At 52.2% G+C, this 46,849-nt stretch carries 45 protein-coding genes (1 of these 45 only partly in view); 32 read left to right on the forward strand and 13 right to left on the reverse strand.

Translation table 11 applies throughout. The annotated features are described in order from the left end of the window. The 5 genes in view from OGV52_RS11230 to OGV52_RS11250 are tightly spaced (at most 2 nt apart) and all read right to left on the reverse strand, a layout consistent with a single transcriptional unit that may run on beyond the window. Positions 1-1,070 carry the 5' portion of a lipopolysaccharide biosynthesis protein gene (locus tag OGV52_RS11230; protein ID WP_200079748.1) on the reverse strand. The gene continues 142 nt to the left of window position 1, outside the view, so the window shows 1,070 of its 1,212 coding nt (coding positions 1-1,070); its start codon is at positions 1,068-1,070; its stop codon lies off the left edge, out of view. Next, complete coding sequence (locus OGV52_RS11235; protein ID WP_287108528.1) at positions 1,067-3,196, reverse strand: GumC family protein; 2,130 nt, start codon at positions 3,194-3,196, stop codon at positions 1,067-1,069. Before OGV52_RS11235 ends, OGV52_RS11230 begins: the two co-directional genes overlap by 4 nt. A 2-nt stretch (positions 3,197-3,198) precedes the next feature. Further along, the gene (locus OGV52_RS11240) at positions 3,199-3,756 is read right to left on the reverse strand and encodes a polysaccharide biosynthesis/export family protein (protein ID WP_016154118.1); all 558 of its coding nucleotides are present in this window, start codon (positions 3,754-3,756) and stop codon (positions 3,199-3,201) included. Between the two features lies 1 nt (position 3,757). Then, the gene (locus tag OGV52_RS11245) at positions 3,758-5,044 is read right to left on the reverse strand and encodes an outer membrane beta-barrel protein (RefSeq protein ID WP_046274862.1); all 1,287 of its coding nucleotides are present in this window, start codon (positions 5,042-5,044) and stop codon (positions 3,758-3,760) included. Continuing rightward, positions 5,034-6,449 (reverse strand): undecaprenyl-phosphate glucose phosphotransferase, encoded by a 1,416-nt coding sequence (locus OGV52_RS11250; protein ID WP_047499487.1) that lies wholly within the window; start codon positions 6,447-6,449, stop codon positions 5,034-5,036. Before OGV52_RS11250 ends, OGV52_RS11245 begins: the two co-directional genes overlap by 11 nt. A 1,049-nt stretch (positions 6,450-7,498) precedes the next feature. Between OGV52_RS11250 and OGV52_RS11255 the strand changes: the two genes are divergently transcribed. Genes OGV52_RS11255 through OGV52_RS11270 form a run of 4 tightly spaced genes read left to right on the forward strand, consistent with a single transcriptional unit; the run spans position 7,499 to position 12,456 of the window. Then, complete coding sequence (locus OGV52_RS11255) at positions 7,499-8,071, forward strand: fimbrial protein (RefSeq protein WP_047499486.1); 573 nt, start codon at positions 7,499-7,501, stop codon at positions 8,069-8,071. 54 nt (positions 8,072-8,125) lie between these two features. Continuing rightward, positions 8,126-8,797, forward strand: coding sequence for a fimbrial biogenesis chaperone (locus OGV52_RS11260; protein ID WP_103766772.1), 672 nt, complete (start codon positions 8,126-8,128; stop codon positions 8,795-8,797). Between the two features lie 13 nt (positions 8,798-8,810). Further along, positions 8,811-11,363: a fimbria/pilus outer membrane usher protein gene (locus OGV52_RS11265; RefSeq protein WP_287108529.1), complete on the forward strand. Its 2,553-nt coding sequence runs from the start codon at positions 8,811-8,813 to the stop codon at positions 11,361-11,363. Positions 11,364-11,373: 10 nt separating this feature from the next. Then, positions 11,374-12,456, forward strand: coding sequence for a fimbrial protein (locus OGV52_RS11270; protein WP_046274859.1), 1,083 nt, complete (start codon positions 11,374-11,376; stop codon positions 12,454-12,456). Here OGV52_RS11270 and OGV52_RS11275 read toward each other — a convergent pair. Both OGV52_RS11275 and tctD read right to left on the reverse strand, forming a co-directional pair. Then, the gene (locus OGV52_RS11275; protein WP_047499479.1) at positions 12,449-13,900 is read right to left on the reverse strand and encodes a sensor histidine kinase; all 1,452 of its coding nucleotides are present in this window, start codon (positions 13,898-13,900) and stop codon (positions 12,449-12,451) included. The two genes, OGV52_RS11270 and OGV52_RS11275, sit on opposite strands and share 8 nt — an antisense overlap. Then, positions 13,887-14,561, reverse strand: coding sequence for a transcriptional regulator TctD (gene tctD / locus OGV52_RS11280; protein WP_016157281.1), 675 nt, complete (start codon positions 14,559-14,561; stop codon positions 13,887-13,889). Before tctD ends, OGV52_RS11275 begins: the two co-directional genes overlap by 14 nt. Positions 14,562-14,714: 153 nt before the next feature. On the opposite strand from tctD, the gene OGV52_RS11285 reads away from it, so the two are divergent. The 3 genes from OGV52_RS11285 to OGV52_RS11295 are packed head-to-tail and all read left to right on the forward strand — an operon-like array spanning position 14,715 to position 17,666. Further along, the gene (locus tag OGV52_RS11285; protein WP_080859118.1) at positions 14,715-15,692 is read left to right on the forward strand and encodes a Bug family tripartite tricarboxylate transporter substrate binding protein; all 978 of its coding nucleotides are present in this window, start codon (positions 14,715-14,717) and stop codon (positions 15,690-15,692) included. A 14-nt stretch (positions 15,693-15,706) separates the two neighbouring features. Then, a complete protein-coding gene (locus OGV52_RS11290) occupies positions 15,707-16,141 on the forward strand; it encodes a tripartite tricarboxylate transporter TctB family protein (protein WP_087050849.1) in 435 nt (144 codons plus the stop codon). 10 nt (positions 16,142-16,151) lie between these two features. Then, positions 16,152-17,666 (forward strand): tripartite tricarboxylate transporter permease, encoded by a 1,515-nt coding sequence (locus OGV52_RS11295; RefSeq protein WP_016154129.1) that lies wholly within the window; start codon positions 16,152-16,154, stop codon positions 17,664-17,666. 43 nt (positions 17,667-17,709) lie between these two features. On the opposite strand, the gene OGV52_RS11300 is transcribed toward OGV52_RS11295, so the two are convergent. Next, complete coding sequence (locus OGV52_RS11300) at positions 17,710-18,600, reverse strand: LysR substrate-binding domain-containing protein (protein ID WP_016157283.1); 891 nt, start codon at positions 18,598-18,600, stop codon at positions 17,710-17,712. A 98-nt stretch (positions 18,601-18,698) separates the two neighbouring features. Here OGV52_RS11300 and OGV52_RS11305 point away from each other — a divergent pair, with 98 nt between their 5' ends. The 7 genes from OGV52_RS11305 to csiR all read left to right on the forward strand — a co-directional run bounded on the left by OGV52_RS11305 (position 18,699) and on the right by csiR (position 26,893). Beyond that, the gene (locus OGV52_RS11305) at positions 18,699-19,301 is read left to right on the forward strand and encodes a short chain dehydrogenase (RefSeq protein ID WP_287108532.1); all 603 of its coding nucleotides are present in this window, start codon (positions 18,699-18,701) and stop codon (positions 19,299-19,301) included. Between the two features lie 259 nt (positions 19,302-19,560). After that, positions 19,561-20,538 (forward strand): glutarate dioxygenase GlaH, encoded by a 978-nt coding sequence (gene glaH, locus OGV52_RS11310; RefSeq protein ID WP_016154132.1) that lies wholly within the window; start codon positions 19,561-19,563, stop codon positions 20,536-20,538. Between the two features lie 19 nt (positions 20,539-20,557). Further along, a complete protein-coding gene (lhgD, locus tag OGV52_RS11315; protein WP_016157289.1) occupies positions 20,558-21,826 on the forward strand; it encodes an L-2-hydroxyglutarate dehydrogenase in 1,269 nt (422 codons plus the stop codon). A 23-nt stretch (positions 21,827-21,849) separates the two neighbouring features. Next, positions 21,850-23,298: an NADP-dependent succinate-semialdehyde dehydrogenase gene (gabD, locus tag OGV52_RS11320; RefSeq protein ID WP_181221262.1), complete on the forward strand. Its 1,449-nt coding sequence runs from the start codon at positions 21,850-21,852 to the stop codon at positions 23,296-23,298. Positions 23,299-23,323: 25 nt separating this feature from the next. Continuing rightward, positions 23,324-24,607: a 4-aminobutyrate--2-oxoglutarate transaminase gene (gene gabT / locus OGV52_RS11325; RefSeq protein ID WP_046274853.1), complete on the forward strand. Its 1,284-nt coding sequence runs from the start codon at positions 23,324-23,326 to the stop codon at positions 24,605-24,607. 153 nt (positions 24,608-24,760) lie between these two features. After that, positions 24,761-26,161 (forward strand): GABA permease, encoded by a 1,401-nt coding sequence (gabP, locus tag OGV52_RS11330; protein ID WP_047499472.1) that lies wholly within the window; start codon positions 24,761-24,763, stop codon positions 26,159-26,161. Positions 26,162-26,206: 45 nt separating this feature from the next. Further along, positions 26,207-26,893 (forward strand): DNA-binding transcriptional regulator CsiR, encoded by a 687-nt coding sequence (gene csiR / locus OGV52_RS11335; protein WP_047358821.1) that lies wholly within the window; start codon positions 26,207-26,209, stop codon positions 26,891-26,893. Positions 26,894-26,905: 12 nt separating this feature from the next. Here csiR and lysM read toward each other — a convergent pair whose 3' ends face one another. After that, positions 26,906-27,355 (reverse strand): peptidoglycan-binding protein LysM, encoded by a 450-nt coding sequence (gene lysM, locus OGV52_RS11340; RefSeq protein ID WP_016154138.1) that lies wholly within the window; start codon positions 27,353-27,355, stop codon positions 26,906-26,908. A 96-nt stretch (positions 27,356-27,451) separates the two neighbouring features. Beyond that, on the reverse strand, positions 27,452-27,610 hold the full coding sequence (locus OGV52_RS11345) for a YqaE/Pmp3 family membrane protein (RefSeq protein WP_003037242.1): 159 nt from the start codon (positions 27,608-27,610) through the stop codon (positions 27,452-27,454). 184 nt (positions 27,611-27,794) lie between these two features. Between OGV52_RS11345 and OGV52_RS11350 the strand changes: the two genes are divergently transcribed. The 3 genes from OGV52_RS11350 (at position 27,795) to OGV52_RS11360 (ending at position 28,891) form a co-directional block, all read left to right on the forward strand. Then, complete coding sequence (locus OGV52_RS11350; protein WP_016154139.1) at positions 27,795-28,094, forward strand: ArsR/SmtB family transcription factor; 300 nt, start codon at positions 27,795-27,797, stop codon at positions 28,092-28,094. A gap of 9 nt (positions 28,095-28,103) precedes the next feature. Then, positions 28,104-28,631: a rhodanese family protein gene (locus OGV52_RS11355; protein ID WP_016154140.1), complete on the forward strand. Its 528-nt coding sequence runs from the start codon at positions 28,104-28,106 to the stop codon at positions 28,629-28,631. Between the two features lie 80 nt (positions 28,632-28,711). After that, positions 28,712-28,891, forward strand: a complete 180-nt coding sequence (locus tag OGV52_RS11360) for a GDFGVC terminal motif YodC-like protein (protein ID WP_016154141.1) — start codon at positions 28,712-28,714, stop codon at positions 28,889-28,891. A 36-nt stretch (positions 28,892-28,927) separates the two neighbouring features. Here OGV52_RS11360 and stpA read toward each other — a convergent pair whose 3' ends face one another. Beyond that, positions 28,928-29,329 (reverse strand): DNA-binding protein StpA, encoded by a 402-nt coding sequence (gene stpA, locus OGV52_RS11365; RefSeq protein WP_019077523.1) that lies wholly within the window; start codon positions 29,327-29,329, stop codon positions 28,928-28,930. A gap of 557 nt (positions 29,330-29,886) precedes the next feature. Here stpA and alaE point away from each other — a divergent pair. After that, the gene (alaE, locus tag OGV52_RS11370; protein WP_016154144.1) at positions 29,887-30,336 is read left to right on the forward strand and encodes an L-alanine exporter AlaE; all 450 of its coding nucleotides are present in this window, start codon (positions 29,887-29,889) and stop codon (positions 30,334-30,336) included. Positions 30,337-30,372: 36 nt separating this feature from the next. Here the strand turns inward: alaE and OGV52_RS11375 are convergent, their stop codons facing one another. Together OGV52_RS11375 and pdxR are read right to left on the reverse strand one after the other, a co-directional pair. Beyond that, positions 30,373-30,723, reverse strand: coding sequence for a DUF2002 family protein (locus OGV52_RS11375; RefSeq protein WP_016154145.1), 351 nt, complete (start codon positions 30,721-30,723; stop codon positions 30,373-30,375). Between the two features lie 124 nt (positions 30,724-30,847). Continuing rightward, complete coding sequence (gene pdxR, locus OGV52_RS11380) at positions 30,848-32,182, reverse strand: MocR-like pyridoxine biosynthesis transcription factor PdxR (protein ID WP_287108535.1); 1,335 nt, start codon at positions 32,180-32,182, stop codon at positions 30,848-30,850. Between the two features lie 90 nt (positions 32,183-32,272). Between pdxR and OGV52_RS11385 the strand changes: the two genes are divergently transcribed. The 14 genes from OGV52_RS11385 to emrB all read left to right on the forward strand — a co-directional run bounded on the left by OGV52_RS11385 (position 32,273) and on the right by emrB (position 46,376). Next, the gene (locus OGV52_RS11385) at positions 32,273-32,704 is read left to right on the forward strand and encodes a carboxymuconolactone decarboxylase family protein (RefSeq protein WP_153690101.1); all 432 of its coding nucleotides are present in this window, start codon (positions 32,273-32,275) and stop codon (positions 32,702-32,704) included. 225 nt (positions 32,705-32,929) lie between these two features. Continuing rightward, positions 32,930-33,175, forward strand: a complete 246-nt coding sequence (nrdH, locus tag OGV52_RS11390; RefSeq protein ID WP_279265545.1) for a glutaredoxin-like protein NrdH — start codon at positions 32,930-32,932, stop codon at positions 33,173-33,175. Then, positions 33,172-33,582, forward strand: coding sequence for a class Ib ribonucleoside-diphosphate reductase assembly flavoprotein NrdI (gene nrdI, locus OGV52_RS11395; RefSeq protein WP_016157298.1), 411 nt, complete (start codon positions 33,172-33,174; stop codon positions 33,580-33,582). Before nrdH ends, nrdI begins: the two co-directional genes overlap by 4 nt. Further along, entirely contained in the window at positions 33,555-35,699 is a 2,145-nt protein-coding gene (nrdE, locus tag OGV52_RS11400) for a class 1b ribonucleoside-diphosphate reductase subunit alpha (RefSeq protein WP_287108536.1), read from the forward strand. The genes nrdI and nrdE overlap by 28 nt, the downstream gene beginning before the upstream one ends. Positions 35,700-35,709: 10 nt before the next feature. After that, positions 35,710-36,669, forward strand: coding sequence for a class 1b ribonucleoside-diphosphate reductase subunit beta (gene nrdF, locus OGV52_RS11405; RefSeq protein WP_047499461.1), 960 nt, complete (start codon positions 35,710-35,712; stop codon positions 36,667-36,669). 354 nt (positions 36,670-37,023) lie between these two features. Continuing rightward, positions 37,024-38,226 (forward strand): glycine betaine/L-proline ABC transporter ATP-binding protein ProV, encoded by a 1,203-nt coding sequence (proV, locus tag OGV52_RS11410; protein WP_016157301.1) that lies wholly within the window; start codon positions 37,024-37,026, stop codon positions 38,224-38,226. Next, a complete protein-coding gene (proW, locus tag OGV52_RS11415) occupies positions 38,219-39,283 on the forward strand; it encodes a glycine betaine/L-proline ABC transporter permease ProW (RefSeq protein ID WP_279263823.1) in 1,065 nt (354 codons plus the stop codon). Before proV ends, proW begins: the two co-directional genes overlap by 8 nt. Before the next feature lie 68 nt (positions 39,284-39,351). Further along, on the forward strand, positions 39,352-40,347 hold the full coding sequence (proX, locus tag OGV52_RS11420; RefSeq protein WP_287108537.1) for a glycine betaine/L-proline ABC transporter substrate-binding protein ProX: 996 nt from the start codon (positions 39,352-39,354) through the stop codon (positions 40,345-40,347). 179 nt (positions 40,348-40,526) lie between these two features. Then, positions 40,527-41,711 carry an MFS transporter gene (locus OGV52_RS11425; RefSeq protein WP_047358817.1) on the forward strand — a complete coding sequence of 395 codons (1,185 nt, stop codon included), beginning with the start codon at positions 40,527-40,529 and terminating at the stop codon, positions 41,709-41,711. A gap of 122 nt (positions 41,712-41,833) precedes the next feature. After that, positions 41,834-42,571, forward strand: a complete 738-nt coding sequence (locus OGV52_RS11430) for an AzlC family ABC transporter permease (protein WP_019077531.1) — start codon at positions 41,834-41,836, stop codon at positions 42,569-42,571. Further along, positions 42,561-42,896, forward strand: a complete 336-nt coding sequence (gene ygaH / locus OGV52_RS11435) for an L-valine transporter subunit YgaH (RefSeq protein ID WP_016154157.1) — start codon at positions 42,561-42,563, stop codon at positions 42,894-42,896. The genes OGV52_RS11430 and ygaH overlap by 11 nt, the downstream gene beginning before the upstream one ends. 90 nt (positions 42,897-42,986) lie before the next feature. Beyond that, positions 42,987-43,517 carry a multidrug efflux transporter EmrAB transcriptional repressor EmrR gene (gene emrR / locus OGV52_RS11440; RefSeq protein ID WP_003037300.1) on the forward strand — a complete coding sequence of 177 codons (531 nt, stop codon included), beginning with the start codon at positions 42,987-42,989 and terminating at the stop codon, positions 43,515-43,517. 131 nt (positions 43,518-43,648) lie between these two features. Beyond that, positions 43,649-44,821, forward strand: coding sequence for a multidrug efflux MFS transporter periplasmic adaptor subunit EmrA (emrA, locus tag OGV52_RS11445; protein WP_047499459.1), 1,173 nt, complete (start codon positions 43,649-43,651; stop codon positions 44,819-44,821). Between the two features lie 16 nt (positions 44,822-44,837). Beyond that, positions 44,838-46,376, forward strand: coding sequence for a multidrug efflux MFS transporter permease subunit EmrB (emrB, locus tag OGV52_RS11450; protein WP_047499457.1), 1,539 nt, complete (start codon positions 44,838-44,840; stop codon positions 46,374-46,376). Positions 46,377-46,849 lie beyond the last annotated feature (473 nt).

Consider the following 46,849-nt stretch of genomic DNA (forward strand, 5'->3'; position numbering starts at 1 on the left):
AATGCGAATAACACAATCGCCAGCTGTTCCAGTTGGATACGCAGAAAATAGCGGTGGGAACCAAAAATAAGCTCAATCACCGTCAGAGGGCTTATCGCCAGCGCCGGGAATAAATAGGGCAACATGTAGCGCGACGTCTCAATGGAGTTAATCCAGTCTTCACTAAAGCCCAGACGCATCACTATTGGATAGAAAATAAACACCCCGAGAGTACAGATACCCCCCAGAACCAACAGTAGCATCCGCACCCTGGTATATTCATGATAATTAAAGGTATTATTTCTGAAGTCGATAGACCACTTGGAAAAAATAGTATTGCGCACTGCGTTGCCGATGATCACCACCGGCGCCAGGCAAAAGCGGCTAACCACGGAAAAATAACCTGCCGTCAGCGCCGAGAACCAAAAGTTAATCAACATAATCGGCAAATTACTGCTGGCCATCGCCAGCACTTCCGCACTACCGACTTTGGTAATGTGATGGATATTCTGTTTGAAAAAATGCCAGTTACTGGCAGGTCGCAAATGTCTGGCCGCCACGGAACGAATATCAAACGAATGTAAAATACAGCTTATGGTCAGCACCATCGTCGCGCAGGCCCATGACCAATAAAACAGTTGCACCTGATGCGTAACCAGAACCGAAAGTAATACCACCACAGAGACAGAGATGCGCTGGAAAATCAAAAAACGAAAATTGGCCGTGCGCAGCGACAGGTTTTCCGAGATTAAAACCCACGCCGTCGCCAGCGTCAGCAAATAGAGGAACAGGATGTTCTGGTGAAACAGCCACGCTGTCAGTACGGCGTACGGTAAGGCAATGATCGTGCTTTGGATCAGGCAAAATACGACGTTCTGTACCAGTTCGTCGTCGTGCTGTTTTGGAATTAAAAGCTGCGATGCAAAGGTACACACCTGCGCGCCCACCACGGCGATGCTGTAATTGAGCGCATAAAGCCCCACCTCAGCCATATCGTACTTGTGCGAAATCAACCAGATAGACAGCGCACCAATCAACTGCGAGATGACTGATGAACCGGCTATCGTGGAAGCGCTCTTCAGTAGACTCATACCCGGCCTGGCGTCGTCATCAGTTGATCGGTACTGAAGTTAAGTGAACGCAGACCCTCCTGGGTTTCAAGATCTTTTTCTTCAACCGCATTGAGTACCGCGCCAATCACCACGCCGTTATTTTCCTCAATCTTATCCAGCGCGCTGGCGATGTGTCCCGCCGACTCCACCCCGGCTTTCACTATGAAAACAACCCCATCGACGGCACGTTTGATCAGTTGAACATCCTGGCTCTGATTCACAGCAGCAACATCAATAATGATGCGCTGATAATGCGATTTCAGTTCGCGCATTAAGGGTTCAACGTGCTCCGACGACAACATCAGTAAAGAAGAGATGGTGCTCTTGCCGTGCGCAATAAAGTCGAGATTATCACTGAGCGTGATCCGCGCCTGTTCCAGCTGAGTCTCTCCGCGCAGCAGCTCAGCCAGGCCTGCGGATGTAGGTGATGCCAGTTCAGAAGAAAGCCCGCCCGTATTAAAGAAATCCGCATCAATAAGCAGCGTTTTCTGGTCAAAACTAAAGGAGTTCGCTAACAGATTCGCCAACAAAGAACGACCATCACCGTGTTCCGTCGATGCCACGGCGAGCGTCTGTAATGGACGATTATCCAGCATAATCCGGGTACGGATACCGTGCACAATATCGGCATTCAGCGGGTTCTTCAGGATCATGTCCCGCACTTGCGCACGCCCTGAGGTTCCACTAAAACGACGGATTTCGCCCAGCGGGGTAACGTTGAGGCGCTTTTTCATGCGACTCAGGCTGGCGATTGAGTTATCCATCGCCGCTTTGACAATGAAATACATGATGCTGAACACGACCACCAGCATGACCACCATCACCAACAGCAGTGATTTATTCGGCTTCGCCGGTTTTAATGCGGGAACTGCGGGATCGTATAACACCGCATCGGCATTCACGCCGGACAGCGACAGCTCCTGAGTACGCTGATAGAGCGATTTATACAGGTCTTCCATTTTATCTAACGACAGTTTTTGGCCGTTCCAGGCATCCCGTTTTGACGCCATTTTCTGGAAGATCTCTTTCTGCTGTTCCACCTGTTGCTGATAGTTCTTTTCATCCGCCAGCGCCGCCAGATATTGCTGACGTAAGCCGACTTTCAGCTCACCCAACACCCGTCCTGTTTGGCTTTGGATCGACTGAACATCGGCCTCTGCTTTTAAAATGGCGGGGTTTTTTGGCCCATAAACTTTGCGCAGTTCAGACAACGTACGCTGCGCCTGAATCAGCGCAATGCGCAGATCCTGAATCTGAGCGTGGTTAGAGACCGAAGGCAGCGAGATAACGCTCTCGGCGGACTTCCCAGCTCCATTCACTTCGTTATAAACGGATTCAGCGGCAACACGACGTTGGGTGGCGTCGGCCAGACGATTGGTCACGATACTTAACTGCTCGGTTTCAAAACCATCGATACCGCGAAAGGTCAAAAGCCCGGCATTTTTCAGATAGCTTTCCATCTCTTCTTTTTGCTTCGCTATCGACTTCTGAACCTCTTCCATTTTTTCATAATTCAGTTCGCGGGCTTTCTCTACTTTCTGACGCTTTTGCTCCAGCGTATAGTTGATGAAAGCCTGCGCGACGCCGTTGGCGATATCAGCCGCAACCTGGGGCGAAGTCGATTCATAGGTAATAGAGGCGAGGTTCGTTGTCCGAATACCGATGACATTCAGGTTTTTCGACAACGTTTTCAGCGCCAGCTCCATTCTCAGTTGCCGACTTTCACTGCTATCAGCGCCCTGAGCATCGGCTTTCTCCCCGGTAAATGCCGGATTTTCATCCAGCTTCATATCGCGAACGGCTTGCTCGAGCACAATTCGTGAATGCATCAACGCATATTGCGTTTCGTAGTAACCACTGCGCGTTGAATCGAAACCATCAACCTGTGGGAACGGAGAAATGTTATCGGCCTGCGCCTTAATCAGCACCGTCGCCGTTGATACATACTTTGAGGACATCATGCTGATTAACGGATAAGCCACGACCCCGGCAACGATACCGGCCAGCGCGATTTTCCAGGCGTTCTTTTTCAGCGCTTTGGCAAAGCGGGAGAATTCAACAGTGCTTTCTCGTTTTTTGCCGTTTTCCACTATTGATAGTTTCATCGTCAGAAGAACCCCATGCCAATAATCACGACATCCCCAGGATGAACAGAGTGCGTTAAATCAACATTCTCAAGCAGCTGATTGCTACCTGACAGGCGAATGTTGATATCTTGACGGTCAGCACGATCTGTAAACCCCCCCGCCTGCGCAATAGATTTCTCGACGGTAAGTCCTGGCTCATAAGCGAATCCATTCGGACTTTTCACCTCGCCAGAAACATAGTATTTACGGAACTCGGCAATACTCACCGTCACCATCGGAGTAGTAAAATAATCTCCGGTCAGGCGTTGAGTTAATTCGTTAGTCACCTGTTCAACAGTTTTATCTTTTAATATAAGAGCACCAACAAACGGGAAATTAATCTCCCCACTCTTATCCAAAATAAACCGCATCGTCATATCGGGTTGACCATGAACAGCGATATTGACAGTATCCCCAGCCCCAAGTCGGTAATCCTGCTGAACAGTAGCAGGATCGTCCATTAATCTCGGGCTGGACGTTGTGCATCCGACCATCAGGATACTGAATAGCAAAACCGCGCACAGTTCTATTATTTTCATTTTAGATCTGAACCTTAGCTTTAAGCATAATCATAGAATTATCATAACCCAACGTTCTGATGACTTCCTGATTGTCGTTGGGACCGATATAAAACGAATCAGTATCCTTATTCGAATTCAACGTATCTATTTGATATTTAATCTCAAAATTGACCGACGGCGTGTAGTCATAGCTCATGGTTACGCTAAATACCCCATCTTTATCATGCCGATCTTTATTCTGTTTTTTATAGTCTTCTGAAGTGTATGAGTAATCCAGCAAGGTAGAAAAACGGTTGCCTAACCAGAAGTGCTGGTAAGAAAGACCATACTGGGTGACTAAAATATATCCCCCAACTTCCGATGGGTCTTTAATGCTTTGCGCTGAGTGCACCGTGAAAACAGACTGCTGTAACGGCTTCCACTCCCCTTTTATATCCCAGTTTAGACCATTAAAATCATGCGAGTTTGCGTTGTTTTCAAATGTCTTGTACAACCATGAAATATTCATGTCGACATTGGTTTTTCCCGTCAACTGCGACTTCAGGCCATACAGCAAATAATACTCATTAGTGTCTTTTTCTGAGTTGTTATCATAGTGACGCTGGTTAGTAATAAAGCTATAGCGAAAACGCGTTCTGGATGTGTATTGGTCAAAAATTTCTGCCACCAGGCTATTTTCGTGCCATTCCTGTTCCTGAATGTAATTGTAGAAATCTTCACTACTCTCCTGGGCGTCAGACGTATTGCCGAATGTCAGTTTTTTGTATAACAACGCCAGTTCCGCTTTCCCGCGCCCATCCGGCGCGCCATAGCTGTAGCGCAATTCACTGTTAATAAAATTCGTCGTCAGCGGAGATTTAATCCCATACTGCTCGAATTGACCCGGTAGAAACCCCTCAGTGATCCCTCGACCGCGGGATTCGTGCCCAAGCGTATCCTCCAGATTGAGTGTTAAGCCGTGCTTGAGCCCATAGCGCCAGGCACCGTTAAAACGGAAAAAATGATCGTTATAGTTATCAGCGGAATCGCTTGAGTAGTTACGATAATCACCGGAGTACATCAGTAAATACTTATCCTGACCGCGCTCTCCGATCATACTCAAAACGGGCGCTGCGCTCTGAAACGAGGAACCGATAGCATCTCTGCTATGTGGCTGATAAGACACGTTATCATTATAACCATAGTCCACAGCGACCTTGCCCTGGAAGTCGATCCCCGCAAAGCCAATGTGTGATTTCGGTGTTAAATCAGCCCATACGGGCTGCGATATCACGATTCCGGTAATCACGAGTAATTTAGTATGCATTCTTACCGATAAATCCTTTGAAAATAGTTTTAATAATAATTTTTATATCCAACCATAAAGACCAGTTTTGAATGTACTCAATATCGTACTGAACCCTTTTTTCCATCTTATAAAGCGCATCGATTTCCCCGCGGAAACCGTTGATCTGCGCAAGCCCGGTGATCCCAGGCTTAACTTTATGGCGGATCATGTAATTTTCGACCTGTTTACGGTACTGCTCATTATGCGTAACCGCATGAGGTCTGGGACCGACAATCGACATACTTCCCTGCAATACATTGATAAATTGCGGCAGTTCATCCAGTGAGGTGCGGCGTAAGAAACTACCAAACTTGGTTACCCGCGGATCGTTTTTAGTGGCCTGAATAACCGTATCGGCGTTCTCCATAACGCGCATCGAGCGAAACTTCCAGACCTTAATTTTTTGCCCGCTAAGACCATACCGATCTTGTTTGAAAAAGACTGGCCCGCGGGAAGTGAGTTTGATTCCAATGGCAATGGCCAACATCAGCGAAGAAATCATCACCATAATGATGCTACCAAGTACCAAATCTTCCGCCCGCTTGATAAACGACCCCGCCCCTTCAAACGGCGAACTAAAAATGCCAATAGTTTGCAGGTTGTGAATGGAGCGCAGCTTGGACATGTTGTTACTGTAGGTGTAGAAGTCAGGAACAATATACGTATCTACGGTGGTGTCTGACATCATCGCCAAAAAATGACGAATGCGTTGTAAAGCTACCATCGGTAAAGCGATGTAGATTTCGTCTATATTTCCCTGCCGGGCTTCCTCAACCAGATTGATCACCGGCCCACGAAAGGGGCTTTTAACCTTATCGACGATATCGCCACAGCGGGATAAGGCGCGCTCATCATAAAAAGCCAGATCTAATGTGATATTAGCGTATTCATCCATTAACGCGTTTTCTGCCGCCAGACCATTGTCAGTCAGACCAATAATCGCCACGCGCATACTCTTTTTCGTTGAATATTTAAAAATGAAAAAGCGAATGTAATAAAGAAAAGGTAATGGGATGAAGTACCAGTAAATAATCGCTGAATAAAAGGGGGAAGGCAGTTTGTCTAAGTAGCCGAGAGACTCGGGTTCAGCCACCGTCATGCTGACCAGTTCGTTCAGAAAAATTGCCAGTAGCGTACAAAAAACCAACCGTTTTTGATTACGTAAACCGATCGTCTTAATCTTTTGTTGATACATTTTAATGTATTCAGCAAACAGTAAGAAAAAGACTGAGAAGAGAATACTCAGAATGGCAATGGTGTTAAATGGTGCCAGACCTAACAGATGGGCGCTAAAAATTAACGTCGCATTGATTACAATGAAATCGACCAGTTTTAAAAAGACTGGATATCCCTGGCTGCTAATCTTTAGCGATTTTTTAAGCATATCTCAGCCCATTATTTATTGATCTTTAATTGTTTTTTTCTCATTTATGTTGCTAATTATATCACAAGTCTTAAAAACGCAATGGCACACTGTCAGTAAATGTAAAAAACAATGTAATACAATGTGATGGGTTTCGCACCATACAAATGCAACCCAATGATTTAGATGACTATTTATTGGTAATATTTTTTAATTTCATCCTTGAAAAACATGATTAATTGCAACATAAACGTCATTGACAGATCACAATTCATAAGCTACTGGTGGCTAGAATCACATGATGAGCGCCTGACAACGGGTTAACCTTACAAAAAGCAATACTTTGTCCAAACCTCGTTGTGCTACGGTCAGTGATGAGAGTCCTGGAGAGCGACAGAAGAAATCAATAAGTCTATTTATAATTCCCACCATAAAAATAGCTGAGTAACACATTTACAAAGCAATGATTAGCAACCTTATTATAAATAAGGTACTTTACGAGGAGTATGGGATTGTTTTCATTTTTACGCTCAAAATTCAAAAAAAAAACGAATAATAAAAAAAATTTAGTTTAAATAATTGTAGCAAATCCGAGGAGATGAAGCGGCAAGCATGACTTCAATTAAAACGATAGCCAATCATTGAGAAAATGCGTGTTACATATTACTAATGTCAACATTCTGCATGAACACACCTTTAACATCAGAATTTTCAGCGCTTACCAACATATCGATTTAAAATAAAGAGAAGAGAATAAATGACAGCATTAAAATTTTGTTAAAAGCAGCGTAAATCGCCCCAACGAATTATTGATAACAATGTATACACTTTTGTTAAGATATATATAAAAACACCTTCCAAAGCCATTCAATGATGCCAAAAAATTTTGTTTACTTATTTTTCGCAAATAAATAATATCCGCGCCGGATTACTTGTTGAGCAATTTACGCACGTTAATCATTTCTTTCAAATGAAGTCCTACATCATTTTTTGACGTTGATGAACTCCAGCTGAATCTGTGCCTCTGACAAGTACTTTTCTGGGTAAATAATAAATTTAACGGAGTTATGATGATGAAAACTGCACTTACCAGCAGTGTACTGGTCGCTTTGTTTGCCGCTAATGCTGGCGCAGCAGCGAATTACGTTACCACTGCCGCAACAGGTTCTAAAGCCACCGCGACGGTCCATTTTACCGGTGAAATTGTTGCCAGTACCTGCGTGGTGAGCACAGCAAACCAGCCAGGTAAAACAGTGGCATTGCCACAAGTTACCAACCAGCTATTTAGCGGCGCGGGCTCTAGCACCGGCGATACTCCGTTTACGTTGCAGTTTAGCGGCTGTAGTGGGGTAACTGGAGGAAGCGGCTATGTGGTGGTCTTTACTGGTAAAACCCCTGGCAGTAACACAGCACTTCTGGAAGCGAAACGTGGCTCGGCTTCTGCCACCGATGTTGGCATCGAAGTGGATCAAGCGGGTCATGCCCTCGATTTCGCTTCCGGTAGTAATGAGGTGAGCTTAAAAGCAGATCAAAATGGCGATGCACAAATCGATCTGGTCGCCAAATATCAGCAAATTGGCGCAACGCTGCCTGCGGCTGGCACGATCACTGCGGATATGAATTACACCGTCATTTATAAATAACGGACGTTGATTGCTATGGATGGCACTCTTCCCTGAACCTGGAAAGTGCACCTGATGAATAAAATATTCTTTTACCTGTTGCTGTGTGTGGTTAGCACCGCTCACAGCGCAATTAATTTGGGTCAAACACGCGTTATTTATAATGAGAACGATAAAGCGGCGATGTTTGACGTCAACAATAATACAGACAAGCCATATATGGTACAGACGTGGCTGGATAATGGTAATCCGGATGAGACACCTGCCAATCTGCCAATGTTAATTACGCCTCCGATCCTGAAACTTGACGGCCATAAATCAGCCGTGTTGCGAGCTATTTATCAGGGCAACGGCTTTCCTGAGGATGTTGAATCTGTAGTGTGGATTAATGTGCAGGAAATCCCCACCATCGAGAATGAAGAAAATACCTTACAGCTGGCGCAGCGTATTCGCATCAAACTATTTTATCGCCCTGTTGGGCTGAATATGACGCTACCTGAAGCCGTTGAGAAATTACAGTGGCAGTGCCACGGTCATACTCTGCGGGCGGTCAATGCGACGCCGTTACATATCTCCCTGACGCAATTACATATTAACGGCGAAAACATTGATGCCGACATGATTAATCCGCATGGCGAACGCACGTTTGCGTTGTCACAGCAAAAAGTCAGCCATATCGGTTTTAGCTGGGTAGATGATTACGGCGGCACTAACGCGGTTAATAACGTCCCGGTATCTTGCAATTGAGTTGGGGTTGCACATGATGAAAAAAAATAAGCACCCGCAACGGTACACCCTCTTTACGCTGTCAACGCTGGCCGTGTGCATACCTGCATACGCCAGCAGCACGCCGCAGTTTAATACCCGTTTTGTACATGGTACGCAAAATATTACCTCCGTAGTGCAAATAGCCCGTAATGACGGACTTAGCGAAGGCACGTTTGAATACGATATATATCTTGACCATAGCTTCGTCGAAACGCGCAATGTTGACTTTAAAAGACGTAAACCACAAGGCAAGCCGCAACCTTGCCTGAGCGCGGACGATCTGCGCAAATACGGGATTAAAATCCCCGAAGGTAACGCCGATACCTGCGTGGAGCTCACGGCGCTGATCGCAAACAGCCGCCTGACGGCAGATGCAAACTACCAGCGCATTGATATTTCAGTGCCAGAAGCTTTTCTGCTTTCGACTGCGCATGACGCCGTGCCTGAATCGGCCTATGACGATGGGATTAATGCCGCTTTTGTCGGCTACAACGCCAATACGACGCACCTGATTGAACAGGGCCAGGATCATGACTCTGTTTTTGCCAGTTTTGCCAACGGTATAAACCTGGCGGGATGGCATTTTCGTAACCAGTCTACTTTCAGCTATGCCAGCGGTTCAGGCCGTCAATGGCAGGCGGTTTCCACGTGGGTGGAACGTAATATTATTGCGCTGCGTAGCCGCTTGCGCTTCGGGCAAACCTATACGGACGACGATGTATTTGACAGCATCCAGTTTACCGGGGCACAACTCACCAGCGATGAAAACATGTTGCCTGATAGCCAACGCGATTTTGCGCCAGTCGTTCGCGGCGTCGCCAATAGCAATGCCACAATCGAAATCCGTCAAAATGGCTATCTGATTTACAGTAAAAACGTCGCGCCAGGCGCGTTTGACATTGACGATATCAACCCCAGCAACCAAAGCGGCGACCTGAACGTCAGCGTTATTGAAGCCGATGGCAGTCGGCGTAATTTCAGTGTGCCTTATTCGGCGGTCCCGAACATGCTGCGTGCAGGTAACAACCGCTTTCAGTTTACGGCAGGGGAATACCGCGACGGTTACAGCGGCGGCTGGCGGCCCCGCTTTGTTCAAGGCACATTGAGTTATGGTCTCAGCTTTGGCTCCACGTTGTACGGTGGTTTCCTGACCGCAGAAAGCTATAATGCGATTGCCACCGGGATCGCTCAGGATCTGCACCAGTTCGGCGCGATCTCTTTCGATATCACTACCGCCAGAGCGCAGCTTGCCAGTGGAGATGCGTCCACAGGACAAAGTTACCGTTTCTTATACTCCAAATCGCTGAACCAGTACGGTACGGATTTCCGTCTGGTAGGCTACCGCTACAATACCTCCGGTTATTACAGCTTTAGCGACACCATTAACGAGCATAACAGTTGGTCCTCGGGCTATTACGACATCGCCTATGACGACCCGAATCAACAGCTGCGTTTTCCTGGCGAAGAGCACAACAAAAAGCATTACTACACCACTAACTACAATAATCGCCGCCAACGTTTTGAGGTCTCTGTTAACCAGCGTTTGTGGGATAACGCCTCTCTTTACGTCAGCGCCAGCCAGCAAAACTACTGGCACAACGGGAGTCACGACCGCACGATACAGCTGGGTTACAACGATACACTGGGGAAAATCAACTGGAGCGTTTATGTACAGGATACCCGTAACCAGTACGACTACCAGGACCGCAGTATCAACCTGACGCTTTCCATTCCATTCGATTTCATGGATAGCCGCGGCTTTGTCTCCACCAACATCATGCATAGCCAGCAGAATGGCGACAGCTACTCCACCAGCTACAGCAATACAGCATTTGACGATCGTCTGAGCTGGGGCGTTCAGGGCAGTACCACCGATCGACAGGATTCCTCTGCCGGGGTTAACGCCGCCTGGCAAGGCGATAAGATGAATGTTCAGGGGGGCTACAGCGCAGGACGCAACTACCAGAATATGAATATGGGCATCAGCGGCGGGGCAATGCTGCACGCAGGCGGCGTGACGCTCATGCACTCTCCTGGCGACACCATGGTGTTGGTCGAGGCCAAAAATGCCAACGGTGTCCATATCCAGCAACAAAATGGCGTGGCCATTGACGGTAACGGCTATGCGGTCCTTACCGCCGCAGACGCATGGCATTACAACGTGGTGAGTCTGAATACCGCTGATATTGGTGCCGGGCTGGATATTCCGCAGGCACAGAAAAAAATTGTTCCAACAGAGAAAGCCATCGGCAAAGTGGTGTTTGAAACCTTCAGCGGCCGCAACTATCTGGTAAATGCCGTCATGCCCGGCAACATTGCCCCCCCGGTCGGCGCGAACGTACGAGATACCAAAGGTCGTAGCCACGGTCTGGTCGGTATGCATGGCGCACTGTATGCCAGCGGCGTGGAAGACAATTCTCGCCTGGAAGTGCGCTGGGGCTCCCACGCAAATGAACACTGCTTTATTCAAATGCCGGATAACCATAACCAGCCGGTGAAGAAAATCGGATATACACAAATTACCGCCCAGTGCGTCGGCTCGTAAGGTGCAATCAATGAATCCGTTAAAAATAGTTAAACTCGTGGTGCTGCTTTGTTTGCCGATATTCAGTAGTGCAAGCTATGCGGTTACCTGTACAGCAAACAGCGTCTCCGTACACGTTGATCCCATTAAAATCAGCCACAGTACCACCGCTGGGGACACCGTTTGGGTGTCCAATCCACAAACCGTTAGCGTCACTTGCCGCGACACAGACTATATGCCCCACGGCGAAGCCGCCAGAATCTACATCGACCCTGATCATGAGTTTGCGCATTTTCTGCAGGGAACCAATATGAAACTGGTGGTGAGCATTGATGGTCGCCCCTACGATCAAAGCGCCCAGGCCGTCACCACCCAATATCAGGCAACGTTGCCCCGAACACGTTCAGACAACTACTGCAGCAGTAATAACCACAGCCATTCCAGTGACTGCCAGGCGCGCCCACAAACATTTTCTTTCACCTTTAACCTCAGTCTGGTCGCTACCGGAAAACTTCCGGATCCTTTGCCTGCGCTGGCCGGTCGCACCATCAACAAAGTTTTCGTCGTCGACGGTATTGGCAGCATTAACGCCTGCGGTTCGCATTGCTCCACCAGCAATCCGGCAAAAAACTTTGGCCCCGCGCTTAATGGCCTGAATAACATCAGTTATATCAACTGCGAACCGATCGTCTCTATCAGCTCTGACAAAGGAACGGATACCGTCGAGTTTGGCAGGATCAGCATTACCGAAGCAAAAGTGGGAAAAGATAACAGCCACAGTAAACAGTTTGCCGTTATTGCCGCAGAAGCCGCCGGGAAGCATGAATGTCGCGGCATCAACTACGCGGTAACGTTTACCGGCACCACAAGCAACAGCGGCGCAGTTTTTACCGGTCAGGGGACGCCAGATATCGGCGTTACGCTCCAGGATGCTGCACACCCCGGCTCCGGGGACATTATCAGCGGCAACCGTATCGATTTTGCCAGCAGCGCGTTTACCAACCAGAGCGACAGCCGACGCAAAGAGTTCATGGCAACCCTGTTCTGGCTGAAGAATCCTCCCCAACCCGGCACATTTAGTATCCCTGTCAATGCGACGGTGACCTTTAAATAACAGGCGCAGGACGATGCTGATCGTCCTGCGCGTCTCGCACCAGGCATAAAAACCGCAGTCGTACGCTTAACCCGCCTAATGTTTCACTCCGTGATAGCTGAGGGTGCGTGCGGTGCAGACGAGCAATGTCGTTGACCAGCGCCAGGCCTATCCCGGCGCCAGGGACATTACCGACGTTATCAAGGCGATGAAACGGTAGCAGCGCCTGGTGCACCATCTGCTCATCGATACCCGGCCCGCTATCTTCAACCACCAGCACCACCGCCTCTCCTTTTCGCAGCAGACGGGCGGTTACCACACCATGCGGCGGCGTATATTTCAGTGCGTTATCCAGCAGATTCCCGCACAGTTCGCCAAGCAGGACTTCATCGCCCTCAATCCACACCACATCCTGTTCCCCTTCATAGCCCAGATCGATCCCTTTACTGCGCGCCTGCGCCAGTCGCGTGAAACAACTGCTTTGCACCACCTCATACAAATTAACCGGCGAGAAGTGCCTTTCTCCTTGCTCTTTGCGCTTCACAGCCGACAGCTGTAACAGCCTTTCCGTCAGTTGAATGGTGTTGTCCAGCGTGGAGCTCATGGCTTGCAGACTCTCATACCATTGCTGCGGCTGCTGGCTGGCGAGGGCCACCGACGCCTGAGTTTTTAGCACCGCCAGCGGCGTTTTAAGCTGATGGGAAGCATCCGCGCTGAAGCGCTCCTGGCGAGAGATCAGGCCGCGAAGTCGTTCCAGATAACGGTTGAATGCCACAATCAACAGACGGGTTTCCGACCACGGCAGCAGCTCCGGCAGCGGCGTCAACAGCCCAGGCTCGCGACGCACCATCAGCGATGACAGCTGGCGCATCGGGCGTAACACCCGACGCAGCAGCCAGCCGACCAGCACCAGCGTGAGCAGCACCAGCAGCCCTTGCGAAACCCACGAGGAAAACAGCAGCTGTCGCGCCAGGTAACGTCGCGATTGCAGCGTTTCGGCGACATAAATCTCCGCCATGCCGATAATGCCGCCCTCGTTGACGGGCTGCAGCAGACGCGCCACGCGAATTGCCTCCCCGCGATATTCAGTGTGATAAAACCACGCCAGCGCCGGATAAAGCCGCGTACGCGATGTCGCAGGCGGCATCGCAGGTAAATCGTCATAACCTGAGATAACCTTCCCCGCCGGATCGACCACCTTGTAATACAACCTGTCGTTCATATTCAGCTCAAAGCTGTCCAGCACCACCCACGGCACATTCACTTCCAGCTGTTTGTTGTGCACCACCAGTCGCTCGGAGACGGTTCTGGCAGACGAGAGCAGCGTCCGGTCATACGCCTGCGTCGCCGCCTGTAGCGCGCTGACATAGCTGTTAAATGCCGACAACCCCCACAACAACATGAGCGGCAAACCCAGAAACATCAGCAGTTGCAGGTACAACGATTGGGGTTTAACCCACTTCATCGCTACGCTCCAGCACATAGCCCAGCCCGCGCAGCGTGGCGATGCGCACATCGCTTCCCTGTAGCTTTTTACGCAGACGATGGATGTACAATTCAATGCTTTCGGGGCTGACCTCATCGTTTAGACTGAAGACCTGTTCAAACAACTGCTGACGCGAAACCGGTCGCAATCGACGGTACATCAGCACCGTCAGCAATGCCTGTTCGCGCGGCGTGAGCGCCAGCGGCTGCCCCTGCAACAGAAAATAACCCTCATCGTGAAACGCCAGTTCGCCCAGTTGCTGTATGCCCTGCACCTGCCCCGCGCTGCGGCGTAGCAAAGCCCTCAGCCGCGCATCCAGCTCCTCGATTTCAAACGGTTTTGCCAGATAATCATCGGCCCCGACGTTCAATCCTTTCACCCGATCGGCCACCGCGCTGCGCGCCGTCAACAGCAGCACAGGAAGCGTCTGCCCGCGTTTGCGCAGGCGCTGAACGACGTCAAGACCATCCAGTCCCGGCATATTGATGTCCAGCACCGCCAGCGCGTACGTTTCGCTATGTAAAAGATGGTCGGCCGCCAGGCCATCAAAAACGCAGTCGACGGCAAAACCGTTTTGCACCAGCGCTTTCTCCAGCCAGTGAGCTAACTCACGGTTATCTTCCGCTAATAAGAGACGCATATCACATCCTGTAAAGTTTCTGCCGCATTGAAAGGGAATTGAAAGGTTAATGTTTTAACAATCACGCAACCGAACTGCTACACATCGGCTCACATAATCACAAAAATCTTCTTCCGTACCCGAAAATCCGGTTTTCCGGCGTGAGGATAAACAATGAAAAAACAGTTACTTCGTACCCTTACTGCAAGCATTTTACTGATGAGTACCTCTGTTCTGGCGGAACAAGCGCCATCGCGCACAGAATGTATCGCCCCTGCTAAACCTGGCGGTGGTTTCGATCTCACCTGTAAGTTGATTCAAGTGAGCATGATGGAAACCGGCGCTATCGAAAAACCGATGCGCGTTACCTACATGCCCGGCGGCGTTGGCGCCGTGGCCTATAACGCGATCGTCGCGCAACGTCCGGCTGAAGCGGGTACCGTAGTGGCATTCTCCGGCGGCTCGCTGCTGAACCTGTCACAAGGGAAGTTTGGTCGCTACGGCGTTGATGATGTCCGCTGGCTGGCAAGCGTGGGCACTGACTACGGCATGATTGCCGTACGCCAGGACTCACCCTGGAAAACGCTGAAAGATCTGCTGACGGCAATGGAGAAAGATCCTAACAGCGTGGTCATTGGCGCAGGCGCCTCTATCGGTAGTCAGGACTGGATGAAGTCGGCGCTGCTGGCGCAAAAAGCCAACGTCGATCCACACAAGATGCGCTATGTGGCCTTTGAGGGCGGCGGCGAACCGGTCACCGCGCTGATGGGGAATCACGTCCAGGTGGTTTCCGGCGATCTCAGCGAGATGGTGCCTTATCTTAGCGGCGACAAAATCCGCGTGCTCGCCGTGTTCTCTGATGAACGTCTGCCAGGCCAGTTAGCTAACGTGCCAACCGCCAAAGAGCAGGGTTATGACCTCGTGTGGCCCATCATTCGTGGCTTCTACGTTGGACCAAAAGTCAGCGACGCCGAGTATCAGTGGTGGGTTGATGCCTTTAACAAACTCCAGCAGACCGATGAGTTTAAAAAGCAGCGCGATCTGCGCGGCCTGTTTGAATTCAACATGAGCGGTAAGCAGCTCGACGAATACGTGAAAAAGCAGGTCACGGATTACCGTGAGCAGGCGAAAGCCTTCGGTCTGGCGAAATAAGCGCAGAGGCAAAGATGATGAGCGATCGTATTTTTGCAGGTATCTGGCTGTTGCTCTGTATAGCCGGGCTGTTCGTGGCCTGGCAAATCACCAGCGAATACAGCTATGAGCCGGTTGGGCCGCGTCCCTTTCCGCTTGGCATTATCAGCCTGATGCTGGTATGCGCCGTGGCACTGCTGTTGCGCCATCCCGACACCATCAGTTGGCCCCGCCGTCACGTGCTGCAAAAGCTGCTGACGATGGTGATTGTTCTGTTGATGTACGCCTGGGGTTTCGAATGGCTCGGTTTTCCCATCGCCACCGCCATTCTCACCGTGGTGATTGGCATGCTGTTCGGCGCAACCATTCCGGCTGCGGGGATTTCCGGCGCGGTACTCGGCATTCTGCTGTGGTATGCCTTTGACCGACTGCTTGACGTCACCTTACCACTCGGCGCCTGGCTGGGTTAACGGAGAAACGATGGATACCTGGATTTATCTTTCTCAGGGTTTCGCGGTGGCCATGACGCCGGAAAACCTGGTCATCGCCCTGATTGGCTGTTTTGTCGGTACCATTGTCGGGCTGTTGCCTGGTCTTGGACCCATTAACGGCGTGGCGATCCTGCTGCCTCTGGCGTTCGCTTTGCATCTGCCAGCAGAATCTGCGCTGATCCTGCTGGCTACGGTCTACATAGGTTGTGAATACGGCGGACGTATCTCCTCCATCTTGCTGAATGTTCCCGGCGATGCGGCGGCGATTATGACCGCGCTGGATGGCTACCCGATGGCGCAGCAAGGCCGCGGCGGCGTTGCGCTCTCTATCTCGGCGGTCAGCTCTTTCATTGGTTCGCTTATCGCTATCGGCGGCATCATTCTGTTTGCCCCGGCGTTAGCCCAATGGTCGCTGGCCTTCGGTCCGGCGGAATACTTTGCCTTAATGGTTTTCGCCATTGCCTGCCTTGGCAGCATGATGGCGCAAAACCCGCTGAAATCATTTCTGGCAGCGCTTATCGGTCTCGGCCTTGCGACCGTCGGCGTAGACGCCAATACCGGGGTTTATCGCTTTACCTTTGACAGCGTTCATCTCTCCGACGGTGTGCAGTTTATCGTGGTAGTGATTGGGCTGTTCTCAGTCTCTGAAATACTGTTAATGCTGGAACATACCAGCAGTGGCCAGACGCTGGTGCGTAAAACGGGCCGCATGTTATTTAACGCCAAAGAAGGTGCGCAGTGCGTTGGCGCAACCCTGCGTTCATCGGTGATTGGCTTTTTCGTCGGCGTCCTTCCCGGCGCGGGCGCAACCATTGCCAGCGCTATCACCTACATGACCGAGAAAAAGCTCAGCGGCAATAGCGACAGCTTCGGCAAAGGGGATATACGCGGCGTGGCGGCCCCCGAAGCCGCCAACAACGCCTCGGCCTGTGGCTCCTTTATCCCGATGCTGACGCTCGGCGTACCGGGCTCCGGCACCACGGCGGTGATGATGGGCGCGCTGACGCTGTACAATATCACACCGGGTCCGGCCATGTTCACCGAACAGCCGGACATCGTCTGGGGGCTGATTGCGGCGCTGCTGATTGCTAACGTGATGCTGCTGGTGATGAACATCCCGTTGATCGGCCTGTTTACCCGTATGCTGACCATCCCCTTGTGGTTTTTGGTACCGGCTATCGCGGCAGTCTCCGCGGTGGGCGTGTATGCCGTCCACAGCACCACTTTCGATCTGGTGCTGATGGTTGCCCTCGGCGTGCTGGGCTACATATTGCGCAAAATGCACTTCCCGATGTCGCCGTTGATTTTAGGCTTCGTTCTCGGGGAAATGCTGGAGCAGAACCTGCGTCGGGCGCTGTCTATCAGTAACGGTAATATGGATATTCTGTGGGCCAGCGGCGTGGCGAAAGTGTTGCTGGTGATGGCGGTACTGGTTATCGTGGTCCCGCCAGTACTACGCCTGATTCGTAAACGTAACAGCAAACCGCAGGTGGATATCAGCTAATAATATGCCGGATAGCGGCGCTGACGCGCCTTATCCGGCATTTTCATCTTAATTCCTGAACGGCACTGAGTACGTGCTCAACAAACCGCGTCAGCTTGGGCAGCGGACGCAAATCTTGTCGCCACAGTAGATGAATCGGCCGCGGCTGCGGCGTAAACTTTTCCAATATCCGAATCAGTTTCCCGGTAGCCAACTCTTGCGCCAGCAGCACCTCCGGTTGCAATAACAGTCCGGCCCCCGCTACCGCCGCCATACGCAGGCCATGACCATCGTTACAGCGCAGGATCGCATCGCGCTTCCATCTGACTTCGCCCGTCACGCCAGGCAGTATCCATTCGTTGCGAGCCGTCCACACGGTATGGGACAGGCACAGATGATCCACCAGATCCGCTGGCGTAAGGGGCGTGCCATGACGGGCAAGATAATCCTTTGATGCACAGATCGCCATACGGTAAGGACACAGGTATTTCGCCACCACATCAGTCTGATGGATATCGCCAATACGGATCGCCAGGTCGACGCCTTCATTCACCAGATCAACCATCCGGTTGGTCAGATCCAGTTCAATGCGCACCTCTGGCCAGGCCTGTAAAAACGCAGCGGCCAGCGGCGAGATAACGCAAGCGCCAAAAGAAGTAGGCGCGCTAATGCGCAGCGTCCCCGCAGGGGCCAGCCGCAGACGCTCTACCGAACGCTCAGCTATCGACACCTGCTCCAGCACGCGGCGGGCTTCTTCAAAATAGACACGCCCGGCATCGGTCAGGCTCTGGCGGCGAGTATTGCGCTCCAGCAGACGCGTGCCGAGCTGTGCTTCCAGTTGGGTGATATATTTTCCCACCATCACCGCAGACATCTCGAGTCTTGTTGCCGCGGAGGTAAAGCTTCCGCTCTCCACCACGGCGATAAACGTTTCCATGCCGCGCAGCTTATCCATATTACAAACCTCTGGTTAGTAATCATCTAACTTATAGCCAGTTTATCCGATTTCATTTTCATTAAAGAATAGTGGCTCACACTATTCTGGAGGTGGTTATGAAAATCGTCATTATTGGTGCCAGCGGTACAGTGGGGCGCGCAGTTACAGAAACGTTAAGCCGTAAACATGAGGTGATCCGCGTAGGTCGCACGCGGGGAGATTACCAGGTCGATATCACCTCGCAGGAGAGTGTCGAGGCATTGTTTGAAAAAGTCGGTCGGATAGATGCGATCGTTTCCGCCACCGGCAACCTGTTCTTTGGCCCGCTGTCGACAATGACCGACGAGGACTTTAATCAGGGATTACAGGATAAGCTGTTAGGCCAGATACGTCTGGCATTAACCGGGCAACATTTCCTCAATGATGGCGGCTCGATTACGCTAATTAGCGGCATTATCGCCCATGAACCCATCGCACAAGGGGCGAATGCAGCAACGATCAATGCCGGGCTGGAAGGATTTGTGCGCGCTGCTGCCTGTGAGCTAGGTCGTGGTCAGCGCATAAACCTGATAAGCCCAACCGTACTCAGTGAATCCGCCGAAGCATACGATGGTTTCTTCCCAGGCTTTGAAAGCGTCCCCGCCGCTACCGTTGCCAACGCCTATCGCCGCAGCGTGGAAGGCATCCAAACCGGGCGCATTTATAAAGTCGGTTACTGACTTTGCTGCTGCCGTTGAGTTACCCTCAGCGGCGCATAATTAACTCTTTGTTTTAAAATAACATTACCTGTCATCCCTTCTCCTCCCCGCACTTAACCTCACTTTTTATAATGTTAAATAATTGTTGTTTTTGATCACAAATAATAAACAAATAAGCCCATTCTGTGCGCGTTTTTCAAAAATGTAGATATTTTTAATTTATGGCTACGAAACGAGCTGCGCCATATCTCCCTGACAATCTACTGAGAGGAACGATTTGATGAACGCACTGACTGCCGTAAAACCGAACGCTGATGATCCAGCCCAGCACTACAGCGGTTTCACGTTGAAACCATCAGCCCAGTCCCCACGCCTGCTGGAGCTGACTTTTTCCGCTGAGACCACTGAGCAATTTCTGAAAGCCGTAGCGCAGTGGCCGGTGCAGGCACTGGAATACAAATCCTTCCTGCGCTTCAAAGTGGGCAAGATCCTCGACGACCTGTGCGGTAATCAGTTGCAGCCTTTGCTGCTGAAAACGTTGCTCGATCGTGCCGAAGGCGCACTACTGATCAACGCCGTTGGCGTGGATGATGTGGCACAGGCTGAAGAGATGGTCAAGCTGGCGACGGCGGTAGCGCATCTTATCGGGCGCTCCAATTTTGATGCGATGAGCGGTCAATACTATGCCCGTTTTGTGGTGAAAAACGTTGATAACTCAGACAGCTATCTGCGCCAGCCGCACCGTGTAATGGAGCTGCATAACGACGGAACCTACCTCGAAGAAATCACCGACTATGTGCTGATGATGAAGATTGACGAGCAGAACATGACCGGCGGTAACTCGCTGCTGCTGCACCTCGACGACTGGGAACATCTGGATCAGTACTTTACCCACCCGCTGGCGCGTCGCGCCATGCGCTTTGCCGCACCGCCAAGCAAAAACGTCAGCCAGGAAGTGTTCCATCCGGTGTTTGACGTTGACCAGCAGGGCCGCCCGGTGATGCGCTACATCGACCAGTTCGTCCAGCCAAAAGATTATGAAGAAGGCGTCTGGCTGAGCGATTTGTCCGATGCGTTGGAAACCAGCAAGGCCATTATTTCCGTTCCGGTTTCAGTCGGTAAATTCCTGCTAATCAACAACCTGTTCTGGTTGCACGGTCGCGATCGCTTCACCTCGCATCCTGACCTGCGCCGCGAGCTGATGCGCCAGCGTGGTTATTTCGCTTACGCGACAAACCACTACCAGACTCATCAGTAAGCGCGAAGGAATAAAGCGGATGTATGATTTTGTGATTATTGGCGGCGGCATTATCGGCATGTCGACCGCCATGCAGCTGATTGATGTCTATCCGGACGCCAGAATCGCGCTGCTGGAAAAAGAGTCCGGCCCGGCCTGTCATCAGACGGGCCACAACAGCGGCGTAATTCATGCCGGGGTCTATTACACCCCCGGCAGCCTGAAGGCGCAGTTTTGCCTGGCCGGAAATCGCGCCACAAAAGCCTTTTGCGATCAAAACGGCATCCGCTACGACGTCTGCGGAAAAATGCTGGTTGCCACCTCCGAACTGGAAATGGAGCGCATGCGCGCGCTGTGGGATCGCACCGCCGCTAACGGCCTTGAGCGCGAATGGCTGAATGCGCAGGAGCTTCGCGAGCGTGAACCCAACATCACCGGGCTGGGCGGTATTTTTGTTCCGTCGAGCGGGATCGTCAGCTACCGCGAAGTCACCGCTGCGATGGCGAAGATATTTCAGGCCAAAGGCGGTGAGATTATCTACAACGCTGAGGTCAGCGCGCTAAAAGAGCACGCTGCGGGCGTTGTCGTACATACCCGTCAGGGTCAGGAATTTGAGGGAGCGACGCTGATTAGCTGCTCTGGCCTGATGGCGGACCGACTAGTGAAAATGCTCGGCGTTGAACCCGGCTTTATCATTTGTCCGTTCCGTGGCGAATATTTCCGTCTGGCGTCAGAACATAACCAGATAGTCAACCATCTGATCTACCCCATCCCCGACCCGGCGATGCCGTTTCTCGGCGTTCATCTGACCCGGATGATTGACGGCAGCGTCACCGTGGGCCCCAACGCGGTACTGGCATTTAAACGTGAAGGCTACCGTAAACGCGACTTCTCGCTCAGCGATACGCTGGAGATCCTCAGCTCTTCCGGCATTCGTCGCGTGCTGCAAAACAACCTGCGCTCAGGACTTGGCGAAATGAAGAATTCGCTGTGCAAAAGCGGTTATCTGCGGCTGGTACAAAAGTACTGCCCGAGTCTGACGCTCAAGGATCTGCAGCCCTGGCCTGCAGGCGTGCGGGCACAGGCTGTGTCGCCGGACGGCAAGCTAATCGACGATTTCCTGTTTGTCACCACGCCACGCTCAATTCACACCTGTAACGCGCCTTCTCCGGCAGCAACGTCGGCGATCCCTATCGGCGCGCATATTGTCAGCAAAGTTCATGCGCTGCTGGAGAACCAGAGTAATCCCGGACGCACGCTGCGTGCGGCACGTAGCGTGGAAACATTACACGCCGCATTCACCCGTTAAAACGATTTAGACAGGACGCAATTATGCAACTTAACGATCCAACCTTATTTCGCCAGCAGGCACTGATCGACGGCAACTGGCGTGACGCCAACAGCGGCGAGACCATCGCGGTGACCAACCCCGCCAGCGGTCAGCAATTAGGTAGCGTACCGAAAATGGGGGCGGATGAAACCCGCGAAGCGATTAACGCCGCTAACCGCGCTCTGCCCGCCTGGCGTGCGCTGACCGCCAAAGAGCGGGCCAACATCCTGCGCCGCTGGTTCAACCTGATGATTGAGCATCAGGACGATCTCGCCCGTCTGATGACCCTGGAACAGGGTAAACCGCTGGCAGAAGCCAAAGGTGAAATCACCTATGCCGCTTCCTTTATTGAGTGGTTTGCCGAAGAGGGCAAACGTATCTATGGCGATACGATCCCCGGCCACCAGGCCGACAAACGCCTAATCGTCATCAAACAGCCGATCGGCGTTACCGCCGCGATTACGCCGTGGAACTTCCCCGCGGCGATGATTACCCGCAAAGCCGGTCCGGCGCTGGCGGCTGGTTGCACAATGGTGCTTAAACCAGCCAGCCAGACTCCCTACTCCGCACTGGCGCTGGCAGAGCTTGCCAATCGCGCCGGGATCCCGGCAGGCGTTTTCAGCGTGGTGACCGGTTCAGCGAGCGCAGTCGGCAACGAGCTGACCGGCAACCCGCTGGTACGCAAGCTGTCATTTACCGGCTCAACCGAAATTGGCCGTCAGTTAATGCAGCAGTGCGCCAAAGACATCAAAAAAGTGTCGCTGGAGCTGGGCGGCAATGCGCCGTTTATCGTCTTTGACGATGCCGATCTCGATAAAGCCGTAGAAGGCGCACTGGCATCGAAGTTCCGTAACGCTGGCCAAACCTGTGTCTGCGCCAACCGCCTGTACGTGCAGGACGGCGTGTATGACCGTTTTGCCGAAAAACTCCAGCAGGCAGTGAGCAAACTGCACCTCGGCGATGGTCTGCAACCTGACGTCACCACCGGACCGCTGATCGACGAGAAAGCGGTAGCCAAAGTGCAGGAACACATCGCCGATGCTCTGGATAAAGGCGCGCGCATTATCGCGGGTGGCAAACCTCACGCACTCGGCGGCAACTTCTTCCAGCCCACCATTTTGGTGGATGTGCCTGACAACGCGAAGGTCGCCAAAGAAGAGACGTTCGGCCCGCTGGCTCCGCTGTTCCGGTTTAAGGACGAGGCTGACGTCATCGCTCAGGCTAATGACACTGAGTTTGGTCTGGCCGCCTATTTCTACGCCCGTGATTTGAGCCGCGTCTTTCGCGTTGGCGAAGCGCTGGAATACGGCATTGTCGGGATTAACACCGGCATTATCTCCAACGAAGTCGCCCCGTTTGGGGGAATCAAAGCCTCCGGTCTTGGCCGTGAAGGATCGAAATACGGCATCGAAGACTACTTAGAAATCAAATATATGTGCATCGGCCTTTAATAAAATAAATACTGGAGAACACCTGATGAGCACCAACAAAGAACTTATGCAACGTCGCAGCAACGCCGTTCCCCGTGGCGTAGGACAAATCCACCCTATTTTTGCCGAGCGTGCAGAAAACTGTCGAGTCTGGGACGTTGAAGGCCGTGAATTCCTCGATTTTGCTGGCGGTATTGCGGTGCTGAACACCGGCCACCTGCACCCGCAGATCGTCTCTGCGGTAGAAGCACAGTTGAAAAAGCTGTCCCATACCTGTTTTCAGGTGCTGGCCTATGAGCCGTACCTGGAGCTGTGCGAAATCATGAATAAGAAAGTGCCGGGCGATTTCGCTAAAAAAACCCTGCTGGTGACAACCGGCTCGGAAGCGGTGGAAAACGCGGTGAAAATCGCCCGCGCCGCCACCAAACGAACCGGCACTATCGCCTTCAGCGGCGCTTACCACGGTCGAACCCACTACACCCTGTCGCTGACCGGGAAAGTAAACCCGTACTCTGCAGGAATGGGACTGATGCCGGGCCACGTGTATCGTGCGCTTTATCCTTGCCCGCTGCACGGCATCAGTGAAGACGATGCTATCGCCAGCATTCACCGTATCTTCAAAAATGATGCCGCTCCGGAAGACGTTGCCGCCATCGTGATTGAGCCCGTCCAGGGCGAAGGTGGTTTTTACGCCGCCTCTCCTGCTTTTATGCAACGTCTGCGCGCCATTTGTGATGAGCACGGCATCATGCTGATTGCCGATGAAGTACAGAGCGGCGCGGGCCGTACCGGTACGCTGTTCGCTATGGAGCAGATGGGCGTTGCGCCCGATCTCACCACCTTCGCCAAATCTATCGCCGGTGGCTTCCCGCTGGCGGGAGTGACCGGACGCGCCGAAGTCATGGACGCAATCCCACCGGGCGGTCTGGGCGGTACCTATGCCGGTAACCCGATTGCCTGTGCCGCCGCACTGGCGGTACTGAATATTTTCGAACAGGAAAATCTGCTGCAAAAAGCCAACGACCTGGGGCAAACCCTGCGCGAAGGCCTGCTGGCTATCGCGGAAACCCACCGCGAGATTGGCGATGTACGCGGGCTGGGAGCGATGATCGCAATTGAACTGTTTGAAGACGGCGATCACACGAAACCAGACGCCAAACTGACCGCGGAAATCGTCGCGCGTGCGCGCGATAAAGGGCTGATCCTGCTCTCCTGCGGACCTTACTACAACGTACTGCGCATTCTTGTCCCACTGACCATTGAAGATGCCCAAATCCGCCAGGGGCTGGACATTATCGCTCAGTGTTTTGCCGAAGCGAAGCAGGGTTAACACCGCATTCGACCAATAAAAAACGCAATCCTCAGGCCGGATAAGGCGGAGCCGCCATCCGGCAGACAGGGTCAATAACAATAAATACGCGTGCCCCGGCGCGGGAATGCCGGGGTGCTCTCCCAAGTGAAATACTTTCGAGAGGTTTAAAAGATGGGGCAAGTGTCACAATCACATGATTTAGGGGGCGGGCTGAAATCACGCCACGTCACCATGCTGTCTATTGCCGGGGTTATCGGCGCAAGTTTGTTTGTGGGTTCAAGCGTGGCGATTGCAGAAGCCGGTCCCGCAGTATTACTGGCCTATCTGTTCGCCGGATTGCTGGTGGTGATGATTATGCGCATGCTGGCCGAAATGGCCGTTGCCACCCCGGATACCGGTTCCTTTTCCACCTACGCCGATAAGGCCATCGGGCCGTGGGCGGGTTATACCATCGGCTGGCTGTACTGGTGGTTCTGGGTGTTGGTTATCCCGCTGGAAGCGAATATCGCCGCCATCATTCTGCACTCCTGGGTTCCAGGCATTCCTATCTGGCTGTTTTCTCTGGTTATCACGTTGGCATTAACCGGCAGTAATTTGCTGAGCGTCAAAAATTACGGTGAGTTCGAGTTCTGGCTGGCGCTGTGCAAAGTGATTGCCATTCTGGCGTTTATCACTCTCGGCGCGGTGGCGATTAGCGGTTTCTATCCCTATGCCGAGGTCAGCGGAGTTTCGCGCCTGTGGGATCAGGGCGGCTTCATGCCCAACGGCTTTGGCGCGGTGATCAGCGCGATGCTAATCACCATGTTCTCCTTTATGGGCGCAGAGATTGTTACCATCGCCGCCGCCGAGTCCGACACCCCGGATAAGCACATCGTCCGCGCCACCAACTCGGTTATCTGGCGTATCTCCATCTTCTATCTGTGCTCTATTTTTGTGGTCGTCGCGCTGATTCCGTGGAACATGCCGGGACTGAAAGAGGTGGGCTCTTACCGCTCGGTGCTGGAGTTACTGCATATTCCACACGCGAAGCTGATCATGGACTGTGTCATATTGCTGTCGGTAACCAGTTGTCTGAACTCCGCGCTGTATACGTCCTCGCGTATGCTTTACTCCCTGAGCCGTCGTGGCGATGCTCCCGCCTTTATGGGTAAAACGAATCGGAGTAAAACGCCTTATGTGGCGGTGTTGCTGTCTACGGGTGCCGCGTTCCTCACCGTGGTGGTCAACTATTACGCCCCGGCCAAGGTGTTCAAATTCCTGATCGACAGCTCCGGTGCCATCGCCCTGCTGGTTTATTTGGTGATTGCAATTTCCCAACTGCGGATGCGCAAAATCCTGCTGGCGCGAGGCGGTGAAATTAAACTGAAAATGTGGCTCTATCCGTGGCTTACCTGGCTGGTAATCGCCTTTATTATCTTTGTGTTGGTGGTGATGCTCTTTCGCCCGGCTCAACAACTGGAAGTTATCTCTACCGGGTTGTTAGCCATAGGAATTATTTGCACCGTGCCTATTATGTCACGCTGGAAAAAACTGCTATCGTGGCAAAAAACACCGTTGCAAAATACGCATTAAACCTTTTCCCGGCGCAGGCCGGGAAAACCGTTCAGGAGTAAGACCATGACCGCCATTCCCCAACCGACGGCCATTGATGGATACCGCTGGCTGAAAAACGACATCATCCGCGGTGTGTATCAGCCTGATGAAAAACTGCGTATGAGCCTGCTGACCTCACGCTATGAGCTTGGCGTGGGACCGCTACGCGAAGCGCTTTCGCAGTTGGTTGCCGAGCGGCTGGTCACGGTGGTCAATCAGAAAGGGTATCGTGTCGCCCCAATGTCCGAACAGGAGTTGCTCGATATTTTCGATGCCCGCGCCAATATGGAAGCCATGCTGGTCGCGCTGGCCATTGAACGCGGCGGCGACGCCTGGGAAGCTGAAATTCTGGCGCGGGCGCATATGCTCGGCAAGCTTGAAGCCGTTGACGCCAGTGAACAGATGCTCGACGAGTGGGATCAGCGCCATCAGGCTTTTCACTCGGCAATTGTCGCTGGCTGCGGTTCACAGTATCTGCTGCAAATGCGCGAACGGCTATTCGATTTGGCGGCGCGCTACCGGTTTATCTGGCTGCGAAAGACGGTGCTGTCGGTGGAGATGTTGGAAGATAAACACGATCAGCACCAAACGCTGACCGAAGCAATTCTGGCACGCGATGCCGCACGTGCCAGCGAATTAATGCGCCAGCACCTGCTGACGCCCATTCCGATTATTCAACAAGCGATGTCCGGCAAATTGCTGACGCAATAAGCCTGAACATTCTTATTGTTCTGGAATACGCAAAACCTGCCCCGGATAAATTTTATCCGGGCTTTTCAGCATCGGTTTATTCGCTTCAAATATCTGGTTATACAGGTTGGCGTTACCGTATACCTGTTTGGCAATAGCGCTCAGGGTATCCCCTGATTTTACGGTATAAAACTGGCTTTCACTCGCCGGCGCAGAAGTTTTTACCTGATCGTCGACGCTGGCAATACCAGAGATATTACCAATCGCAATCAGGATTTTTTCTTTCGCTTCCTGACTTAATCCATCGCCAGAAACGGTGGCTTTACCTTCGTTAATTTGGACGTTCACTTTATCCGCATCCGGGATGCCCGTTTTGTTCAGGTGTTCCTGTACCTTTTTTGCCAGATCGGCAGTGTCATGGTTGCCAGTAACCGCATCCCACAGTTTTTCACCCGCATCTTTTACAAAATTAAAGAGTCCCATATCCACCTCGGTAGTTAACAATCAACACCAGGAAGTGTAGCAGAGGAGAAAGGAGCGCAAAGAAAACGGCGCCAGAGCGCCGTAGTAGAAAGGTAATTAGTTACGCGTTTGTATCCAGAAGGCGTGGATCAGACCCGGGATATAGCCCAGCAGCGTCAGAACAATATTGAGGATAAATGCCCAGCCGAACCCCTTCCCCAGCAGCACGCCAAGCGGGGGCAGAATAATAGTAAAAACGATTCTCCAGAAACCCATACACACTCCATACAAGCAAAAAGTTACTCATTGTTTAAAAAGAGATTTTATCTCTAAGCATAGTCAGTGTACCTAACTCTGCCAGCCTTCCCCTGCTGTTTTACCCTCCTTTACGCTCTTTACGCTGGCGTACATTGACCATTTATTTTAGAATAAGCTTAATTTAGAATATACTTAAATACATATGACTGAACTTGAACAACTCCAGGCCAGCGCTGAGCAGGCTGCTGCCCTGCTAAAAGCGATGAGTAACCCGAAAAGGTTGCTGATTTTGTGCATGCTCTGCGGCTCACCCGGTACCAGCGCGGGCGAATTAGCCCGTGTTACCGGCCTGAGTCCTTCCGCCACTTCGCAGCATCTGGCGCGTATGCGCGAAGAGGGCCTGATAGACAGCCAACGCGATGCCCAGCGCATCCTGTACTCCATCAAAAATGCGGCCGTGAATTCACTGATCGCCACATTAAAAACACTGTATTGCCCATAAGGAGCCATCATGACCATTGGGACGATTTCCCCGCGCGAGGCGCAGACGCTGGTCGCACAAGGCGCAAAACTGATTGATATCCGCGATGCTGACGAGTATCTGTACGAGCATATTCCGGAGGCGCATCTGGCGCCATTACCTACGCTAGAGCAGGGATCGCTGCCTGCGAATTTACGCGCCGGGCAGGTGATTTTTCACTGCCAGTCAGGCAAACGTACACAAAACGCGGCGACAAAACTGAACGCTATTGCCGCGCCTGCGCAGGTCTGGTTGTTGGAAGGTGGCATTGACGGCTGGAAAGCCGCAGGTTTTCCGGTGGCAAAAGATCGTTCACAACCGTTACCGCTGATGCGCCAGGTGCAGATAGCCGCCGGCAGCCTTGCCTTACTCGGCGTCATTCTGGGCTACACCGTTAGCAGCGCCTTCTTCCTGCTGAGCGGTTTTGTGGGCGCCGGGCTAATACTCGCTGGCGTGACCGGCTTTTGCGGCATGGCGCGATTGCTGGATATCATGCCCTGGAACCGACGTACTCATTAAGCGGTAATCATTGAAACTGCGCTGTACCCGCTGATTGACGTGATCTATGGTGAGTTCTGCGATAAATAAAGGAGAGCAATATGTTTAAACCTGGCGATCTGGTTCAACCACGCATGGGTGGACCTAAACTGAAAGTTGTCGAAGTCAATGGCGATCACATTGTGGCGGTACACGCCAGTAATGAAAGCGGCGAAAAATTCACGCTAAAAGCAGCTGACGTGACGCGATATACCGAAGAGGGTGATTTTGGCGTTTGCTGAAAATAAGCGGTGAGGTCGCCCTCACCGCATTAATAATCAGATCAAAAAGTCATCAAGAGATTTACCGGCAGCCAGTGCCTGGGCAATTGGCTTCGGTGTGCGACCCTGTCCGGTCCATGTTTTTGTTTCACCATTGAGATCGGTAAAACGATATTTCGCCGGGCGCGGCTGACGTTTTTTAACTGAACGTGCCGTCGCAGGCGTCATGCTCAGTAGCTCTTCCGGATTGATCCCGTCTGCCTGCATCAGCGCCAGCAAAGTATTAATTTTTTCCTGCTGTTCTGCACGTTGGCGCTGTAGTTGCTCTTCTTCATCGCGGCGTTCTTTGGTCACTACCCTGAATTTTTCAAGCATATCTTCCAGCACATCAACGGAAAATTCACGAGCCATTGCACGCAGCGAGCGAATATTATTTAAGTTTTTTAACATTGAACTCATATTAACAAAACCTCTTTAACGTAAAACATAAAAACGGTATTACACTAAATATTGTATGCAACTGCTTATTATATTTCCAGTCTAATTTATTCGCATATTACTAATCAAAAAAGCTAATTCATGTATTTATCGCATCCATTTTGATATCGCCTATGCGATATATTCTATTCCTCTGCTAGTCGCTATAAATATACCTGCAAGGAGTCTCAGGGTATCACTCGAGAAACAGGCCACAACATCGCGCGGAGCCGGTGCGTATACATATTGCACATTAGTCAACATTGAGAAAAGGAGCGCAAAAAATTCAGAAAAACAAATTTCCATAACCCATTGATCTAAAATGCCTTTAATTAAATCAGCAACGAAAATACCAAAACGAACAAAAAACAAACCACTACAGAGCATTTTATCGACAAAAAGGTAATAAATAAAAATTTTAAGCTAGTTGCCAGTTATTATCCAGGCAGATATCCTATTCAAACGCGAAAGCAGCAAGACAAATCACTAGCAAGAAGGTATTCAAAACCTTTTTTTCCCTTTTTACAAGGAGCATTAACATGTTCTCTCCGCAGTCACGCTTGCGTCATGCAGTAGCAGACACGTTCGCGATGGTTGTTTATTGTTCTGTCGTGAACATGTTGATCGAAATATTCCTTTCTGGAATGAGCTTCGAACAGTCTCTGTACTCCAGACTGGTGGCTATCCCCGTCAATATCCTGATCGCGTGGCCATACGGCATGTATCGCGATTTGTTTATGCGCGCGGCGCGTAAAGCCACGCAAGCAGGATGGGGGAAAAACCTGGCGGACGTGCTGGCTTATGTCACCTTCCAGTCACCAGTGTATGTGATTATTCTTTTGACGGTTGGCGCCGACTGGCACCAGATTACGGCTGCAGTAAGTTCGAACATCGTGGTATCAATGCTGATGGGCGCGGTCTATGGCTACTTTCTTGATTATTGCCGCCGCCTGTTTAAGGTCAGCAGCTATCACCAGGCTAAAGCCTGACAGATCTCTTCGCGACTGGCCCTGCCAGTCGCATTATTAGTTTGAACTAACGTCGCCAAACAACCCACTCAGATAACGCTCAAGCGCAATTCGCGAACTGAAGCCGTGCGGAATACCATAATGTTCGTGAGTCTCTCCGGCTAAATATAGCGGGAATTGCTGGTAGTGATCGCAGGTTTTAATATCCGTCGCAGGTTCCGCCAGCGAAGAGCTGCGCTCTTTTAGCGTGGGATGGATAACTAATGCGGTACGTCCCATACGTGCTTCACGGTTAACGTACACATAATTTTCGCCACGACGATAGCCGTACGTTTTTTGCGTCACTACATCGACGGTAAAGCCCACTTTTTCAAGTACGCGCGCCACCTCATCAGGTCGTAAATACATATATTTTCCTCGTTATCTTTTTTACTGCGGGCTTACCTTACCTGATTCAGCATTAGCAACGCTTTCAGAAAAGTCCATAAACGAGTGGCGATGGTGGGACGAATATCTTAAGAACCGCGCAGATTTATGTCAGCGACATCCGCAGTTGATACGCCGCCTGCTGCGCCATTTCCACCGAGCTGATGTTAGTAAACGACAACAATATTCCCCCCTTTCCTGCTGAAGTTATTCGCCAGCGGCTTAACGCCTGAACCGCCAGCCCGGCCTGATTCGCTTTGCGCACTAGCGCAACATCATCTCCGTCGACAGTTATCACCAGCTGAATCCCTCCTTCCTGAGGAATGACGTTAAATCCTTGTTCGCTCAGCGCGTTTTCCATCCATTGACGTCGCAGGGCATAATTCTGGCGCATACGTTTTAAGTGGCGCCAGAAGTGGCCATCTTGCATAAAATCCGCCAGCGTTTGCTGCCATAAAACCGGAACGCTACAGGCCGTTAGCGCCGCCTGCTGACGAAAATGTTCGACCTGAGTCAGGGGTACCACCAGCCATGCCGTGCGCAAAGCCGGAAACATCGATTTGCTGAACGTTCCGGCATAAATCACCCGCTGGGGCGCATCCAGACTTTTTAGCGGCGGCAACGGTTTGCCGTGGTAGCGAAATTCACTGTCGTAATCATCTTCAATGATCCACGCCTGCGCCCGAGTCGCCCATTCAAGCAGTTGGTGGCGACGGTCTAATGACAGGGCGACGCCCAGCGGACTTTGGTGTGCGGGAGTGAGCAGCACAAAACGCGCCTGCGGGTAGTCACGGATCCCAGCGCAGACATCCAGGCCATCGGCATCAACTGCCACCGGCATCAGCTCAATGCGCTCCTGAGCCACCACGGGGTGAATCAACGGAAAGCCAGGATCTTCGACCCACATCCCCTCACCGGGTTGAGACAGAGCGCGCAGGATTAACGTCATTGATGCCGCGTAGCCTGAAGTAATAAAAATCTGCTCCGGCTGGCACTCAATACTGCGTGAGACGCGCAGGTAATCGACAACCGCCTGACGTAACACCCGTTCGCCGCAAACATCGCCCACGGCCAGGTCAAAACGCGTTTGGGTGCGTAAACGCCGCCCCATCACCCGCGCCCAGACGTCCCGCGGGAAGAGATCGAGTGCGGGTAATCCCATCTGAAAAGGCTGCGGCCTGGGGTTTTCTCCGGCGAAGATAGCGGGAGACACAGGTGCGTTTTCCGGTCGCAGTTGCTCACTGACAAATGTTCCTGCCTGCCCGCGTCGCGCGAGCCAGCCCTGCGCCACCAGATCTGCATAGGCATTTTCCACCGTCGAACGTGATACCCCCAGCTCCTGGGCCCAGGTCCGACTGGAGGGCAATCTTGTGCCTGGCTTTAGTTCACCTTTCTCAATGGCGTTTTTTAACTGACGGGCGATTTGCTGATAGCGTGGCATTTATGGTCTGCTTTTTTGGCAACAATATGGCTCTCTATAGCAGTCCATTATAGTGCTACATTGCGGGTCATCCAAACGAGGAGAAATACCATGACAATGTTACGCCAGCCCTATTATGAACTCAGTCCTGAAATCTATAACGCTTTGGTTCAGGCCAGCAAAGCGCTGGAAAACTGCGCGCTGGAACCTACGCTGACGGAACTGATTTACCTGCGAGTCTCGCAAATCAACGGCTGCGCCTTTTGCCTGGAAATGCACAGTAAGGCGCTGCGCAAATCCGGTGTTGCGCAGGCCAAACTGGACGCGCTGGCAGGCTGGCGGGTTAGTCATCACTTCAGCGAGCAGGAGCGTGCAGCGCTGGCGTGGGCCGAATCCGTCACCCATATAGCCAGCACCCATGCCGAAGATGACGTTTATCTGCCGCTGCTCGACCATTTTAACGCGAAAGAGATTAGCGATCTGACGTTTGCTATTAGCCTGATGAACTGCTTTAACCGTCTGGCGGTAGGGATGCGCATGTGATTCTGCGCCGCCGGATGGCGACATAAACGCCATCCGGCAACCTGCCATAGTTCCTATCACTTCCTCCGTCAGGCTCATCACCCATGCCCTCATCAATCTAAAATTACCATATCTTGTATGGTTGAATCTTTTTAAAACTACATCTAGTATCTCCTCTATCAAGACACACACAACCTGACGCCCTCTATCGCGTCATTCTTTTACTTTTAGATGGAAATACGAATCATGCGCATTGTTATTTACACTCGTAACAACTGTGTTCAGTGCCACGCTACTAAGCGGGCGATGGAAAGCCGCGGGTTTGACTTTGAGATGGTAAACGTCGATTTACACCCCGATATGGCTAATCGCCTGCGCGATCAAGGCTTTCGTCAGTTACCGGTCGTGGTCGCAGGGGAAACCAGTTGGTCAGGATTTCGCCCGGACATGATCAACCGTCTGCGCCCGGCTCCTCAAGTGGCCAGCGCATGAGTCAGCTCGTCTACTTCTCCAGCAGCTCTGAAAATACGCACCGCTTCATGCAGCGTCTTGGGCTGCCTGCCATCCGCATTCCGCTTAACGAACGCGAGCGGATCCGGGTAGACGAACCTTACATTTTAATCGTGCCCTCCTACGGTGGCGGCGGTACAGCTGGCGCGGTCCCGAGACAGGTGATCCGCTTTTTAAACGATACGCACAACCGGGCGTTAATCCGTGGAGTGATCGCCTCCGGCAATCGCAATTTCGGGGACGCCTACGGTCGCGCGGGTGATGTCATCTCACAAAAATGCGGCGTGCCGTGGCTCTATCGCTTTGAGCTGATGGGCACCCAAAGCGATATCGACAACGTGCAAAAAGGAGTGAGCGAATTTTGGCAACGACAACCGCAGAACGTGTAATACAGCAGACGCTGGATTATCACGCCCTGAACGCCATGCTGAATCTGTACGATAAGGCCGGGCGCATTCAGTTCGACAAAGACCATCAGGCGGTGGAGGCATTCTTTACCGCCCACGTCCGCCCCAACTCGGTGACGTTTGCCAGCCAGCAGGCGCGTCTGGACACGTTGGTGGATGAAGGCTATTACGATGCCAGCGTGTTAGCCCGCTACGATCGCGCGTTTGTGCTGAAGCTATTCGCCCACGCCCACGCCAGCGGATTCCGTTTCCAGACGTTCCTCGGCGCATGGAAGTTCTACACCAGCTATACGCTGAAAACGTTCGACGGGAAGCGCTATCTCGAAGACTTTGAGGATCGCGTAACGATGGTGGCGCTCACTCTGGCGCAGGGCGATGAAGCGCTCGCTCTGCAACTGACCGATGAAATGCTCTCCGGGCGTTTTCAACCCGCCACGCCAACCTTTTTAAACTGCGGTAAACAGCAACGCGGCGAGCTGGTTTCCTGCTTCCTGTTACGCATTGAAGACAACATGGAGTCAATTGGACGGGCGGTCAACTCGGCGCTGCAACTCTCCAAACGCGGCGGCGGCGTGGCATTTTTGCTCTCTAACCTGCGTGAGGCAGGTGCGCCCATTAAGCGCATTGAGAACCAGTCCTCTGGGGTGATCCCGGTAATGAAAATGCTGGAGGATGCGTTTTCTTATGCGAATCAATTAGGGGCGCGTCAGGGTGCAGGCGCGGTGTATCTGCACGCGCATCATCCGGATATTTTGCGTTTTCTCGATACCAAACGTGAAAACGCCGACGAGAAGATCCGTATCAAAACGCTCTCGCTTGGTGTGGTGATCCCGGATGTCACCTTCCAGTTAGCCAAAGAAAATGCCCAAATGGCGCTGTTTTCACCGTATGACGTGGAACGCATTTACGGCAAACCATTCGGTGATATCGCCGTAACTGAACGGTATGACGAACTGGTTGCCGACAAACGAGTGCGCAAAAAATACATTAACGCCCGCGATTTCTTCCAGCGACTGGCCGAGATCCAGTTCGAGTCCGGCTACCCTTACATCATGTTTGAAGACACGGTGAATCGCGCCAATCCGATTGCCGGTCGTATCAATATGAGCAACCTGTGCTCGGAGATTTTGCAGGTTAACAGCGCTTCCACCTACGATGAAAACCTCAATTACGCGCAAACAGGGCACGATATCTCCTGCAACCTCGGCTCGTTGAATATCGCTCATACCATGGATTCGCCAGACTTTGGGCGCACCGTGGAAACGGCGGTTCGCGGCTTAACGGCCGTTTCGGACATGAGCCATATCCGCAGCGTACCCTCAATTGAGGCCGGGAACAGCGCATCGCACGCTATCGGTCTTGGGCAGATGAACCTGCACGGGTATCTGGCACGGGAAGGTATCGCCTACGGCTCACCTGAAGGGCTGGATTTCACCAATCTCTATTTCTACACCATCACCTGGCATGCGCTGAATACGTCGATGAAGCTCGCCCGGGAACGCGGCAAAACCTTTGCCGGATTCAGACAGTCCCGCTACGCCAGCGGTGAGTATTTTAACCAGTATCTGCAGGGCGACTGGCAGCCAAAAACCGCCAAGGTTCGCACACTGTTTGCCACCAGCGGCATTACGCTGCCAACGCGCGAAATGTGGTCGCAGCTGCGTGAAGATGTCATGCGCTACGGCATTTATAACCAGAATTTACAAGCGGTTCCGCCAACGGGTTCTATCTCCTACATCAACCATGCGACATCAAGCATTCACCCGATCGTGTCAAAAGTGGAGATTCGCAAAGAGGGCAAAACCGGGCGCGTTTACTACCCTGCCCCGTTTATGACCAATGAGAATCTGGCCTTGTATCAGGATGCCTACGAGATTGGTCCACAAAAAATCATTGATACCTACGCTGAAGCAACGCGGCATGTCGATCAGGGGCTTTCACTGACGCTCTTTTTCCCCGATACCGCCACCACTCGCGATATCAACAAAGCGCAAATTTACGCCTGGCGTAAAGGCATCAAATCGCTGTATTACATCCGACTACGCCAGTTGGCGCTGGAAGGAACCGAAATCGAAGGTTGCGTGTCATGCGCGCTGTAAGGAGGACAACATGACATTATCCCGCGTGAGTGCCATCAACTGGAACAAGATTGAGGATGATAAAGATCTCGAGGTTTGGAACCGCCTGACCAGTAACTTCTGGTTACCGGAAAAGGTCCCGCTCTCCAACGATATCCCGGCCTGGCAAACGTTGAACGCCGCCGAACAGCAACTGACTATCCGCGTTTTTACCGGGCTGACGCTGCTCGACACCATTCAGAACATAGCCGGTGCGCCAGCATTGATGGCCGATTCGTTAACGCCGCATGAAGAGGCGGTGCTATCGAATATCAGCTTTATGGAAGCGGTGCACGCCCGTTCGTACAGCTCAATTTTCTCCACTCTTTGCCAGACCAAAGACGTGGATGCGGCTTACGCGTGGAGTGAAGAAAATACCCCACTCCAGCGCAAGGCACAGATCATTTTGACACATTACGCCAGCGACGAACCGTTGAAGAAAAAAATTGCCAGCGTATTTCTGGAATCCTTCCTGTTCTATTCCGGCTTCTGGTTGCCAATGTATTTCTCCAGCCGCGGAAAACTGACCAATACCGCCGATCTCATTCGCCTGATCATTCGTGATGAAGCCGTTCACGGGTATTACATTGGTTATAAATATCAAAAAGGTCTGGAGCACATTTCTGAATCCGCACGCGAGGAGTTAAAGAATTTTGCCCTCGATCTGCTGATGGAATTGTATGATAACGAAGCGCGTTATACGGAAGAATTGTATGCACAAACCGGCTGGGTGGATGACGTCAAAGCCTTCCTTTGCTACAACGCCAATAAGGCATTAATGAATTTGGGGTATGAGGCATTATTCCCGCCAGAAATGGCGGAGGTTAACCCGGCAATCCTTGCTGCGCTGTCGCCCAACGCTGACGAAAACCACGATTTCTTCTCGGGTTCCGGCTCATCATACGTGATGGGAAAAGCTGTCGAAACCGAAGACGACGACTGGAATTTCTAGCACTCATTTCCGCGGGAAATACCGTACATTTTTCGCGGAAATATTTTAACAGGATCACACTTTTGTCGTGCAAATATAATTGTGTGATCTACACTCAATATCAGACGCATTATTCGCCTGCATTTCAGCAATTCAGGCGACTTTTCATTGCCATTTACAAAAAATATTACCCCATTCACATTCGCGCTCAGCCCTTATATCACGGGAAGTCCCGCCACATGGCCTTCGGCAATATTCGTGCCACAAACAAATTCAGGGTTGTCTCAGATTCTCAGTATGTTAGGGTAGAAAAAGGTCACTATTTCCATCAGGTAATATATCGATATAAACAAATAACAGGAATCATTCTATTGCATGGCAATTAAATTAGAAGTTAAAAATCTCTATAAGATATTTGGAGAGCATCCGCAGAGAGCCTTCAAATATATTGAAAAAGGACTTTCAAAAGAGCAGATTCTGGATAAAACAGGGCTATCGCTTGGCGTTAAGAACGCCAGTCTGGCCATTGAAGAAGGCGAGATATTTGTCATCATGGGATTATCCGGTTCGGGTAAATCCACAATGGTACGCCTTCTCAATCGCCTGATTGAACCCACCCGCGGGCAAGTATTGATTGACGGCGTAGACATCGCCCGGATATCCGATGCTGAGCTTCGCGAGGTGCGCAGAAAAAAGATTGCGATGGTTTTCCAGTCCTTTGCCCTGATGCCGCACATGACGGTCCTGGACAATACGGCATTCGGCATGGAATTAGCCGGTGTTGGCGCGGATGAACGTCGTGAAAAAGCGTTAGATGCACTACGCCAGGTTGGTCTGGAGAATTATGCTCACGGATACCCGGATGAACTTTCCGGAGGGATGCGCCAGCGTGTGGGCCTCGCCCGTGCATTAGCCATTAACCCTGACATCTTATTAATGGATGAGGCCTTTTCTGCCCTCGATCCGTTAATTCGTACCGAGATGCAGGATGAACTGGTAAAACTACAGGCGAAACATCAACGTACCGTGGTCTTTATTTCCCACGATCTCGACGAAGCTATGCGTATTGGCGACAGAATTGCCATTATGCAAAACGGTGAAGTGGTCCAGGTCGGCACGCCAGATGAAATCCTGAATAATCCGGCCAATGATTATGTACGCACCTTCTTCCGCGGCGTTGATATTAGCCAGGTCTTTAGTGCCAAGGATATTTCACGTCGTAGCCCTGAAGGTTTAATTCGTAAAACGCCCGGGGTCGGTCCACGTTCAGCGCTGCAATTATTGCAGGACAAAGATCGCGAATATGGTTACGTGATCGAGCGCGGCAATAAATTCGTCGGCGTTGTCTCTATCGACTCTTTAAAAACAGCATTAAGTCAGGCGCAAGGTATTGAAGCGGCATTGATCGATGAGCCGCTAGCCGTGGATGCACAAACTCCTCTCAGCGAGTTGCTTTCTCATGTCGGCCAGGCCCCGTGCGCGGTGCCGGTTGTTGATGAGGAACAACAGTATGTGGGCATCATTTCAAAACGCATGCTGTTACAGGCTTTAGATCGTGAGGGGGCAAACAATGGCTGATCAAACCAATCCGTGGGATACCACACCTGCGGCCGACAGTGCCGCACAAACCACCGATGCCTGGAGTACGCCATCAGGCGCGCCAGCTGACGGCGGTGGCGCAGACTGGCTGACCAGCGCACCCGCGCCGGCGCCAGAGCATTTCAATATTATGGATCCGTTCCATAAAACGCTGATCCCGCTGGATAGCTGGGTCACAGAAGGGATCGACTGGGTCGTTACCCATTTCCGTCCGGTCTTCCAGGGCATTCGAGTCCCGGTGGATTATATTCTCAACGGCTTCCAGCAGCTTCTGTTGGGTATGCCAGCCCCGGTGGCGATTATCCTGTTCGCTCTGATTGCCTGGCAGATTTCCGGCGTTGGAATGGGCGTTGCTACGCTGATTTCATTGATTGCAATCGGGGCCATCGGCGCGTGGTCGCAGGCCATGATCACCCTGGCGCTGGTACTTACCGCGCTGCTGTTCTGCGTGGTGATCGGTCTACCGATGGGGATCTGGTTGGCGCGCAGTCCACGGGCAGCAAAAATTGTTCGTCCGCTGCTGGACGCCATGCAAACCACACCTGCGTTCGTCTATCTGGTGCCGATCGTCATGCTGTTTGGTATCGGCAACGTCCCGGGCGTGGTGGTGACGATTATCTTCGCCCTGCCGCCAATCGTGCGTCTGACCATTCTGGGGATTAACCAGGTGCCAGCCGACTTGATTGAAGCCTCGCGCTCATTTGGCGCCAGCCCGCGTCAGATGCTGTTTAAAGTCCAGCTCCCGCTGGCGATGCCTACCATTATGGCCGGGGTCAACCAGACGCTGATGCTGGCGCTCTCAATGGTCGTCATCGCGTCGATGATCGCCGTCGGCGGACTGGGTCAGATGGTTCTGCGCGGAATCGGTCGTCTGGATATGGGGCTTGCCACCGTCGGCGGGGTTGGGATCGTGATCCTCGCCATCATTCTCGACCGCCTGACGCAGGCTGTCGGTCGCGACGCCCGTAGCCGTGGCAACCGTCGCTGGTACACCACCGGTCCCGTTGGGCTTATCACTCGCCCATTCACGAAGTAATTCACCCGTTGCCCGGTGGCGCATTGCTTACCGGGCCTATACGTCCCTCCAATAATTAAGGAACAACGATGCGACAGAACGTCATTATTGCCACAGCGTTTGCCACCCTTGTCTCCACCAGCACTTTCGCTGCCGATCTGCCAGGCAAAGGCATCACTGTACAGCCAATCCAGAGCACTATCTCTGAAGAATCCTTCCAGACGCAACTGGTCGCCCGTGCGCTGGAGAAACTGGGTTATACCGTTAACAAAACAAGCGAAGTTGACTACAACGTCGGCTATACCTCCATTGCCTCTGGCGATGCAACTTTTACCGCTGTGAACTGGCAGCCGCTGCATGATGATATGTATGCCGCAGCGGGCGGAGACAAAAAGTTCTATCGCGAGGGGGTATTCGTTACGGGTGCCGCGCAAGGTTATCTGATCGATAAAAAAACCGCTGAGCAGTATAAAATCTCCAACATTGCCCAGTTAAAGGATCCGAAGATCGCCAAAATCTTTGACACCAACGGCGACGGAAAAGCAGACATGATGGGCTGCTCGCCGGGCTGGGGCTGCGAAGCGGTGATCAACCATCAGAACAAAGCCTTCGATCTGGAAAAAACCGTCGAGGTCAGCCACGGTAACTATGCGGCAATGATGGCTGACACCATTACCCGCTTTAAAGAAGGCAAACCCATTCTTTACTACACCTGGACACCGTACTGGGTGAGCGACGTTATGAAACCGGGTAAAGATGTGGTCTGGCTGCAGGTGCCGTTCTCTTCCCTGCCAGGCGAGCAGAAAGACATTGATACCAAGCTGCCAAACGGCGCCAACTACGGCTTCCCGGTGAACACTATGCATATCGTCGCCAACAAAGCCTGGGCGGAGAAAAACCCGGCTGCGGCGAAACTGTTTGCCGTCATGAAGCTGCCGCTGGCGGATATCAACGCGCAGAACGCGATGATGCACGACGGGAAAGCATCTGAAGCCGACGTACAGGGTCACGTTGACGGCTGGATCAAAGCCCACCAGCAACAGTTTGATGGCTGGGTGAAAGAAGCGCTGGCTGCGCAGAAATAACCCCCTCGTAGGCCTGATAAGCGTAGCGCCATCACACCAATGCTGGATGGTGGCGCGATGCGCCTTATCCGGCCTACACGCCCTCCTCCCAACCACACAATCCATCACCCAACAAATCAGCAACATTTAATCACTTACGTTATGATTGTTTTCTGCAACCCATTTTTCAGTTGAAAACCATGACGAAAACCACTCAGGGACTTAGCCCTTCGCTGATCCTGTTAATGTCTATCGCCACCGGCCTCGCCGTCGCCAGTAACTATTACGCGCAGCCGCTGCTCGACACCATCGCACGTAACTTTTCGCTATCGGCCAGCACCGCTGGCTTTATCGTCACCGCGGCCCAGCTCGGCTATGCCGCCGGCCTGCTGTTTTTAGTACCGCTTGGCGATATGTTTGAACGTCGGATGCTGATCGTCTCCATGACGCTGTTAGCGGCAGGCGGCATGCTTATTACCGCCAGCAGCCAGTCGCTGGGCATGCTGATCCTCGGCACCGCCCTTACCGGATTGTTCTCGGTAGTGGCACAGATTCTGGTTCCGCTGGCGGCGACGCTTGCCACGCCGGATAAGCGCGGTAAAGTTGTCGGCACCATTATGAGCGGCCTGCTGCTGGGTATCCTGCTGGCGCGCACCGTGGCGGGATTACTGGCCAATCTTGGCGGCTGGCGCACCGTATTTTGGGTCGCATCGATATTAATGGCGCTGATGGCGATTGCGCTGTGGCGCGGTCTGCCGAAGATGAAATCAGATACTCATCTCAACTATCCGCAACTGTTAGGCTCCGTATTCAGCCTGTTTATCCATGATAAATTGCTGCGTACCCGCGCGATGCTGGGCTGCCTGACCTTTGCCAATTTCAGTATTCTCTGGACCTCTATGGCGTTTTTGCTCGCCGCGCCGCCGTTTAACTACTCCGAAGGAACGATCGGGCTGTTTGGCCTGGCAGGGGCCGCAGGGGCGTTAGGCGCGCGTCCGGCAGGTGGTTTTGCCGATAAGGGAAAATCACATCTCACCACGACCACAGGTCTGTTATTACTGCTGCTCTCCTGGTGGGCTATCTGGTTAGGGCATAGTTCCGTGCCAATGCTGATTATCGGTATCCTGGTCCTGGACCTCACCGTTCAGGGTGTGCATATCACCAACCAGACGGTTATCTATCGCATTCATCCGGACGCGCGTAATCGCCTGACCGCCGGATACATGACCAGCTATTTTATTGGCGGGGCGGCAGGTTCGCTGATTTCGGCCTCCGCCTGGCAGCATGCCGGTTGGGCTGGCGTTTGTCTGGCCGGTACGACCGTTGCCCTACTCAACCTGTTGGTCTGGTGGCGAGGATATCACCGTCAGGAAGCCGTAAATTAAGCATATAGCGTATGTTTACCGCTGATTGGGCTCCGCAGGGTGTTAAGGAGCCCATCAGTCTGCTAAGGTTATAACTCATTGAACCAATTTATATTAATTTCGGTAATGAAACCTATAACCCTATGGAAAGCCCGATATCCCAGTCTGAACCCAGTTCTGCGACGCTAACTGAAGGATTCAAAGACAGCCTGCCAATAGTCATCAGCTATATTCCGGTTGCTTTTGCATTTGGTCTCAATGCCACTCGCCTTGGCTTTACTCCGGTTGAAAGCGTGTTTTTCTCCTGCATTATCTATGCGGGAGCCAGCCAGTTTGTCATCACCACAATGCTCGCCGCAGGCAGTTCTTTGTGGGTCGCCGCACTGACCGTCATGGCCATGGATGTACGCCATGTTTTGTACGGACCTTCCCTGCGTAGCCGAATCGCCCAGCGACTGAGCAAACCCAAAAGCGCGCTGTGGGCCTTTGGCCTCACCGATGAAGTCTTTGCCGCCGCCACGGCGAAGCTGGTACGGGATAACCGGCGCTGGAGTGAAAACTGGATGATCGGCATTGCGCTATGCTCCTGGGCCTCCTGGGTGTTTGGCACGGTGATCGGCGCGTTTTCCGGTAGTGGTTTACTCAAGGATTACCCGGCAGTTGAAGCGGCGTTGGGCTTCATGCTCCCGGCGCTGTTCATGAGCTTCCTGCTCGCCTCTTTCCAGCGTCAACAAGCACTTTGTGTAACTGCAGCACTGGCCGGCGCGCTGGCTGGCGTCATGCTGTTTTCCATTCCTGCCGCCATCCTTGCAGGCATTGTCTGCGGATGTCTGACGGCTCTTATCCAGTCATTTTGGCAGGGAGGTCCCGATGAGCTATGAGGTCCTGCTGCTTGGCCTGTTGGTCGGCTGCGTTAACTACTGTTTTCGTTATTTGCCGCTCCGTCTTGGAGTGGGGAATGTTCGCCCGACGAAGCGCGGCGCGACGGGCATATTACTCGACACCATTGGCATTGCATCAATTTGCGCCCTGTTGGTGGTGTCTACCGCGCCAGAAGTGATGCACGATTCTCGTCGGTTCGTGCCTACGCTGGTGGGGTTTGTCATACTGGGCGCAAGCTTCTATAAGACCCGCAGCATCATCATTCCAACCTTACTGAGTGCTCTGGGCTATGGATTAGCCTGGAAAATGCTGATTGTCTTATAGATAAAAACAATCATTTTAAATAAATAATACATTTACTTTATTTGTCACTGTCGTTACTATATCGGCTGAAATTAATGAGGTTATACCCAAATGGATAGTTCGTTTACGCCCATTGAACAAATGCTAAAATTTCGCGCCAGCCGCTACGAAGAGTTCCCTTATCAGGAAGTGCTTCTGACTCGTCTATGCATGCACATGCAGGGCAAGCTGCTGGAAAACCGCAATAAGATGCTGAAAGCTCAAGGGATTAACGAGACATTGTTTATGGCGTTGATTACGCTGGAGTCTCAGGAAAACCACAGTATTCAGCCTTCTGAACTGAGTTGCGCGCTTGGCTCGTCACGCACTAACGCAACCCGCATTGCGGATGAGTTAGAAAAACGTGGCTGGATCGAACGTCGCGAAAGCGATAACGATCGCCGCTGTCTGCATCTGCAATTGACCGAGAAAGGCCACGCATTTTTGCAAGAGGTGTTACCGCCTCAGCATAACTGCCTGCATCAGCTTTGGTCATCTCTCAGCACCACCGAAAAAGATCAGCTTGAGCAAATTACCCGTAAACTTCTGACCCGTCTTGACCAGATGGAGCAGGATGGCGCGGTATTAGAAGCGTTGCGCTAACGCGCCGACTCGCTCAGAAATCCAGATTTATAAATGAAAAAACCGACAGGCCAGCACGCATACTGCTGGCCTGTCTGATAAACAGGTCGGCTCAGCCGATGTGAAAAAAAAAGAAGATCGTGGAGAACAACATGAGCGCAAATGCGGAGACTCAAACCCCGCAGCAACCGGTCAAGAAGAATGGCAAACGTAAAAGTATGCTGCTCCTTCTGACCTTGCTCTTTATTATCATTGCCGTGGCATATGGGATTTATTGGTTTTTAGTACTGCGTCATGTCGAAGAGACAGACGATGCGTACGTGGCAGGGAACCAGGTTCAAATCATGGCGCAGGTATCAGGCAGCGTGACGAAAGTCTGGGCTGATAACACTGACTTTGTAAAACAAGGCGATGTGCTGGTCACCCTCGACCAGACGGACGCAAAGCAGGCATTTGAAAAAGCCAAAACTGCGCTGGCTTCCAGCGTGCGTCAGACGCACCAGTTGATGATCAACAGCAAGCAGTTACAGGCAAGCATTGAAGTGCAGAGAACCGCGCTGGCGCAGGCACAAAGCGACTTTAATCGCCGTGTCCCGCTGGGCAATGCCAACCTGATTGGCCGCGAAGAGCTGCAACATGCGCGTGATGCCGTCGCCAGCGCTCAGGCTCAGCTTGATGTTGCTATCCAACAATATAATGCCAACCAGGCGATGATTCTCGGCAGTAAGCTGGAAGACCAGCCCGCCGTGCAACAGGCGGCCACTGAAGTGCGCAATGCCTGGCTGGCGCTGGAACGAACCCGAATCGTCAGCCCAATGACTGGCTATGTTTCCCGTCGTTCCGTGCAGCCGGGAGCGCAAATTAGCCCGACCACGCCGCTGATGGCGGTCGTTCCAGCCACTAACCTGTGGGTGGATGCCAACTTCAAAGAAACACAGCTCGCGCACATGCGTATCGGTCAACCGGCGACCGTGATCAGCGATATTTACGGCGATGACGTGAAATATACCGGTAAGGTTATCGGGCTGGATATGGGTACGGGCAGCGCCTTTTCCCTGCTGCCAGCACAAAACGCGACGGGTAACTGGATCAAAGTCGTCCAGCGTCTGCCGGTGCGTATTGAACTGGATGCACAGCAGCTGGCGCAGCATCCGCTGCGTATCGGTTTATCTACGCTGGTTACGGTAGATACCTCAAATCGTGACGGACAAATTCTGGCAAGCCAGGTTCGCACCACGCCGGTATCAGAAAGTAATGCACGGGAAATCAACCTTGCTCCGGTCAATAAGATGATCGAAGAGATCGTGCAGGCCAACGCGGGCTAATTCAAAGGTGCGTGTGATGCAACAGCAAAAACCGCTGGAAGGCGCGCAGCTCGTCATTATGACGATCGCGCTGTCCCTGGCGACATTCATGCAGGTGCTGGACTCCACCATTGCTAACGTGGCGATCCCCACTATCGCCGGGAACCTCGGCTCTTCACTGAGCCAGGGTACCTGGGTGATCACCTCATTCGGGGTGGCGAACGCTATCTCGATTCCGATCACCGGCTGGCTGGCAAAGCGTTTTGGCGAAGTAAGGCTATTCATGTGGTCAACTATCGCCTTCGTCATTGCGTCATGGGCATGCGGGATGTCCACCAGCCTGAGCATGCTGATTTTCTTCCGCGTAATCCAGGGGATTGTCGCCGGTCCATTAATTCCGCTGTCACAAAGCTTGTTGTTGAATAACTATCCTCCCGCCAAGCGTTCCATCGCCCTGGCGCTATGGTCGATGACGGTGATTGTTGCCCCGATATGCGGCCCTATTCTTGGGGGCTATATCAGCGACAACTATCACTGGGGCTGGATATTTTTCATCAACGTGCCAATCGGTGCTGCGGTGGTATTGATGACTCTGCAAACCCTGCGCGGTCGGGAAACCAAAACCGAGCAGCGGCGCATCGATGCCATTGGTCTGGCCCTGCTGGTCATTGGTATCGGCAGTTTGCAGATTATGCTCGACCGCGGCAAAGAGCTGGACTGGTTCGCCTCTCAGGAGATTATCATCCTGACGGTGGTCGCCGTTGTCGCCATCAGCTTCCTGATCGTCTGGGAGCTTACCGACGAGCACCCCATTGTCGACCTCTCACTGTTTAAGTCGCGCAACTTTACCATCGGCTGTCTGTGTATCAGTCTGGCCTATATGCTCTACTTCGGCGCAATCGTCCTGCTGCCGCAGCTGTTGCAGGAGGTATACGGCTATACGGCAACCTGGGCCGGTCTGGCGTCAGCGCCGGTTGGGGTGATTCCGGTGATCTTATCGCCGATTATCGGCCGCTTCGCGCACAAGCTTGATATGCGTCGGTTAGTCACGTTCAGTTTTATTATGTACGCCGTCTGTTTCTACTGGCGTGCGTGGACGTTCGAACCGGGTATGGACTTTGGCGCATCGGCCTGGCCACAGTTTATTCAGGGGTTCGCGGTAGCCTGCTTCTTTATGCCGCTGACGACTATCACGCTGTCCGGCTTACCACCTGAGCGTCTGGCCGCGGCATCAAGTTTGTCGAACTTTACGCGAACGCTGGCCGGCTCTATTGGCACATCAATTACGACGACGATGTGGACTAACCGCGAGTCACTTCACCATGCGCAGTTAACGGAATCCGTTAATCCTTACAATCCAAACGCGCAGGCAATGTACGATAAGCTGCAGGATTTAGGGATGACGCACCAGCAGGCGTCAGGCTGGATAGCCCAGCAGATCACCAATCAGGGGCTGATTATTTCCGCCAACGAAATCTTCTGGATGTCGGCGGGGATCTTCCTGGTCTTGCTTGGCCTGGTGTGGTTTGCCAAACCGCCCTTCGGTGCGGGCGGCGGCGGCGGTGGCGCGCACTAAACATCTGATAAAAGGGATCTGCGGATCCCTTTTTTATTGCCTCCTAGGAGTAATGCTTGTTAGTTAACGAGGATGAGTGGCACAGACAGAGGTAATGAATCTGTTGCCTCCGGCGTATTGCTACGTTCACCTTATGTTTGTCACTTCTCTGAGGCAATACGACCTGTGAACGTGTTAAGGGTACTATCGCCGTACCCTTAACAATCCCGGCTCCCGACGGGAAAATTGTTGCTACGCAATACCCTCCGCTTATTCCTTCAGGCTACCGGGCCGGGCGCGAGGAAACTTCCCTGTAAAACGCGCCCTGAACCCGCATCCCTGCGGGTTCTCCCGGCCTTACGGAAACACGTCGGCAATTTTCAGCCGGACCAGCCCACGCCTGACCACCTGCGTTTTTTTATCTGAACAGCAAAACAGAGTTAACTGGAAGTCAGTGCGTTGCAGCGATGACCCCGGTCCGGCTGAAAATCGAT

Source organism: Citrobacter sp. Cb041, assembly GCF_030336655.1.
GTDB lineage: Bacteria > Pseudomonadota > Gammaproteobacteria > Enterobacterales > Enterobacteriaceae > Citrobacter > Citrobacter braakii.

Bases quoted from the DNA above. Each gene is read 5' to 3' on its own strand.
- OGV52_RS11235 (WP_287108528.1), bottom strand. From the start codon at position 3,196: ATGAAACTATCAATAGTGGAAAACGGCAAAAAACGAGAAAGCACTGTT.
- OGV52_RS11240 (WP_016154118.1), bottom strand. From the start codon at position 3,756: ATGAAAATAATAGAACTGTGCGCGGTTTTGCTATTCAGTATCCTGATG.
- OGV52_RS11245 (WP_046274862.1), bottom strand. From the start codon at position 5,044: ATGCATACTAAATTACTCGTGATTACCGGAATCGTGATATCGCAGCCC.
- OGV52_RS11250 (WP_047499487.1), bottom strand. From the start codon at position 6,449: ATGCTTAAAAAATCGCTAAAGATTAGCAGCCAGGGATATCCAGTCTTT.
- OGV52_RS11255 (WP_047499486.1), top strand. From the start codon at position 7,499: ATGATGAAAACTGCACTTACCAGCAGTGTACTGGTCGCTTTGTTTGCC.
- OGV52_RS11260 (WP_103766772.1), top strand. From the start codon at position 8,126: ATGAATAAAATATTCTTTTACCTGTTGCTGTGTGTGGTTAGCACCGCT.
- OGV52_RS11265 (WP_287108529.1), top strand. From the start codon at position 8,811: ATGATGAAAAAAAATAAGCACCCGCAACGGTACACCCTCTTTACGCTG.
- OGV52_RS11270 (WP_046274859.1), top strand. From the start codon at position 11,374: ATGAATCCGTTAAAAATAGTTAAACTCGTGGTGCTGCTTTGTTTGCCG.
- OGV52_RS11275 (WP_047499479.1), bottom strand. From the start codon at position 13,900: ATGAAGTGGGTTAAACCCCAATCGTTGTACCTGCAACTGCTGATGTTT.
- tctD (WP_016157281.1), bottom strand. From the start codon at position 14,561: ATGCGTCTCTTATTAGCGGAAGATAACCGTGAGTTAGCTCACTGGCTG.
- OGV52_RS11285 (WP_080859118.1), top strand. From the start codon at position 14,715: ATGAAAAAACAGTTACTTCGTACCCTTACTGCAAGCATTTTACTGATG.
- OGV52_RS11290 (WP_087050849.1), top strand. From the start codon at position 15,707: ATGATGAGCGATCGTATTTTTGCAGGTATCTGGCTGTTGCTCTGTATA.
- OGV52_RS11295 (WP_016154129.1), top strand. From the start codon at position 16,152: ATGGATACCTGGATTTATCTTTCTCAGGGTTTCGCGGTGGCCATGACG.
- OGV52_RS11300 (WP_016157283.1), bottom strand. From the start codon at position 18,600: ATGGATAAGCTGCGCGGCATGGAAACGTTTATCGCCGTGGTGGAGAGC.
- OGV52_RS11305 (WP_287108532.1), top strand. From the start codon at position 18,699: ATGAAAATCGTCATTATTGGTGCCAGCGGTACAGTGGGGCGCGCAGTT.
- glaH (WP_016154132.1), top strand. From the start codon at position 19,561: ATGAACGCACTGACTGCCGTAAAACCGAACGCTGATGATCCAGCCCAG.
- lhgD (WP_016157289.1), top strand. From the start codon at position 20,558: ATGTATGATTTTGTGATTATTGGCGGCGGCATTATCGGCATGTCGACC.
- gabD (WP_181221262.1), top strand. From the start codon at position 21,850: ATGCAACTTAACGATCCAACCTTATTTCGCCAGCAGGCACTGATCGAC.
- gabT (WP_046274853.1), top strand. From the start codon at position 23,324: ATGAGCACCAACAAAGAACTTATGCAACGTCGCAGCAACGCCGTTCCC.
- gabP (WP_047499472.1), top strand. From the start codon at position 24,761: ATGGGGCAAGTGTCACAATCACATGATTTAGGGGGCGGGCTGAAATCA.
- csiR (WP_047358821.1), top strand. From the start codon at position 26,207: ATGACCGCCATTCCCCAACCGACGGCCATTGATGGATACCGCTGGCTG.
- lysM (WP_016154138.1), bottom strand. From the start codon at position 27,355: ATGGGACTCTTTAATTTTGTAAAAGATGCGGGTGAAAAACTGTGGGAT.
- OGV52_RS11345 (WP_003037242.1), bottom strand. From the start codon at position 27,610: ATGGGTTTCTGGAGAATCGTTTTTACTATTATTCTGCCCCCGCTTGGC.
- OGV52_RS11350 (WP_016154139.1), top strand. From the start codon at position 27,795: ATGACTGAACTTGAACAACTCCAGGCCAGCGCTGAGCAGGCTGCTGCC.
- OGV52_RS11355 (WP_016154140.1), top strand. From the start codon at position 28,104: ATGACCATTGGGACGATTTCCCCGCGCGAGGCGCAGACGCTGGTCGCA.
- OGV52_RS11360 (WP_016154141.1), top strand. From the start codon at position 28,712: ATGTTTAAACCTGGCGATCTGGTTCAACCACGCATGGGTGGACCTAAA.
- stpA (WP_019077523.1), bottom strand. From the start codon at position 29,329: ATGAGTTCAATGTTAAAAAACTTAAATAATATTCGCTCGCTGCGTGCA.
- alaE (WP_016154144.1), top strand. From the start codon at position 29,887: ATGTTCTCTCCGCAGTCACGCTTGCGTCATGCAGTAGCAGACACGTTC.
- OGV52_RS11375 (WP_016154145.1), bottom strand. From the start codon at position 30,723: ATGTATTTACGACCTGATGAGGTGGCGCGCGTACTTGAAAAAGTGGGC.
- pdxR (WP_287108535.1), bottom strand. From the start codon at position 32,182: ATGCCACGCTATCAGCAAATCGCCCGTCAGTTAAAAAACGCCATTGAG.
- OGV52_RS11385 (WP_153690101.1), top strand. From the start codon at position 32,273: ATGACAATGTTACGCCAGCCCTATTATGAACTCAGTCCTGAAATCTAT.
- nrdH (WP_279265545.1), top strand. From the start codon at position 32,930: ATGCGCATTGTTATTTACACTCGTAACAACTGTGTTCAGTGCCACGCT.
- nrdI (WP_016157298.1), top strand. From the start codon at position 33,172: ATGAGTCAGCTCGTCTACTTCTCCAGCAGCTCTGAAAATACGCACCGC.
- nrdF (WP_047499461.1), top strand. From the start codon at position 35,710: ATGACATTATCCCGCGTGAGTGCCATCAACTGGAACAAGATTGAGGAT.
- proV (WP_016157301.1), top strand. From the start codon at position 37,024: ATGGCAATTAAATTAGAAGTTAAAAATCTCTATAAGATATTTGGAGAG.
- proW (WP_279263823.1), top strand. From the start codon at position 38,219: ATGGCTGATCAAACCAATCCGTGGGATACCACACCTGCGGCCGACAGT.
- proX (WP_287108537.1), top strand. From the start codon at position 39,352: ATGCGACAGAACGTCATTATTGCCACAGCGTTTGCCACCCTTGTCTCC.
- OGV52_RS11425 (WP_047358817.1), top strand. From the start codon at position 40,527: ATGACGAAAACCACTCAGGGACTTAGCCCTTCGCTGATCCTGTTAATG.
- OGV52_RS11430 (WP_019077531.1), top strand. From the start codon at position 41,834: ATGGAAAGCCCGATATCCCAGTCTGAACCCAGTTCTGCGACGCTAACT.
- ygaH (WP_016154157.1), top strand. From the start codon at position 42,561: ATGAGCTATGAGGTCCTGCTGCTTGGCCTGTTGGTCGGCTGCGTTAAC.
- emrR (WP_003037300.1), top strand. From the start codon at position 42,987: ATGGATAGTTCGTTTACGCCCATTGAACAAATGCTAAAATTTCGCGCC.
- emrA (WP_047499459.1), top strand. From the start codon at position 43,649: ATGAGCGCAAATGCGGAGACTCAAACCCCGCAGCAACCGGTCAAGAAG.
- emrB (WP_047499457.1), top strand. From the start codon at position 44,838: ATGCAACAGCAAAAACCGCTGGAAGGCGCGCAGCTCGTCATTATGACG.